The organism is Candidatus Binatia bacterium, assembly GCA_026415395.1.
In the GTDB taxonomy this organism is placed as follows: domain Bacteria; phylum Desulfobacterota; class Binatia; order HRBIN30; family HRBIN30; genus HRBIN30.
This window is the reverse complement of the sequence record JAOAHD010000007.1, coordinates 230,687-288,357: the sequence shown is the minus strand read 5'-3', so window position 1 is coordinate 288,357 and position 57,671 is coordinate 230,687. Positions and strand designations below refer to the sequence as shown.

At 61.9% G+C, this 57,671-nt stretch carries 46 protein-coding genes and 1 riboswitch (1 of these 47 cut by a window edge); of the genes, 24 read left to right on the top strand and 22 right to left on the bottom strand.

Annotated elements, in window-relative coordinates; genetic code table 11:
- The 9 genes from N3C12_05880 to N3C12_05840 form a co-directional block, all read left to right on the top strand.
- Positions 1-1,048, top strand: the 3' end of a protein-coding gene (locus N3C12_05880; GenBank protein ID MCX8071964.1) for an efflux RND transporter permease subunit. It extends 2,087 nt beyond the left edge of the window; only the last 1,048 of its 3,135 coding nucleotides appear in the window; its start codon lies off the left edge, out of view; its stop codon occupies positions 1,046-1,048.
- A gap of 37 nt (positions 1,049-1,085) precedes the next feature.
- A complete protein-coding gene (locus N3C12_05875) occupies positions 1,086-2,852 on the top strand; it encodes a TolC family protein (protein MCX8071963.1) in 1,767 nt (588 codons plus the stop codon).
- A gap of 234 nt (positions 2,853-3,086) precedes the next feature.
- On the top strand, positions 3,087-3,755 hold the full coding sequence (locus tag N3C12_05870) for a TetR/AcrR family transcriptional regulator (GenBank protein MCX8071962.1): 669 nt from the start codon (positions 3,087-3,089) through the stop codon (positions 3,753-3,755).
- Positions 3,756-3,757: 2 nt separating this feature from the next.
- Positions 3,758-5,077 carry a TolC family protein gene (locus N3C12_05865; protein ID MCX8071961.1) on the top strand — a complete coding sequence of 440 codons (1,320 nt, stop codon included), beginning with the start codon at positions 3,758-3,760 and terminating at the stop codon, positions 5,075-5,077.
- Entirely contained in the window at positions 5,074-6,198 is a 1,125-nt protein-coding gene (locus tag N3C12_05860; protein MCX8071960.1) for an efflux RND transporter periplasmic adaptor subunit, read from the top strand. The genes N3C12_05865 and N3C12_05860 overlap by 4 nt, the downstream gene beginning before the upstream one ends.
- An 11-nt stretch (positions 6,199-6,209) precedes the next feature.
- Complete coding sequence (locus N3C12_05855) at positions 6,210-9,344, top strand: efflux RND transporter permease subunit (GenBank protein MCX8071959.1); 3,135 nt, start codon at positions 6,210-6,212, stop codon at positions 9,342-9,344.
- A complete protein-coding gene (locus N3C12_05850; protein MCX8071958.1) occupies positions 9,337-10,536 on the top strand; it encodes an efflux RND transporter periplasmic adaptor subunit in 1,200 nt (399 codons plus the stop codon). The genes N3C12_05855 and N3C12_05850 overlap by 8 nt, the downstream gene beginning before the upstream one ends.
- A 9-nt stretch (positions 10,537-10,545) precedes the next feature.
- A complete protein-coding gene (locus N3C12_05845; GenBank protein MCX8071957.1) occupies positions 10,546-11,247 on the top strand; it encodes an ABC transporter ATP-binding protein in 702 nt (233 codons plus the stop codon).
- 11 nt (positions 11,248-11,258) lie between these two features.
- Positions 11,259-12,476: an ABC transporter permease gene (locus tag N3C12_05840; GenBank protein MCX8071956.1), complete on the top strand. Its 1,218-nt coding sequence runs from the start codon at positions 11,259-11,261 to the stop codon at positions 12,474-12,476.
- A gap of 27 nt (positions 12,477-12,503) precedes the next feature.
- Here the strand turns inward: N3C12_05840 and N3C12_05835 are convergent, their stop codons facing one another.
- The 9 genes from N3C12_05835 to N3C12_05795 form a co-directional block, all read right to left on the bottom strand.
- A complete protein-coding gene (locus tag N3C12_05835; GenBank protein ID MCX8071955.1) occupies positions 12,504-12,902 on the bottom strand; it encodes a DUF4079 family protein in 399 nt (132 codons plus the stop codon).
- 194 nt (positions 12,903-13,096) lie between these two features.
- Positions 13,097-14,344, bottom strand: a complete 1,248-nt coding sequence (locus N3C12_05830; GenBank protein MCX8071954.1) for an alcohol dehydrogenase catalytic domain-containing protein — start codon at positions 14,342-14,344, stop codon at positions 13,097-13,099.
- A gap of 29 nt (positions 14,345-14,373) precedes the next feature.
- Entirely contained in the window at positions 14,374-15,588 is a 1,215-nt protein-coding gene (locus tag N3C12_05825; GenBank protein ID MCX8071953.1) for an aspartate aminotransferase family protein, read from the bottom strand.
- Complete coding sequence (locus N3C12_05820) at positions 15,585-16,751, bottom strand: hypothetical protein (protein MCX8071952.1); 1,167 nt, start codon at positions 16,749-16,751, stop codon at positions 15,585-15,587. The genes N3C12_05825 and N3C12_05820 overlap by 4 nt, the downstream gene beginning before the upstream one ends.
- Positions 16,752-16,940: 189 nt before the next feature.
- Positions 16,941-18,017 (bottom strand): hypothetical protein, encoded by a 1,077-nt coding sequence (locus N3C12_05815; protein ID MCX8071951.1) that lies wholly within the window; start codon positions 18,015-18,017, stop codon positions 16,941-16,943.
- Positions 18,017-18,484, bottom strand: a complete 468-nt coding sequence (trmL, locus tag N3C12_05810) for a tRNA (uridine(34)/cytosine(34)/5-carboxymethylaminomethyluridine(34)-2'-O)-methyltransferase TrmL (GenBank protein MCX8071950.1) — start codon at positions 18,482-18,484, stop codon at positions 18,017-18,019. The genes N3C12_05815 and trmL overlap by 1 nt, the downstream gene beginning before the upstream one ends.
- Positions 18,477-18,941, bottom strand: coding sequence for a DUF1285 domain-containing protein (locus N3C12_05805; GenBank protein ID MCX8071949.1), 465 nt, complete (start codon positions 18,939-18,941; stop codon positions 18,477-18,479). Before N3C12_05805 ends, trmL begins: the two co-directional genes overlap by 8 nt.
- An 11-nt stretch (positions 18,942-18,952) precedes the next feature.
- Positions 18,953-19,399 (bottom strand): D-aminoacyl-tRNA deacylase, encoded by a 447-nt coding sequence (gene dtd / locus N3C12_05800; protein ID MCX8071948.1) that lies wholly within the window; start codon positions 19,397-19,399, stop codon positions 18,953-18,955.
- Between the two features lie 12 nt (positions 19,400-19,411).
- On the bottom strand, positions 19,412-19,567 hold the full coding sequence (locus N3C12_05795; protein MCX8071947.1) for a hypothetical protein: 156 nt from the start codon (positions 19,565-19,567) through the stop codon (positions 19,412-19,414).
- Positions 19,568-20,024: 457 nt separating this feature from the next.
- Here N3C12_05795 and N3C12_05790 point away from each other — a divergent pair, with 457 nt between their 5' ends.
- The 4 genes from N3C12_05790 to N3C12_05775 all read left to right on the top strand — a co-directional run bounded on the left by N3C12_05790 (position 20,025) and on the right by N3C12_05775 (position 24,018).
- Positions 20,025-20,675 (top strand): TetR/AcrR family transcriptional regulator, encoded by a 651-nt coding sequence (locus N3C12_05790; GenBank protein MCX8071946.1) that lies wholly within the window; start codon positions 20,025-20,027, stop codon positions 20,673-20,675.
- Positions 20,672-21,700: a hypothetical protein gene (locus N3C12_05785; protein ID MCX8071945.1), complete on the top strand. Its 1,029-nt coding sequence runs from the start codon at positions 20,672-20,674 to the stop codon at positions 21,698-21,700. The genes N3C12_05790 and N3C12_05785 overlap by 4 nt, the downstream gene beginning before the upstream one ends.
- Positions 21,701-21,754: 54 nt before the next feature.
- Positions 21,755-23,251, top strand: coding sequence for an FGGY-family carbohydrate kinase (locus tag N3C12_05780; GenBank protein MCX8071944.1), 1,497 nt, complete (start codon positions 21,755-21,757; stop codon positions 23,249-23,251).
- Between the two features lie 107 nt (positions 23,252-23,358).
- On the top strand, positions 23,359-24,018 hold the full coding sequence (locus tag N3C12_05775; GenBank protein ID MCX8071943.1) for an alpha/beta hydrolase-fold protein: 660 nt from the start codon (positions 23,359-23,361) through the stop codon (positions 24,016-24,018).
- Positions 24,019-24,196: 178 nt separating this feature from the next.
- On the opposite strand, the gene N3C12_05770 is transcribed toward N3C12_05775, so the two are convergent.
- The 7 genes from N3C12_05770 to N3C12_05740 all read right to left on the bottom strand — a co-directional run bounded on the left by N3C12_05770 (position 24,197) and on the right by N3C12_05740 (position 33,005).
- Entirely contained in the window at positions 24,197-25,033 is an 837-nt protein-coding gene (locus tag N3C12_05770; protein ID MCX8071942.1) for a hypothetical protein, read from the bottom strand.
- 241 nt (positions 25,034-25,274) lie between these two features.
- The gene (locus N3C12_05765; GenBank protein MCX8071941.1) at positions 25,275-26,351 is read right to left on the bottom strand and encodes an iron ABC transporter permease; all 1,077 of its coding nucleotides are present in this window, start codon (positions 26,349-26,351) and stop codon (positions 25,275-25,277) included.
- Positions 26,352-26,358: 7 nt separating this feature from the next.
- On the bottom strand, positions 26,359-27,219 hold the full coding sequence (locus N3C12_05760) for a cobalamin-binding protein (protein ID MCX8071940.1): 861 nt from the start codon (positions 27,217-27,219) through the stop codon (positions 26,359-26,361).
- Between the two features lie 44 nt (positions 27,220-27,263).
- Entirely contained in the window at positions 27,264-28,553 is a 1,290-nt protein-coding gene (locus tag N3C12_05755; GenBank protein MCX8071939.1) for a hypothetical protein, read from the bottom strand.
- Positions 28,550-30,583 (bottom strand): TonB-dependent receptor, encoded by a 2,034-nt coding sequence (locus tag N3C12_05750; protein ID MCX8071938.1) that lies wholly within the window; start codon positions 30,581-30,583, stop codon positions 28,550-28,552. Before N3C12_05750 ends, N3C12_05755 begins: the two co-directional genes overlap by 4 nt.
- Positions 30,584-30,601: 18 nt before the next feature.
- Positions 30,602-31,582 carry a hypothetical protein gene (locus N3C12_05745; protein ID MCX8071937.1) on the bottom strand — a complete coding sequence of 327 codons (981 nt, stop codon included), beginning with the start codon at positions 31,580-31,582 and terminating at the stop codon, positions 30,602-30,604.
- A 37-nt stretch (positions 31,583-31,619) separates the two neighbouring features.
- Positions 31,620-33,005 carry a hypothetical protein gene (locus N3C12_05740; GenBank protein MCX8071936.1) on the bottom strand — a complete coding sequence of 462 codons (1,386 nt, stop codon included), beginning with the start codon at positions 33,003-33,005 and terminating at the stop codon, positions 31,620-31,622.
- 175 nt (positions 33,006-33,180) lie between these two features.
- Positions 33,181-33,362: riboswitch (cobalamin riboswitch) on the bottom strand.
- A gap of 221 nt (positions 33,363-33,583) precedes the next feature.
- Here N3C12_05740 and N3C12_05735 point away from each other — a divergent pair.
- From N3C12_05735 to N3C12_05725, 3 genes are all read left to right on the top strand, one after another.
- Positions 33,584-34,060, top strand: coding sequence for a CBS domain-containing protein (locus tag N3C12_05735; GenBank protein MCX8071935.1), 477 nt, complete (start codon positions 33,584-33,586; stop codon positions 34,058-34,060).
- A 33-nt stretch (positions 34,061-34,093) separates the two neighbouring features.
- Positions 34,094-34,678 (top strand): elongation factor P, encoded by a 585-nt coding sequence (locus tag N3C12_05730; GenBank protein MCX8071934.1) that lies wholly within the window; start codon positions 34,094-34,096, stop codon positions 34,676-34,678.
- Between the two features lie 211 nt (positions 34,679-34,889).
- The gene (locus N3C12_05725) at positions 34,890-35,117 is read left to right on the top strand and encodes a hypothetical protein (protein MCX8071933.1); all 228 of its coding nucleotides are present in this window, start codon (positions 34,890-34,892) and stop codon (positions 35,115-35,117) included.
- An 82-nt stretch (positions 35,118-35,199) separates the two neighbouring features.
- On the opposite strand, the gene N3C12_05720 is transcribed toward N3C12_05725, so the two are convergent.
- Both N3C12_05720 and N3C12_05715 read right to left on the bottom strand, forming a co-directional pair.
- The gene (locus tag N3C12_05720) at positions 35,200-35,796 is read right to left on the bottom strand and encodes a hypothetical protein (GenBank protein MCX8071932.1); all 597 of its coding nucleotides are present in this window, start codon (positions 35,794-35,796) and stop codon (positions 35,200-35,202) included.
- Positions 35,797-36,147: 351 nt separating this feature from the next.
- Positions 36,148-37,866, bottom strand: a complete 1,719-nt coding sequence (locus N3C12_05715) for an amidohydrolase family protein (protein ID MCX8071931.1) — start codon at positions 37,864-37,866, stop codon at positions 36,148-36,150.
- Positions 37,867-37,923: 57 nt separating this feature from the next.
- Here N3C12_05715 and N3C12_05710 point away from each other — a divergent pair, with 57 nt between their 5' ends.
- The 5 genes from N3C12_05710 to N3C12_05690 all read left to right on the top strand — a co-directional run bounded on the left by N3C12_05710 (position 37,924) and on the right by N3C12_05690 (position 45,022).
- Positions 37,924-39,279, top strand: coding sequence for a M28 family metallopeptidase (locus N3C12_05710; GenBank protein MCX8071930.1), 1,356 nt, complete (start codon positions 37,924-37,926; stop codon positions 39,277-39,279).
- Positions 39,280-39,469: 190 nt separating this feature from the next.
- Positions 39,470-40,438, top strand: coding sequence for a YCF48-related protein (locus N3C12_05705; protein ID MCX8071929.1), 969 nt, complete (start codon positions 39,470-39,472; stop codon positions 40,436-40,438).
- 2 nt (positions 40,439-40,440) lie between these two features.
- On the top strand, positions 40,441-42,837 hold the full coding sequence (locus tag N3C12_05700; GenBank protein ID MCX8071928.1) for an MMPL family transporter: 2,397 nt from the start codon (positions 40,441-40,443) through the stop codon (positions 42,835-42,837).
- Positions 42,838-42,866: 29 nt separating this feature from the next.
- Positions 42,867-44,222: an outer membrane lipoprotein-sorting protein gene (locus N3C12_05695; GenBank protein ID MCX8071927.1), complete on the top strand. Its 1,356-nt coding sequence runs from the start codon at positions 42,867-42,869 to the stop codon at positions 44,220-44,222.
- Between the two features lie 5 nt (positions 44,223-44,227).
- Complete coding sequence (locus N3C12_05690) at positions 44,228-45,022, top strand: enoyl-CoA hydratase (GenBank protein MCX8071926.1); 795 nt, start codon at positions 44,228-44,230, stop codon at positions 45,020-45,022.
- A 107-nt stretch (positions 45,023-45,129) separates the two neighbouring features.
- On the opposite strand, the gene N3C12_05685 is transcribed toward N3C12_05690, so the two are convergent.
- Positions 45,130-45,807 (bottom strand): nitroreductase family protein, encoded by a 678-nt coding sequence (locus N3C12_05685; protein MCX8071925.1) that lies wholly within the window; start codon positions 45,805-45,807, stop codon positions 45,130-45,132.
- 107 nt (positions 45,808-45,914) lie between these two features.
- On the opposite strand from N3C12_05685, the gene N3C12_05680 reads away from it, so the two are divergent.
- Positions 45,915-46,433 (top strand): hypothetical protein, encoded by a 519-nt coding sequence (locus tag N3C12_05680; protein ID MCX8071924.1) that lies wholly within the window; start codon positions 45,915-45,917, stop codon positions 46,431-46,433.
- A gap of 42 nt (positions 46,434-46,475) precedes the next feature.
- Here N3C12_05680 and N3C12_05675 read toward each other — a convergent pair whose 3' ends face one another.
- A complete protein-coding gene (locus N3C12_05675; protein ID MCX8071923.1) occupies positions 46,476-47,984 on the bottom strand; it encodes a glycoside hydrolase family 5 protein in 1,509 nt (502 codons plus the stop codon).
- A gap of 183 nt (positions 47,985-48,167) precedes the next feature.
- Between N3C12_05675 and N3C12_05670 the strand changes: the two genes are divergently transcribed.
- Together N3C12_05670 and N3C12_05665 are read left to right on the top strand one after the other, a co-directional pair.
- Positions 48,168-49,748: a response regulator gene (locus N3C12_05670; GenBank protein MCX8071922.1), complete on the top strand. Its 1,581-nt coding sequence runs from the start codon at positions 48,168-48,170 to the stop codon at positions 49,746-49,748.
- The gene (locus N3C12_05665; protein MCX8071921.1) at positions 49,742-50,179 is read left to right on the top strand and encodes an Hpt domain-containing protein; all 438 of its coding nucleotides are present in this window, start codon (positions 49,742-49,744) and stop codon (positions 50,177-50,179) included. The genes N3C12_05670 and N3C12_05665 overlap by 7 nt, the downstream gene beginning before the upstream one ends.
- Before the next feature lie 61 nt (positions 50,180-50,240).
- On the opposite strand, the gene N3C12_05660 is transcribed toward N3C12_05665, so the two are convergent.
- Together N3C12_05660 and N3C12_05655 are read right to left on the bottom strand one after the other, a co-directional pair.
- Positions 50,241-54,056, bottom strand: coding sequence for a glycosyl transferase (locus N3C12_05660; GenBank protein ID MCX8071920.1), 3,816 nt, complete (start codon positions 54,054-54,056; stop codon positions 50,241-50,243).
- Positions 54,053-57,262: a discoidin domain-containing protein gene (locus N3C12_05655; GenBank protein MCX8071919.1), complete on the bottom strand. Its 3,210-nt coding sequence runs from the start codon at positions 57,260-57,262 to the stop codon at positions 54,053-54,055. The genes N3C12_05660 and N3C12_05655 overlap by 4 nt, the downstream gene beginning before the upstream one ends.
- Between the last annotated feature and the right edge of the window lie 409 nt (positions 57,263-57,671).

Here is a 57,671-nt window from a genome sequence, read left to right as displayed (position 1 = left end):
GGACGTGGACACGACGCTGTCCGTGCGGCAGCCCGAGCTCCGGGTGCACATCCACCGCCAAAAGGCAGCCGATCTCGGCCTGCGCGTCGAGGACATCGCCACCTCGCTGCGCACCTACGTCGCGGGCGAGCCGGTGACGAAGTACAAGGAAGATCAAGAACAGTACGACGTCTGGCTTCGCGCCCGGCATCCGGATCGGGTGGATGCGCAAACGCTCGGAGACTTGACCATCGCGGCCCCAAATGGCTCGCTCGTGAAACTGGCCAACGTAGCTACTCTCCGAGAAGAACTCGGCCCGGCACAAATCGACCACTTTCGCCGGCAGCGGAAGGTCACGGTTGTGGCCAATCTCGAGAATCTGGCTTTGTCCGACGCGATCGCCCACATCGAAAAAATCTTGGCTGGCCTCGACCTCCCGCCGACGTACAAGGCGGAATTCGGAGGCCGTGCCAAAGCACTCGGCGAGACGGGGTCGAATTTCGCGGTTGCTTTCGTTTTGAGTTTGCTGTTCATGTACATGATCTTGGCAGCACAATTCGAAAGCCTGCTGCATCCGATCACGATCTTGCTGGCGCTGCCGCTCTCCGTGCCGTTTGCGCTGTTTTCGCTTTGGCTGCTGGGCGAAACGCTCAACATCTACAGCGTTCTCGGGCTGTTCATGTTGTTTGGCATCGTGAAGAAGAACGGCATCTTGCAAATCGATTACACCAACACCCTGCGCGCCCAGGGAATGGAACGGGATGCCGCCATTCTCGAAGCCAACCATGTGCGACTCCGGCCTATCCTGATGACCACACTGATGCTCATTGCAGGCATGATTCCGATCGCGCTGGGTCAGGGACCTGGCTCCAGTACCCGCGCGTCGATGGCCAAAGTGATCATCGGTGGTCAGGCGCTGTGCTTGCTCCTCACCCTGCTTCTCACGCCAGTTGCTTATTCGCTGTTCGACGACCTTGGAAAAGTGCGCCTTTTGCAGCCGATGCGCGCCTGGTTCCGCGCGCGCGGAAATCGCCTGATTGGGTTGGCAAACGGGCGTGCAAAAGCGTAAATGCCGGCCACGCGGTTGTCGGAAGGAGGGGAAGGACATGAGGCGGACAGCATGGACACTTTTCGGGCTGGTATTTGGCCTGAGCATGGCCGGGTCGCTTTCGGCTGCGGAGCCCGTCGACCTGCGAGACGTCTCCCCACCGACACTCCATGCCCTGGAGGTGCTGGAACAAATTCCTGGGGTCGGCGAAGTGCTGCGAGACCAGTGGAGCGCCGAACTTCCGGGAGACGCACGCGCGGCGGAAACCGACCTGTCTCATTACGGCTTACTGTTGGAAGCCAAGATGCAACCCGCCACACTGTCACAATGCATTGCTCTGGCTTTGGAGAACAACACCGGCCTGCGAGTTCAGCGGCTCAATCCCATTGCGGCAGCCGCTGAAGTTCGGCGCGCCCGGGCGGCTTTCGACCCGCGCTTTTTCGCCACACTCACGCGCGACCGCGCCACCCAGCCGGCCACAACATTTCTCTTTGCTGGCGGCTCCCCAGTGCTCTTCAACCAAAATTTCACATTGAACGCGGGAATCCGCAAAACCCTGCTCACGGGCGGCCAGATTTCCGTGCAGTTCAGCAACAACCGAAGGCTGACCAACCCCTCTCTGGCTAATCCCCTCGTTCCCCTGTACACGACCTCGTTGAGCGTCAATCTTGTGCAGCCGCTCCTGCAAAACTTCGGGTGGCGCTACTCGCTGCTGCTCGTGGACATCGCCACGGCTACACAACAAGCAGCTTACCACCAGTACGTCGCGTCCATTACCAATCTGGTCGCGCAGGTGGAACGGGCCTACTGGGGCTTGGTGCTGGCGAAGGAAAATGTTCGCGTGCAGGAGCAAGGGCTCGAACTCGCACGGGAAATTCTGCGGCAAAATGAGGGTAAATTTCGCGTCGGCGCGCTCCCGCAAACAGCCGTTCTCGAGGCACAAGCCAACGTTGCGAGCCGCGAAGCTGCGCTGATTCGTGCTCGCAATGCGGTCGTCGTAGCGCGCGATCAATTGCGCGCGCTCATCAACGCTAAGACCGAGGAGGCTACGGCGCTTCTGAACCTTGACCCCGAAGATCGACCTACAGTGGAGCCGTACGCGACCGACCTCAAAGCCAGCTTGGAGCGCGCCTTGGAGCAACGCCCGGAGCTCGCCGCCGCCCGCACAGACGTGCGCGCCAAAAGCCTGCAACGCAAGGTGGCGGAAAACCAACTCCTGCCACAGTTGAACTTGGTCGCAGGGATCGGCGTGAACGGACTTTCCGGACGGGAGCAGCGCGTGTTGTTCGGAGACCCGCCGCAACCCGTGCGCGTCAACCCTTCGTACGTGGGAGGTTACGGCGACGCCTTGGCGCTCTTACCGGACGGCCGTTTTTACAACTACGCCATCGGCGCGACCATCGAAGTCCCACTAGCGAATGCCCAGTCCAAGGCAGCATACGCACAATCGAACATTCAGTTTCAACAGTCGCACCTGAATCTGCAGCAACTGCAAGAGGCCGTCACGTTGGAGGTCAAGACGGCAATTGCCAATCTCGAAAGCGATCTCAAAGCGATCGAGGCTACGCGGGTGGCTCGCTTGGCTGCGGAAGAAAATGTCCGGAACCAAAAGGCACGCTACGACGTTGGCTTGGCTACCACCAAAGACCTGCTCGACTACACTGAACAACTCACGCGTGCGCAATTTGCCGAGGCGGAGGCCCTCGTTCGTTACAACACCGACCTCGCCGAACTCCGTCGCGTAGAGGGTACTCTCCTGCAAGCACGCAACGTGATCGTGGAGCCGCCTGCTGAAGAAAAGCCCTCGTGGTGGGCGCGCTTTTAAGCGCCGCCGCACCACCCTGCGCTTGCTCGTGTTGCAGCGCAGCGGCGAATGTCGCGCCGCTAGTTTCGTTCGTGCCCAACGCGGCGTGCTTGCTCGACCCTAACTCGGCCGCAGCAGCAGCCCTCCGAACTTGCACGCCTTCCATGTGAAAGGCCTCGCCGCAGGCACCTGTAGAAACTTGTGTCTTGCCCCTCCGAGAGCCGTGGCCTAATTAGTGAACCCACGAGTCACTAAATGGCAATCACCCGAACGGCTTCGTCCCGAAAGCGAAAACCAGCGGCTCCCTGTCCGCGGGGCCGCCCTGCAATCCCCGGCCTGCGCGATCGGATCCTCGAGGCCGCAATTTCCATCTTCGCCAGCCAGCCTTTCCACGAAGTGCATGTGGAGGACATCGCCATGCAGGCCAAAGTGGCGAAGGGCACTGTGTATCGCCACTTCCCCAACAAAGAGAAATTGTACCTGGCTGCGTTGTTCCATGGCATCGATCAGTTGCAAGCCGAACTCGAGTCCGTAGCTCGCACCGAGCACGACCCCGTGGAACGCTTGCGAGCTCTGGTGAAGGCGCTGCTCGCCTTCTTCTGGGGGCGAGACCTGTTTTTTCTTCTCCTGCACCGCAGCGAGGAGCGGCACAACACGCCAGACACTCGCTCCTGGCTCTTGCGCCGCCGGCAGTTTGCACGGCTGCTCATGGCCGCATTGGAAGAGGGCATCGCGCGAGGGCGGATGCGCAACATCGATGTTCGGCTGGCAGCCGAGGCCCTCCTCGGTATGTTGCGCGGGGTCCATCGCTATCGCACCCCAGGCGATAGCGCGGAACGGTCTGCCGAAGTTATCACGGATTTGTTTCTCCACGGCGTGCTCGCACCTCCAGCTGCGAGCGACCGCGAACGGTCGCACGGTTAGTCATGAAAGCCTCGAGCATCGTCCTGATCTGCTGCATCATGGTCGCCCGTTCTGTGCTTGCCGAGGAGGCGAAGAGCTTGGAAGAATGCATCGAGCTTGCATTGCAGCATCATCCCTCGTTGCGCGCGGGGGTTGCACGGGTACGCGCGGCCGAGGAACGCACGCGCCAGGTGGCGTCGGCCTATCTGCCGCAAATCGATGCCACTTATGCAGCAAACCGCCGAAGCACGAGTGTGGCCGCGCGAACCGGTACGACCTTGGGTACAGCAACGCAGACGTTCAACTTCTTCAACACGGGCGTAAGTTTCAGCCAGCTCTTGTTCGACTTTGGCCAAACGTTTCACAACCTCCAAGCGGCACAAGCGCAAGTCGAGGCATCAATGGCCGACCTCGACAGCCAGAAGGAAACGGTGATCTTCAACGTCAAACAGGCGTACTTTGCACTCCTTTCGGCTGAGCGTCTGCAAGAGGTTGCCGTGGAAGCACTTCGCCAGAGCGAGAAACATCTGGAACTCGCCAAGGGCCGCTACGACGTCGGGCTCGCACCGCGGCTGGATGTGACGCGCGAGCAAGCGCAAGTGGCCACGAATCAGCTCAACGTCCTGCGTGCGGAGAACAATCTTCGCCTCGGCCGCGAAACCTTACGCAACGCCATGGGGATGCGCGAACCTGTCACCTTCGCCCTCCGCGACGTGCCGTATACTACCCTCGAAGCCGAGTCCGCCGAGGAGCTTGTCCAACAAGCATGGTTGCAAAGGCCGGAAATCCAATCCCTGGAAGCGCAAATTCGTGCCGCCGAACAGCAACTACTGGCACTCGAGCGCAACCATCTGCCGGTTTTAACGGGCGCGGGGCAATACCAATGGTCAGGGGCAGAGTTCCCACTGCAACCGAACTGGAACATCGGGGCCGCGCTTACTTTGCCCCTGTTCCGCGGCGGGCTCACGGTAAGCCAAGTGAGTGAAGCGAGACAAAACCTCGCTGCCCTTCGGCACGACGCGGAAGTGTTGCGGCAAACCGTCGCCCTCGAGGTAAGGCAAGCCGTCTTACGTGTGGAGGAGGCAGCAAAAACTATTCACGTGGCCCGCGAGGCTGTGCGACAAGCGCGCGAAGCCCTGGAGCTGGCAGAAGGACGCTATGCAACCGGGGTCGGTAGCATTATCGAAGTGACGGACGCACAGGCGACGTTCGTTTCCGCTCGGGGGCAGGAGGTTCAGTCGCTGTACGATCATCAGAACGCGGTGGCCGCTGTGGAGAGGGCAATCGGAGCTGGGATCTCCCTTGGCCAGCGCCTTTCCTCAGGAGAACGGAGCGAGCAGTGACGGATTTTCTCTCTCGACATTTCTCGATGCTGGTGATCGCAGCCGCGATGCTCAGCGGCTGCCAATCTCCAACCAAGGATGATGGCCGCAAAGCCCCGGCCCCGGTGAGCATCACACAAGTGGCGCAGCGTACGGTACCCCGTACGGTCAGAGCGATCGGCACTGTGGAATCGATCCATGTGGTTCGCCTCACGCCGCAAGTGGATGGGCAGTTGCTTTCCGTCCACTTTACCGAGGGCGACCATGTGGAAGCTGGCGCACTGCTGTTCCGCATCGATCCGCGCCCATTCGAGACCCTCCTCCAACAACGCGAAGCCGCGTTGGAACGCGACTTGGCGGACCTGCGCGTTGCTGAGGCAGAGGCCAAACGGCGCGCGGAGCTGTTCGAACAGGGGTTCGTGTCGGCAGAAGAGAACGAACAAGCCCAGGCCCGCGCCGCATCGCTGCGCGCGGCAGTGGCCGCCGATCGCGCCGCCATCGAAGATGCTCGCTTGCAGCTTTCTTATTGCTCCATCCATGCCCCGACCTCCGGACGGATTGGCCAGTTGCTCGTGCACCCGGGCAACGTCGTGAGAAAAAACGACACGGTGTTGGCCACGCTGGTACAAATGCATCCGATTCGTGTGGTCTTTGCCGTGGGTGAAGCGGATTTGCCACAGGTTCTGGCGCAGTTCGCCAAAGGGGCCCTGATCGCGCAGGTTCACCCCGACAAAGGCGCTCAGCGGCCGATCGAAGGCAAAGTGGAGTTCATCGATAACCAAGTAGATCGCTCCACAGGGACGGTGTTGCTCAAGGCCAACTTCGACAACCAGACGGAAGTGCTCTGGCCCGGCCAATTTCTGCCCGTGGAACTCATCGTCGATGTGGTTCCGGCCGCACTCGTCGTCCCGCGGGTGGCCATTCAGGCAGGGCAAAGCGGGCCCTACGTTTTCGCTCTGGAGGGAGATCACACAGTGCGCGTGCGCCCCGTGACAATCGCGTTCGAGATTGCGCAGGAAGTGGTGTTGAAAGATGGCGTCCGCGCCGGCGAATGGGTGGTCACCGAAGGACAATTTCGCCTCACCGACGGTGCTGCCGTCGAGGTGAAAGAACGACAACCGGCCGCGCACACGCCCGGTTGACGGAGGTAGCAATGAACATCTCCGAACCTTTCATTCGCCGTCCGGTGGCCACGACGTTACTGATGGTGGCCTTAGTTGCCTTCGGCGTCTTTGGCTACCGGGCCCTTCCGGTTAGCGACCTGCCCAATGTGGATTTTCCCACCATCTTGGTGACCGCAAGCCTTCCAGGAGCCAGCCCTGACACCATGGCCTCAGCGGTCGCCACACCGCTGGAGCGGCAGTTTTCCACCTTATCCGGCTTGGAGTCGATGAACTCTGTCAGCTCCCTCGGCACGACGCAGATTACTCTCCAGTTCGATCTGCGGCGGGACATCGACGCGGCCGCCCAAGATGTGCAAGCCGCAATTACGCGCGCCCAGCCGTTGTTGCCTGCCGACATGCCGACTCCCCCGACGTTCCAAAAGGTCAATCCTGCCGACCAACCGATTTTGTTCTTCAGCCTTACCTCAGTCACGCTGCCGCTTTGGCAACTCGACGAATACGGCCAAACACTGATCGCCCAGCGCATTTCTATGGTCAGCGGTGTCGCGCAGGTGCTCGTGTTCGGATCGCAAAAGTATGCGGTGCGCGTAAAAGCCGACCCACGAGCTCTGGCCAGCCGCGGCCTCGGCATCGATGAGGTGGAAGCTGCGATTCGTGCAGCGAACGTGAACTTGCCTACCGGGATCCTCCAAGGGCCACAAGACCGATTCACGGTTCAGGCCACGGGCCAACTGACGAACGCAAAGCAATACGAGCCGGTGATCATTGCTTACCGCAACGGTGCGCCGGTGCGGCTGAGCGATGTGGCCACCGTGATCGACGGTGTGGAGGACGATCGTGCGGCCTCGTGGTTTGGCGACAAAACCCGCCGCCAGCGAGCAATCGTACTCGCCGTGCAGCGCCAACCCGGCACAAACACGGTGGAGGTCGCCACCGCCGTGAAAGCGCTCTTGCCTCAACTTCGCCAGTTTCTTCCCCCGGCGGTGGAACTGCACACGCTGTTCGATCGCTCTCTGTCGATCCGAGAGTCCGTCCGCGAGGTCCAGTTCACCATGATTCTGGCGCTGATTCTCGTGGTCCTCGTAATCTTCCTGTTCTTGCGCGACCCTTCAGCAACGCTGATCCCCAGCCTCGCCCTTCCTGTGTCCCTGGTGGGAACGTTTGCCTTTATGCAACCCCTTGGGTTCAGCATCGACAATCTTTCGTTGCTCGCGTTGACGCTGTCGATCGGCTTCGTCGTCGACGACGCCATTGTGATGCTGGAGAACATCGTGCGTCACCGCGAGGCTGGAAAAGCCCCCTTTCAAGCGGCGATCGATGGTGCCCGGCAAATCGGATTCACGATTATCTCCATGACCTTGTCCCTAGTTGCCGTCTTCATTCCAGTATTGTTCATGCCCGGAATCGTGGGGCGCTTGTTTCACGAGTTTGCCGTCACCATTTCCATTGCGATCTTGCTGTCGGGGGTCGTCTCGCTGACGTTGACCCCCATGCTCTGTAGCCGCTTTCTCCAGCATCAAGAGGGCCACGGCGGCAGAGGCTGGAACGCATTGTTCGAGCGCGCCTTTTCCGCGGCTCTCCACTGGTACGAGCGCAGCCTCCGGGCAACCTTGCGCTGGCGAGCTTGGATCTTCGGCCTTTCCCTCGCCCTTCTGGCAACCACGCTCTGGCTGTTTGCTCGAGCGCCAAAGGGTTTCATTCCGAACGACGACCTCGGATCGATTTTCGGGGTGGTCGAGGCCGACCAAGGCGTATCCTTCGAGGCAATGCGCCACTACCTCACTTCCGTGGCTGACATCATCCGCTCCGACCCCGCCGTCCGGGTCGTTTCCGCAAGCTTGTTCGGCACCAACGCCGCCGCGGGCAGCACGGCCAATCAAGGTCGTGTGTTCGCCTTCCTCAAGCCGCGTTCGGAACGCGAACCCTTACCGGAGGTTCTGGCCCGTCTGCGGAACAAGACAACGGGCATTCCCGGAGTGCGGGTTTTTCTCCAGGAATTGCCCACAATTCGCATCGGCGGCCAACTCACCAAAAGCCTTTATCAGTTCACGCTGCTCAGCCCCGACACGAAGGAGCTGTACGAGGCGGCCCAAAAGCTCGAGGCCGAGTTACGGCCACTACCTGTGCTTCGGGACGTGACCAGCGACCTGCAACTGCGCAACCCTTATCTCGATGTCGTTATCGATCGCGACCGTGCAACCGCACTCGGCTTGTCAGCCGAGCAAATTGAACTCGCCTTGCACGCTGCTTACGGAGATCGCTGGATTTCCACCATTTACGCCCCGAACAACCAGTACCGAGTGATCCTCGAAGTGGCGGACGCCTTCCAGACCGACCCTACAGAGCTCCCTTGGCTGTACCTACGCTCTCAGCACGGCGCTCTCGTTCCGCTCACCGGGATCGCGCAACTCGAACGGCGCTATGGTCCGCTCACCGTGAACCACGCTGGCCAGCTCCCAGCGGTCACCATCTCCTTCAACCTGGCCGACGGCGCCTCGCTGAGCGAAGCCATCAGTGCCATCGAAACGGTGGCCCGAGAACGACTGCCGGCAGGCATCACTGCCACCTTTCAAGGCGCGGCACAGGCGTTCACTACCTCTCTCAGCGGCATTTGGATCCTGCTCCTTGCTGCGGTCCTGGTGATTTACCTAGTTCTCGGGATCCTTTACGAAAGCTTCCTGCACCCGATCACCATTTTATCCGGCCTCCCCTCGGCGGCTTTCGGTGCCCTACTGGCTCTCGAGCTCTTCGGCATGGAGCTCAATATCTACGGCTTCGTGGGCATCGTGCTGTTAATCGGCATCGTTAAGAAAAACGCCATCATGCAAATCGACTTCGCACTCGAAGCCCAACGCGAGGAGAACAAGAGCCCCCTCGAGGCTATCGTTCAGGGGTGCATCGTCCGCTTCCGCCCAATCATGATGACCACTATGGCAGCACTCTTTGGCGCCTTGCCCATCGCCTTGGCCGCCGGCGGCGGAGCGACCTCGCGCCGACCCTTAGGAGTGGCTGTCGTGGGCGGACTGCTGTTTTCGCAGCTCGTCACGCTGTACCTCACACCCGTGTACTACACCTACCTCGAGTCCTTCGCTTCCTGGGTTCGTCGGGCTCGCGGCATCTCTTCGGCGGGCACAGCCGCAATTGTGGAAACCCACCGTGGCTAAGAAGTGGTTTGTTCTGACTGCCGTTGCAATTGGTCTTGCCTGCGGCGTTTTCGCTGCGTGGCGCGGCTGGCCGCGTGAGGCTGCAAGGTATTACAAGACCCTGCACGTGGACCGCGGCGACATCACCACCAGCGTAACTGCGACCGGCACGGTGAATCCGGTGACCACAGTACAAGTGGGGACTTACGTATCCGGTCGCATCATCGCCATCGATGTGGATTACAACTCGCCGGTAAAACGCAACCAACGGGTCGCCAAAATCGATCCCGCGCCCTTCGAAACGAAAGTCAAAAAGGCCGAGGCAGCGCTCGCCAACGCACGCGCGCAAGTGGAAAAGGATCGAGCCGATCTCACCCTCAAAGAGTTGACCTGGAAGCGGTACCACGAGTTGTTCGAACGCGACTTGATCGCCCGCGCGGATCTTGACCAAGCCCGCACGGCGTATGACCAAGCCCGCGCGCAACTCGCACTGTCCCAGGCAGCCGTCCGACAAGCCGAGGCCGATCTTGCAGATGCCCAAATCAATCTTTGGTACACAGACATCCTCTCGCCCGTGGATGGGATTGTGGTGTCCCGCAATGTGAACGTCGGGCAAACCGTGGCCGCGAGCTTTCAAACGCCCACGCTATTTCTCATCGCTGACGACCTCGCCAAGATGCAGGTCGACACGGCGGTGAGCGAATCGGACATTGGAGAAATCCGCGAAGGTCAACAGGCCTTCTTCACCGTTGATGCCTACGGGGCGCGGAGGTTTTCCGGAACTGTAGTCCAAGTGCGCAACTCGCCGACGACGGTGCAAAATGTGGTGACGTACGACGTCGTAGTGGCTGTCGACAATTCGGACCTGGCTTTGAAACCAGGCATGACGGCCACTGTGACGATCGTGACCGGCGAACGACAAAACGTGTTGCGGGTGCCCGTGCGTGCGCTGCGTTTCAACCCAAGTGCACACGCCACCGTCGCACAAGAGCGCACCTCAACCAGCACGGCTCCTCGCGTGTGGGTCCTGCGCAATGGCGAGCTTGCCCCAGTCGAACTGGAACTCGGGCTTAGAAACGACACCCACGCCGAGGTCGTTCGTGGCGATCTGCAACCCGGGAACCAGGTCGTCGTGGCTGTGGAAGGCTCCGCCTCGCAAAGCAAGGCGCGCGGCGGGCCGGGACCACTCCCCGGAACCGTCCGGTTCCGCTGAGCGCAGGCCATGGCGGAGGCGTTGATCCAAATAGAGGATCTATGGAGAATTTATGCAACGGGCGCCGTCGAAGTTGCCGCGCTCCGGGGTGTGTCGCTACGGATCGACGCGGGCGAGTTTGTTGCCGTCATGGGTGCTTCCGGCTCGGGCAAGTCGACGTTGCTAAACATTTTGGGCTGCCTCGATCGTCCGACACGTGGGCGATACTTGCTCCGCGGTCGCGACGTGTCCACGCTCAGCGCCGATGAACGGGCCGAAATCCGCAATCGAGAAATCGGCTTCGTCTTCCAAAATTTCAACTTGCTCCCTCGCGCCACTGCCGTGGAGAACGTGGAACTGCCGTTGTTTTACGGGCCCATACCGTATGCCGAACAACGGCCACGCGCGTTGGCGGCGCTCGCAGCGCTCGGCCTCGCCGATCGTGCGTTTCACTATCCCAGTCAACTCTCCGGCGGCCAACAACAACGCGTGGCGATCGCTCGTGCTTTGGTGGGCGAGCCTCCGCTCCTACTCGCCGACGAGCCCACTGGCAATCTCGATTCTGCGGCCAGTCGTGAACTTATGGAGTTGTTGGTCCAACTGAATGCCTCGCGAGGAGTGACTGTCGTTTTGGTCACCCACGAGCCTGACGTGGCCGCGTACGCCCGGCGGGTTGTGCAGTTTCGCGATGGCATGATCGTTTCCGACCGCCCCCAATCTCCCCGGTTATGAAGCTTCTGCGAATGACCTTGAGAGCCGCACTCGCGGCTTTGCAACGCAACAAGATGCGCTCGGTGCTCACCATGCTCGGCGTGATCATTGGCGTGGCTGCAGTGATCGCAATGGTCAGCGTCGGGCAAGGGGCGAGCGCAACGGTGCAAGCTCAAATTCGCAGCTTGGGAACGAATCTGTTGATGATCATCCCTGGCGCAACCACGGCAGCGGGAGTTCGTTCGGGCTGGGGAGGAGTGTCCACTCTTACCGTGGCCGACGCCAAGGCCATCGAGCGCGAGTGCTCTGCGGTTGCCGCCGTCACTTACTTGCGCAGGCAGGTGGTACAAGTTGTCCACGCCGACCAAAATTGGTCCACGGTCGCACAAGGCACCACGGTGACCTTCCCAATCGTACGCGAATGGGGCGTGGCGCGCGGACGTTTTTTCACGGCTGCCGAAGAAGAGGGCGCGGCCCGGGTGGCGGTTCTCGGCCAAACGGTCGCGAGCCAGTTGTTCGGCCTCGGACAAGATCCCATCGGGGCCATTGTTCGCATCCGTAACGTGCCGTTCGAAGTGATCGGCGTCTTGGAAGCAAAGGGACAAACCACTTGGGGGCAGGACCAAGATGACGTGATCGTGCTGCCGTTCACCACCGCAGAGCGGCGGGTGTTCGGCACACAGCTCTTCAACTTAGTCGACATGATCTTTGTTTCCGCGCGGTCGCTTGCAGAGTTGCAGGAAGCAGCCACACAAATCCGCACACTCCTTCGCGAGCGACACCGCATTCCTGCGAACGAAGAAGACGATTTCACGGTGCGGTCGCTGGAGGACATGGCACGCGCTACGGAAAGCGCCAGCCGGGTCATGACAAATTTGCTCTTTGCCGTCGCCTCGATCTCCCTCATCGTCGGTGGGATCGGCATCATGAACATCCTGCTGGTCTCGGTAACGGAACGCACGCGGGAGATTGGGCTGCGCATGGCAGTGGGCGCGAAAGCCCGTCACATCTTGCTCCAGTTTCTGATGGAGGCCGTGGTGCTCAGCGTGATCGGGGGCGCGCTCGGCGCTGTGCTCGGCTGTGCGAGCTCGTTTTTCATTTCGGCCTTAGGCGGTTGGCCGACTTTGCTTTCGCCTTTGGCGGTGTTCGGCTCGCTGATCTTCTCCGGGGCAGTAGGCATTTTCTTCGGCTATTACCCGGCGTGGAAAGCCTCTCGTCTCGAACCCATTGCCGCGCTGCGGTACGAATGAGGGCGCAAACTCGCGCGCCATTCACACTTAACGGGTGAGTTGCAAACCAAAGAAAACATGCGCTCCCGCGACCAACAACGCCAACGCCCCGATCCATGGGTGCAATTGCCGAACCTCGGCTCGGTGCATGAACGGTTGGCTCATGAACAGCAAAAGGAGCAGCAACACCAAGACGGAGCCGGTGCGAAAGTGCCCGGAGGAGGCAACGACGAGATCGTCTCGCGCCCACCAAACCGCGCCGAGGCCACTGACGTGCGCCGACAGAACGGCAACGCATACCCAGGGTCCCAGAAGTGCGTGCCGGCGCAAGTACACCGCTCGCGCCTTTGGCCAACTGCGGGAACGTAGCCCGAGGCTGCCGACGAAAAATAGTAGACCCAACACCAAGCCCCCGACCAGCGGGTGAGCGTATGCCGCCCATCTCATCGGTGGCCTCTCAATTCAAAGTCTGCCCCTGCCCGCAACGGACTTCCCTCTCCCCAGGCCACCGCTCGCCACTCGCAATCCGCCCGTGCTCGCAAGCCAGATTCCTAGGCTGTGAATCAGTCCGACCATGGAACCACATAGGATGCACAGTGCACCAGGAGCGCAGCCTGCTCGCATCCATCGTCATTGACGCTTCACGAGTTTCCAGCCGTGCCATTGGGAAATGTGAACAACACCTTGACCGCGCGGTGCGCACCTTGGTCGTAACAGGTCAAGAAGGCACGGTCGTACTGCTCCAGAGGGAAACGGTGGGTGATGACCGGCGTGCAGTCGAGGCCGTAGTTGCGCACGATGTCGAAGTACCACTCCATGGCGTGCTGGCGACGGCCCCCCCACTCCTCAACGCCGAAGGCGTTCGAGCCGATCAAGGAGAGTTCCTTGAAGTACAGGGGCGTCCACTCGAACCGCTTGGGCATTTCCACACCCGTCACCACGATCTTGCCCCTGCTTCGGGTGACCCGCACGCTCACTTCGACGGTCTCCGGCGACCCTACGGTGTCGTACACCACATCGACGCCAGCGTCGAGCATCGGCAGGCCCTGCCAAGGTCGCCAAATGTCGCTGCCCGTGAGCGTAGCCACTCGTTCAATCACATTGATTTGTGGCCGCCACGGAACGACTTCCTGGGCGCCAAGCCGCCTAGCAAGCTCGTGTTGGTGTGCATAGCGGGCGATGGCGAGAACCGTCACCTTCGGAAACAACGTCCGCACAATGGCCACGTTGAGCAACCCGAGTGTGCCGCAGCCGTATACCAGCGCTGTGCCCTCGGGTGGCGGGGGATGCCGCAAGGTTGCGTGTAACGATACCGAGAAGGGATCAGCGAGGACAGCGGTGTCGAACGATATGTCGTCGGGAATGGGGATCAGTTGCGAGCAATGTGCGGGAACAAACTCAGCGAAACCGCCGGTCGCTTCGCGGCAATTCCCGTGGTGAATTCCGGGAGGCAGGGCTCCCTTCACAAAGTTGAGGCACTGCGCATAGTCGCCCCTTGCACACCAAGAACAGGGCGGATCGATTCCACGCGGAGCACAGGACAACCAGGGATTCAGGACAACACGTTTCCCTAGCCAATGGGGATCTACTTCAGGGCCAACAGCATCCACGTAGCCGACGACTTCGTGGCCCAGCACTTGAGGGAAGGAAATCACCGCCGTCATCGGGTTATCCCAAGCCCCTTTGAGGAACACTTGCTTGTAGTCGCTGCCACACAGCCCACACAATACGGTGCGGATCCGCACCCACCCCGGGCGCAACGGCGGATCGGGAAGGTCACGAAGATACAAAGGAGCGAAGCGGCTTACGTAAGCCCGCGGGGTCGCCAAGGCGAAAAGGCGGGTCAGCACGATCTTTGGAATCTCGTTCGTTACCACCAGCGCCTTCATTGCCCTGCTTCTTCGTCCGCGCGGTTTCGTTAAACGCTGTCCGCAGCGGCGCGCATTCTGCGCGTTGCCTCCTCGAGTTGGTGGGCCCCGATGCTCAGCGGCGGCAGCAACCGAACGACGGTATCACAGTGCAAAGTCCAGTTGACAATCAGCCCCAACTCCAAACACCGCGCTGTAAATCGCTGCGCAAATTCTGCACTGGGAAACTCGATGCCGACAAGGAGCCCCTTCCCGCGTACCTCCCGCACATGCCGTGCGAGCGTCTGAGCAAGTTCTTTGCGCCAGCTCTCCCCTAGCTCCGCGGCACGCTGGATGAGTCCCTCACTGTGCAGCACCCCCAACGCAGCCAATCCCGCTGCGCAGCTCACCGGGTGACCGCCAAACGTCGTGACGTGCGCAAGGGCCGGGTTGCGGCTCAGTGTTGCCATCACTTCTTCCCGGCCAACGAAGGCCCCCAACGGCATGCCACCTCCTAAGGCTTTCGCCAAAACCACGATGTCGGGCACGACCTCCCAGTGGCTACAGGCGAACAGTTTGCCCGTGCGCCCAAAGCCGGTCAGCACCTCGTCGACAACCAACAGCGCACCCACTTCGCTACAGCGGTGGCGCAGCGCGGGAAGAAAGTCGGCAGGGGGCACACGCACGCCACCTTCGCTTTGGATGGGCTCGACAAATACGGCGGCAACGTCGTAGCCGATACGGTCCAACGCCTCGATGTCTCCGAATGGCAGAAAGTCGACAACCGGCAACAGCGGCTCAAACGGTTGGCGATACAAGGGGTTGCCGCCCAGCGACAACGCACCGAACGTGTCGCCATGGAACGCGCCGTGAAAGGCAATAAAGCGCGGGCGCTCGGTAAACTTCCGCGCTGTTTTCATCGCGCCCTCGATGGCCTCTGCCCCGCTGTTCGTGAAGTAAACCACCGACAAATCCCCAGGGCTGAACCGAGCCAGAGCTTCCGCAAGGAGCACCTGGCTCTCCTGAATCATTTCGCCGTACACCGCAACGTGCATGTGTCGCTGCAATTGGCGCTCCACCGCGGCCACAACCTGCGGGTGGTTATGACCAACGTTGGCGACGCCCATGCCGGCCAGCAAGTCAAGAAACACGCGCCCCTGCTCATCCACAATCTCACAACCCGCGGCATGCTTCACCACGATCCCGAGCGGGGCAGAGGACGTCTGGCAGACATGTTGAAAAAATTTCTCGCGCAGGCCTTGCACCGCCTCCACTCCCCGGGTCACAGCCAATCCTTGATCCGATCCCGCCCCCCCGGCCGCCATTCCAGAGTCGGGCGCTGCATGGTCCCTAACGTCGTCACCCAATGCACGCCGCTTTCCTGCAGTGCATTGGCTGTGTCCGCCCATCGCTGGGGACCAACGGCGAGGCCCGCGGCTTCGAGCCAAGCGCGGTGTTCGGCAACAACCGGCAGAATCTCCTCGACGTGAGCGATGGGCTGAACCCGCAAACAGCGATGTTGCGGCGTGGGAGTAAAACTCGGGCGCGGCTCGACTGTGACTGTCCAACTCAAATCCCCCTGACTCGCCAGCAGTCGAACTCCATCCTGCCACTCGGCCTCCGCACGGAAGAGCCGCACAGCCACTTGCTCTGCGAGCGTCAGACGGCGCGGCGGAAGCTCGGTCGAGAAACGTTGCAAGGCGTCACCGACCATTGCAGCGAACTCGGCCACCTCCACCGGGGCACCGCGCTCTACATAAGCGATTTGCGGCGACAAGCAGCCACGTTGGTCCCACACGCTGACGTCGTATGCCAAGGCGCACGCCCACCGATTCGCCTCTTCCAAGCTTTGCAGACATTCTTTCCCCACCAGGGCAAAGCTCAAACGGGGGCCAAACGCGCGTAGCTTGCTTCCGAGTCGGCTTTGCAAGGAAGCCATGGTCACGGCACCGCCCATGGCCACGACCACATCGGCAGCGTCGAACACCACGTCTTCAATCCCCGCCGCGCCACCCCGCCATTCGACAATCGCTACGGCCCGTGCCAACTCGGGATCCATGGACCGCAGCGAGCAATGGAACAAATCCGGAAACAACGGATCGCCGCTCGCCGGTTTCACGATGGTTGCCTGTTTAGCAAGCAAGCCGAATGCGATCGGAACCGCAGCCAGTGCGGGAATGTTGCCGGCAACCACATGCACGATGACGCGCAGCGGCCAATCGGCTTCGTCCAACGCCCGCAAGCTACCCAACTCGCGCTCCACCACCGCGCGTATCGCTGCTGCCTCGAGAAGCTCCAGTTGAAAGGGCAGCGCATGAGCAATCATTGCCGGATGAAAACCAGTTGCCTCTGGCATCTCGGAACACGCCCGCGCCATCCACGGGGAGTCTGGCGCAAGCCACGGACGCACAACCCGAACTATCCGTTCAACAAGCTCCTCGCTCGGCACCCGCCGGAGAGCAAGAGCCCCCGAGCGAACTTCGTTTAGGACTCGCTGGAAATCGCCAGCCGTCTGCGGCGTCTGTCGAACAGCAGAGGGCTCAGCCTCGATTGGCTGCTGTGAAAATGCGCTCTCGCCCACGAGCGCAACTTTATCCGCTCGTAGCGAAGGGGTCCACCCACCGCAGACACACTGCGTTCAACCGACCACAAAGTCTGCGAGCGCCAGCGAACAACCACGCAGTTCGGACTCTGGGGCTCTCCCGAGAACTTCAAGCCCGGATTCGGTCAGCCTACCGAGATCCTCGGTGAGGACAGCTACCGCCGAAGCGGCGTTTGCCAAGTCCACATGACACAGCAAACCGACCTCGCCAGGAGCCGCGTCCTGCAGGGTTTGCGGGTCCAACACCCGCGTGCGCAACCAGGGCAACGCCTGCTTGCGGCGCGGAGCGAACTTGCCGGCGACACGATCGGCGATGACCGCGTCGTAGTATTGGGAGGAAAGTTCGCTCATCCCGTACTCGTTCACCACGTAGTACCCCGGGATCGCGAGAGTGTTCCAAGTGGCATGCAGCAGCCCTTTGCGCGACAGCGGTCGCGGGGCGCCCTTATCGCCGCCCGTGTCCATCATGCGACTTCCGTGCGGCAGGCGAACAGACCAACCCTCCGCCTGACATGCGTCGAGAAAGCGAATCCAAGCTCCCGTGGTCGTCATGATGCACACGGGTTCACCTGACCGCGCGCTATGTTCAAGCGCAGCGCGCAGGCCACGAAAATTAAGCTCTCCTTCACGAGCGAATGTTGCGGACCCATCGCTGCCGAAGACCTCCTGCGCCCACGTCACCATTTGCGCGAGCGACGAGTGCGGCCACTCCTTCGCCGAGGGCACAAGGGAAAGGATCGGCATCGACGCAACATCGGGAAATATGAAGGCACGGAGCCCACGCACAGCGGATTCCCGATACAGCCGCAGGTCCGGCATGCCGTGTCGGCTGCGCAATTCCGGACCGCGCGTGGTGCCGCTGCTCAGAAACACTCGCTCTGGGGCAGCACACCATAACTCCTGATATTTGAACGCTGCGACCGGAACCGGGGGGATGGCACGCCAGTCGTCGATGGCCTCCACTCGAATGCCTCGGCGTTCGCACCACCGGCGCATCGCGGGGATGTACTCCCACTGGTGGCGGAACACCTGCACGGCCAACTCGGAGAACCGCTCTTCCCGCGGGTGTTCCATAAAGCGGATCACGAGCTCGTGTTCTACGTGCGTGCTCATCATGTCCGCATTTGCCGGAGCGCTTCGTATACGACGATCGATACCGCGTTCGAGAGGTTGAGGCTGCGCACGTGGGGATGGTCGATGGGAATGAGCAAGAACCGCTCACGGTATTGCTCGCGCAGCTCAGCCGGCAGCCCTTTGGTCTCACTGCCAAATACCAACACGTCACCATGCCGGTACCGCGCGTTCCAGTAAGGCTGCTCCGCGCGAGCAGAAAAAAAGTAAACGTTATGCCCGTCGTACCGCGAGAGGAATTGCGCCCAACTGTCGTGCACCTGCCAATCGACGTACGGCCAGTAGTCAAGCCCAGCGCGCTTCAGGTAGCGGTCCTCCAAGGAAAACCCCAACGGCTTAATCAAGTGCAGGCGGCAGTACGTGGCCGCGCATAATCGAGCTATGCTTCCGGTATTTTGGGGGATCTCGGGGGCAACCAGCACCACGTGCAGGACGGGTCGGTCACTCATACCGGACAGGGTAATGACGGTCGCCGACGTGGAGGCACCAAGTACCATCATGTTCTTCTAGGTAGGAGGCGAGTTCAGCCTGTGCCGCCCGCAACAAGCGCGCCCGCTCTCGGCCCTCCTTGACGCTGCAACGCACTACGCCATCGGAACCCACAGTAAGCCCTTGCGCATCGAGCGTCTCGATCGAGTCGTCATTCAACCGCACGCAAAGTTGACCGCTCTCCGAGGGGAACACCGCAGTTACAACGTAAGGGGTGTCTTCAATTTCTACGTCCGCGTGGAAGCGCTCGTCTACCCAGATTTCGTAGCCGTCTTGCCCGGGCTTCCGGCGCAAATAGCGGGTAAAGAAGCGCGCGAGGCGCTCGTGGGTCACCGGCTCACCGTCGGCGTACCAGCGGCCGTCTTTTCCAAACACTAATTTTGCAGAAGGGATGGCCCAAAAGCCCGCTCCCACCATGGTGGAAGGGTTTATCGATTCGGTGAGTCGATCACAATCGTAACCGGGCCGTCGTTAACGAGCTCGACCTCCATATGAGCACCGAATTCTCCTGTGGCTGTGGGCAAGCCGCTCTGCTTTACCAGGCGCGCGAAGTACTCGTAAAGAGAGTGCGCCTGCTCCGGTAACGCTGCACCGGTAAACGACGGCCGCCTGCCTTTGGCGACATCAGCTAACAAGGTGAATTGCGACACCACCAACACTCCTCCGCCGATGTCGAGAACCGAGCGATCGAACTTCCCGGCCTCGTTCGAAAAAATCCGGAGATTCAGAATCTTGTCGCACAACCAGCGGGCGTCAGCTTCGCTGTCCCCGGCGGCAACGCCCAGAAGCACCAGCAAACCAGGACCAATGGCCCCAACGACATGGCCTTCGACGCGAACGCACGCGCGGCTCACGCGCTGAACGACAGCTCGCATCGGCGAGCGCGACTAGTACTCGTCTTCCTCCTCCTCCTCGTCGTCCCAGTCTTCCTCGTCCCAGTCTTCCTCGTCCCAATCCTCTTCCTCATCCCAATCTTCGTCTTCTTCCTCTTCCCAGTCTTCCTCTTCTTCCTCGCGTCGTTTGGCCCACCAAAGTTCGTCCATGGTTCCTCCTTGCATTGGCCCCGCCAAAGCGCTCAAGCGACTAACGACAGTGTTCGCCTAAGTCAACAATTGTGATTCTGTCGCTCATGTCCTTCCCCGCGCCTTCGCCCGTAGCAGGTCCCGCGAGTTTTGCACACCCTGCTTTTCCACCGCGCTCACCGCTGGGATCAGGCTGGCCTGAGCAAAGCAGTCACCCGGAGCGCGAGAGCACGCGCCCACGCAGCCGATTCAGCACCAGGCCGGAATTTTCAGCGTGTCGAGCCCGACGCTCTCAGGACCGCACACCGGCCGGGCTTGGGTTTGCGTTTCCGTGCGCCCTTGCACCCACGCCGCTGAAGCAGATACAGCTTCGCTTCGTCTCCTACGCTGCACATGGCACGCAGGCCATTGACAATGCCTGGTGTTCTCCCGTACAGCTGGCGTTCAATCGATCGATTAAAGCAATGAGTTTAGTTTTATGCGTTCGGCATTAGAGCGAGTGCGCGAAGAGCCCCAATCGACGAAAGCCCGAATTTTGGCAGCGGCTGAGGAAGTGTTTGCCGCCAAGGGCTTTGCCGGCGCCTCCACCCGCGAGATTGCAGACAAAGCCGGGGTGAACATCTCAAGCTTGCATTACCACTGGGAGTCGAAGGAAACGTTGTATTTTGCCGTTTTTCAAGACGTGTACGACCGCATCGTGGCGGTGATTCGCTCTGCCTTGGAACAACAAAAACCCGGCAAGGACCGAGGGCGGACGATTGAGACCGTCATGGGAACACTCTTCGACTTTTTTGCCGACCATCCCACGATTCCGCGGCTTCTGGTCCGGCGCCTGGTGGAGAACGACGAGGGTCACGCCGACATCGAGAATCGCGTGTTGGTCCCCGCGTGGAAGGTCTTTGCTGAATGGACACGCGCCTACGGCGGTGTGCGGCGGAGCGAGCTCGAGGCAAATCTCTTCATGCTGACGGTGGAGAGCGCTGTCCTCTTTTTCCTGCTGGACAGCGCCCATGTGAAGGCGCTTCTGGGGAGCAGCGTGCGGGCACCGGAGCTCCGCCAACGCGTGCGGGATTACGTCATCCAGCTCGTGCCCACGTTGCTCGGGCGTCGCGAGCGCAAAGGATCGTGAAGGCATTCGTCACGGCAAGTTTCGACCCGCAGCAACTCGAGCGTCTCCGTTCGTGGATGCCGGTCGAGTACCAAGACTGGCGCGCTCGAGGAGAGATCTATTTCGACGGCGCCGCGTTCGCGGAGCGCATCAATGGAGCGCAGGCCGACGTCCTGATTGTCGAGGCAGACCTCGTGCACGATGACGTGCTCGACCGCACCAATCTCTGCCTGATTGCGTGCTGCCGCGGAGATCCCCTCAACATCGGCTTAGCCAAGGCCACGGCTTTAGGAATTCCCGTCCTATACACGCCCGCGCGCAACGCCCGCGCCGTTGCGGAGTTGACCATTGCCTACATGTTGGCCTTGGCGCGCAATCTCTTTCCTGTGAACCAGGGGCTCAAGCAAGGCACTCTCCGTTTTGAAAACGCGGGCGACTACCTGGCGGCCTACCAACAGTACGGCGGGTTCGAACTCGGGGCATCGACGGTGGGGATCGTGGGCTTCGGAGCCATTGGCCAACTGGTGGCGCGGTTAGCTCGAGCCTTCGGAGCACGGGTGCTCGCTTACGACCCGCACGTCGCGGACTCAGTCTTCCACAATGCCGGTGTTGAACGTTGCAGCTCGCTTGTGGAGCTCCTCCCGCAAGTGACTTTCCTCACTCTGCACTGCCCCTTGAACAGCGAGACCTTCGGTTTGATCGGCCGTCGCGAACTCGCGCTGCTGCCACGCGGCTCATACTTCCTCAATCTCGCTCGAGCGCAACTCGTCAACGATGATGCCCTGTTCGAGGCCCTGGTGAGCGGTCACCTGGCGGGAGCCGCCCTCGACGTGTTTGTACAAGAGCCCGTTCAACCCGAGAATCGCTTCGTGCAGTTGCCTAACGTCCTTGTCTCTCCCCATCTCGGCGGAGCTACGCGCAACGTCGTCGAACATCAGAGCAAGATGGTGGTTGACGACATCGGCCGTTGGCTCAAGGGCGAGCGGCCGCGCTTCCTTGCCAATGCGGAAGTGTGGGAACAACCACACCGCAAGCAACCACGGTGACCACCAACGATCTCGAGGCCAACATCGTAGTCGACCTTTGGTCAGGGCACTGCCATGGACTTCTTCCTCGCCATCGATGCGGGCACCGGTAGCGGAAAATGCGTAGTGTTCGACGCGCACGGGAAGTTGCGCGCGCGGGCGGCCGAAGAGTGGACCTACGAGGTTACGCCGGACCCGGAATTGCCCTCGGTTAAATGGTTCAGTTTCAACCCCAACGCGTTCTGGGCTACCCTTTGCCGTTGCATTCGCGCCGCGGTGGAGCAAGCGGGCGCCGCACCCAAAGATATCGCCGGCATTGCAGCCACGAGCCAACGCGAGGCTTGCGTGTTCGTCGACCACCGCGGCATCGAGGTGTACGCCGGCCCAAACATCGATGCGCGCGGCTTCCGCGAGGGCATGGATGTACTGCAAGTTTTCGGCGCTGAGCGGCTCTACCGGATCACCGGGCACTCGGCCCCGTTCATTTTCCCGCTGTGCCGCTACTTGTGGTACCGCAAGCGCAGCGAGAGCGAAGTCAGCCGAATCCTGATGATGAACGACTGGATCCACTGGCGGCTCACGGGCGAGTTTGTGTCCGAACCCTCGAATGCGACGGAATCCATGCTGTTCGACGTGGCGGGGCGCACCTGGGCGGCGCAAATCCTCGAGGCGTTCTCCATCCCGCGCTCGCTGTTGCCCGACATCCGCCAACCCGGGGAACAAGCGGGGAACCTACGGGCGGACGTTGCAGAAACTCTCGGGCTATTGCCGGGCACGCCGGTCTTTGTCGGCGGCGCAGACACTCAGTGCTCCCTTTTGGGAGCAGGCGTGCTGGATCCGGGTGTCGTCGGTGCCACGTTGGGCACGACCACGCCGGTGCAAGCCGTGACGGACGAGCTCTGCCTCGACCCCCAATCTTCTCTTTGGGCTGGTTGCCACGTGGTTCCGGACCGCTGGGTTTTGGAAAGCAACGCTGGGGATACAGGGGATGCCTACCGCTGGCTCATCGATTTGCTGCGCGGCGACCAACCACACGAGGTCGCTCGCACTCAACTGGAGGCGGCTGCCGCCGCGTGTCCGGACACATCGGCAATCTTGTTCGTTGGCCCCTCGGTGTTCGATATCCAACGCATTGCCCTGCGTCGGCCAGGTGGCATCTTGTTCCCCTATCCAACCTTGCATGTGCGCCCGAGCGCAAAAGAGTTGATGCGCGCGTTCTTCGAAAGCGTTGGCTTTGCGCTGCGCGCGAACTTGGAGCAGCTCGAGCGAGTTCTCGGCACGCCGCCACGCCGCATCGTGCTGAGTGGAGGGATGACGCGGAATTTGGCCTTGCTCCGCATCCTCGCCGACGTGTTGGGCCGACCGCTGCAGGTTGCGAACGAGCCTGAAAGTGCGGCCCTCGGCTGTGCAATCCTGATGGCCAGCGGCGGGAACCTGGACAAGCTGCGAAGCACAGCGCAGTCGTGGGTCCAACACCAAACCCTGGAGCCAGCACCGAACTGTGAGCGGTACGCAGCGCGGTACGAAACCTGGCGCCGTCTGTACGAACAGTTCTTCGACCTCGAACTTTAAAGCAAAACGGTTCCCAGCCTGGCCACTCGTGGGAGCGTCGCTCCGCCCTTACTTTAACCCTGTGGCAGATGTGGCCCTAACATCGGCTTTCGCATAAAAGCCGGCGCATGCGACTCGTGCACGCCATATACGAACCGAAAGGCGACGGTCCTCACCCAACGATTCTCGCGCTCCACGGCTGGGGAGCCAACGCCTTAGATTTGCTTGGCCTCGCGCCCCACGTAGGCCACGGTCGGTTTTTGTTTCTCTGCCCCCAGGGTCCGCTGGAAGTGCCGCTCGGTCCCATGCGTGGCTACGGATGGTTCCCAATTACAATGGGAGCACCTCCGGATCCTTATGCATTCGCAGCGGCCGTTCGCGAACTGCAGAGCTTCCTCGACGCGGCCTTGCAACGCTACCCCGTAAACCCGCGCAAGCTTGTCTGCTTGGGTTTTAGCCAGGGCGGGGTCATGGCCTATGCGCTAGCGCTGAGCGAACCCGCACGCTTCGCCGCCCTCGTTGCTCTAAGTTCCTGGCTTCCCGCGCCGCTGGTACGAGAACTGCAGCCTGCAGACCGATCGCACCTCTCCACGTTGGTCCATCACGGCACGCGCGACGAGCTGATCGACGTCAGTCGCGGGCGCGAATCCCTCGAACACCTGCGCGCCCTGCGCGTTCCTGCCACGTACCGGGAGTTCGATATGGGGCATGAGATCAGTGCGCAAAGCCTGGCAGATCTCTCGCGCTGGCTGGAAGACAAGGTACTCTCACCAATCGTCACACTTTGAGCCAATCTTTTGCCCACCGGCGCCGGCGCAACACAACGTAGCCTGAGATCGCAACGACTCTCGCCACAAACACCCCTCCGCTTGTCGAACGAACGTAGGCAAGGGCGCCCTACGGCTCACGGCAATTCAACAAGTTCGGGTGCCGGTGGGCCAGACTTGTTGCGCAGGCAACGCCGGATTACGGCCTCGCCCACACGGTGATCGAACCGCCAAAGCCCCAATCTGGGGACTCCTCGTTAATTCCGTAAGTCCCGGTGGGTCGAAGCAAAATGTCGTAGCCACCCATCGGCAGTCGAACGTCCACGCCGGGTTGCCACAGGATCAAGTCAAAGTTCTCTTTGCCGGGAACATCCACAATCGCCCCGTTGATCTCCGAGCGCAGGGCAAGCTGTTCGTTCCACATGTAAAAAATTCCCCCGCCGTATACGATCGCTTCGCGGGCCGTGGGCGTGATATCCGAGACAAACCGATATCCACCGTGCGCGCGCACAGCAAACGGTGCGAGATGGGCCGCCACCGTCGCAAACGGCAGTACTCCCACCTCCCCGATGCCCAAGTTCTTGTCTTCGTCGCCGGTGGGGAAGCTCACCTGCAAGCCCGCGCCCGCATCCAAATACTCGCTGCGCAACGGAAGCACCTTGGCAAATAAGGAGACGTCACCCGGGCCTTCTTCACCGCGGCTGCGGACATTTGAGCCCTGGCGAACCTCCACCTCGGAGTGTTGCCAGAAGGGGAATGTCAGACCGGCTTCGAACATGTCCATCCCGTAGCTCGCCCGCAGCGCACCGAAGTCCACCGAACTGGTGGTCTTGTTGCCGACGGCATCCTTGACCACGTCCTGCACCACGCCAGCCGCGCCTTCGACCCAGAACCCCTCGCTCACTGCGGCTTCTTGTTCGTAGCGATCGAAACTGCGCGAAATTCCCGCGGCTTTCGTCTGCGCTTCTTGAGCCGATGCCGCCACCCCGAAAAGCCACACACTTGCGAACACCGCCATCCCCACACGCTTGACCATGCTCCCAACCTCCTTTCCCTCGCGGCCTGCCACGTTTTGGCAGAAGCTCTACCGCGCCCTTGCTTCCACAAGTGCTACGCCGGTGTCAAGGCGACACGGCCTGGAAATATCGCCGTGGCTGGAATGCACGACCGTCACAGGAACCCCTGCTCGGGGGACCAACGCAGCCAGCCCATGCAGAGACGAGCCGCGTTCGACACACTTCCCGGACGGCTCGGTTTCCGGCCTGGGAAAACGAGCGTTACGTGTAAAAACGCCGCTGTTCTCGGCGCAAAAGGTACAAGAAGAAAGGGCCCCCGGTGAGCGCAGTGACCACGCCCACGGGAATTTCCACCCCAGAGACCAAGCTTCGAGCAACTGTGTCTGCCAGCACGAGAAAGATTGCGCCTCCCAGGGCGGACGCTGGCAGCAACAGCCGGTGATCCGCGCCACAGAGCCCGCGCAGAGTGTGCGGCACGATCAAGCCCACAAAGCCAATCATACCGCTCACGGCCACCACAGCACCGACGAGCAAAGAGGAGCCGAGAAAAGCCACGCGCCGCACGCGTTCGACGTCTGCCCCCAGTTGCCAAGCACTCTCCTCGCCAAGGCTCAATAAATCGAGGCCACGCGCCTGGCTGCACAACCACACACCCGCAAGCCCGCAGTATGCTGCCGCCGGCAGCACGAGATCGTATCCATAGGCCGCTACGCTGCCGACCAACCACGAGAGCAGCCCTTGAGCCTGATAGAAATCGGCCAAGAAATTCACGAACAAAATGACCGCGCCGGCAAACGCATTGTAAACAACGCCCGCCAGCAACAGCACATGCGGCTGCAGGCGTCCGTGAATCAGCGAGATTTTGTACAGTACCGCTACCGACACGAACGCACCTGCCGCCGCCGCGAGCGGCAAAACCCACATCTTCCCGAGCACAGCCCGACCACCCACCACCACCGCCAACGTCGCTCCTAACGCCGCACCCCCAGAAACCCCAATCAAGTGGGGTTCGGCCAACGGATTCCGCAGCAACCCCTGCAATGTGGCTCCCGCCAACCCGAGTGCAGCACCCATGACCGCAGCCAGAGCGATGCGCGGCAAACGCGTGCCGAAAAGGATGGTGCGATCGACGCTGCCTTCGGAACCCCAAAGCACCTGGCTCCAATGCAAGGACACATTCCCCACCACAGCCGCAACCACCATAGTGGCGAGCAAAGTGAACGTAAGAACGGCCAACACAACGACCACGCGTTTGCGGGTCAGGTACGGGCGCTCACTCTGCCGCGGTAGCGACCATGAGCGCGACCACGCGCTCGGCCCGACGCCATCAGGGTGCATGGTGCTGTCACTCGGCTGGAGCCACGTTCGTGAACGCTTCCGGATGGATGTCTTCTGCTAGCGCCCGCAGTCCCTCCGGCAAGCGCGGACCCGGGCGGAGGATGCGGTCGTCAGCCCGAATCACAACACGCCGGTTTTTCACGGCGGGCAACAGGGGAAATTGGTCCCAAAAGGCCACCCCATCGCCTGCATTCGTGCTGTCACTACCCATTGTGGCATCGATGATGACCTCGGGGCCTGCCTGGAGAACAGACTCGATCGAAACCTTTGGCCAACCGTGCGCGCGGACCACGTTTGTCCCACCGGCCAGGTGAATGAGTTCATCCTGCATCGTTCCAGAGCCAACCGCAATCAGCGGGTTCCGACCAACCACGAACAACACCTTTCGAGGGGGACAACTAGCAACAAGGCGCTGCGTGGCTTCTATCGAGGCAACGAAACGATCTGCAAGGCGATCCGCATGTTCTTCGACCCCCAACGCCTTGCCCACTTGGCGCACGGTTGCAGCCAGGTCTTGCACGGTCTGCGGATCTACGACGAACACGCGCAAACCCAAGTTCCGGAGCTGCTCAACCGCACGGCGATTCCCCGGGCTCGGGCTGACCAGCACGATGTCCGGACGGGCATGAAGCACCGCTTCCACGTTGGGAGAGAGAAACGTGCCCACTCTCGGGAGTGTGAGCGCTTGCGGAGGGAAGTCACACTGCGCCGTGGCGCCGACGAGGCGGTCGCCGACGCCCAATGCAAACACGAGCTCCGTGAGCGCCGGAGCCAACGACACGATGCGTTGCGGCGCACCATCGGCACGCGCAACGCCTCCCGCCCTTGCGAGCAAGCACACGCAAGCGAGAACAGCGGCAGAAACCAAGCACCGCAATCCACGAGCAGCACGAGTGTTTTGCAAAGTCAGCCTCACTGGAGAAACACCAGGTCGAAGGGTGGCAAACCGGTGAACAGCGGTGCCGGTGTCAGCTCTACACCATCGAAGGTGCGAAACACCCGCACGCCAGGACGGTGCAGATTACGGTCGGTGAGGAACAGATACCCGCGATTGCTGGCCTCGATATCGGACAAGCCATCGCTTGCCGGTACGATCGTCTCCACCTGGCGGCGCCGCAAGCTAAAGCGTACCAGGCTTGTGGCAAAATCCGGCCGGGAGATAATCGCGTAACCCAAATCCTCGTCGACTAAGACGAAATCCGTCACATCCCCGCCCAATTCCTCTTCGTTCAGCAGCAAACCCGAAGCGCGCAAGGTCTCCAAGTTCACAGCCTCGATCCCACCATCGGCAACTCCGAACTGCCCCACGAGGGAAACGTACAGCGAATCGCCACGGACCGTGAGCCCCTTGGTCATGCCGAACGGATTCGGCGCACTCAGCTCCACAGCCCCTGTGACCTCATCGGTGCGGGTATCGACCACCACAAGCGTCCCGTTCCGCACCGGGGAGAAGTTTTCCAAACGTTCAAGAGTGACAAACAAGCGCTCGCCCACAACCGCCGCTTGGTTGGCCTCCGGACTCCCGTCAGCATCAACGAACGCACGCAGGTCAATTTGGCCGAGAACAAAGTCACTGCAATCCGACGCTGGATGGGGATTAACCTTGAGAACCCATGGCCGCGCAAGCAAGGGCATGTAGGCCACTACGCCCGTACGAAACGCAATGTCCTGCGGATTCGAACCGTTGCCGGTCGAACACTGCACGACGCTGCGGAATCCACCAGCCGCATCAAGGACTTGCAAATTATCGCTGCCGAAGCGGTTGACCACATACACCCGGCGACCAAACACCCGAGCCACCGGATCAGCCCCGAGGCGGCGGGCGGGAGTGGTCGGCTGGACGGCAAACGGGGGTTCTGCATCGACCAAAGCGAAGCCCCCGGTTTGAAAGTCCGTTGCCGTCACGAACGCAACGGGAGGCAGCGCCGGGGCGGTGAGCAACTCTTGCACAGCAGCCACGATTTCCTCGATCGTGACCACCCCGTCACGATTCCCGTCTCCCGCTGGGCAGTCGCGCAGTTCCGCTTCACCTAAGCCGATGCGAACGAGCTGGATCACTTCATCGACCGTAACACTGTCGTCCACATTGCAGTCTCCCGGCAGCACTGGCGCCGCGGGCACTGCAGCCGCGAAGCATGCGGCTTCGAGGAACACACACAGCGCCCATGCCCAGAGAAGTTGGCAACCGTGGTCCTTGTTCATTGTCTGCTCCCTGAGAGGTTCCAGGTCACCGTCGCGAGGATCGCGCGGCCAGGCAGCGGGAAACCGGCAACGTCCGAAATTTGGTTATCGGTTGCATTGCGCAACTGCAGCGTGGCCCGGAACCCATATGGCAACTCGCACTTGAGGCCGAGGTTATGCACCGTGCGCGCCGGTACAGCGTCGTAGTTGGCCTGGTCGAGGAAGTTTCCGCTGACATAGTTGAACTCGAAGAACGGTGACACCGGACCGAGCGATAGGCCGACCCGCGTGTACAGTTCGTGTTGCGGACGCCCCGGAAGTCGTTTCCCAAGGTAAATGCCTCCGAGCACCGAGCTGCGGTTTTCTGGCTCCTGCCAGGTGTAATTGGCATCGATGAGGAGCTGCTTCCGCCAGTCCAGACGCAACCCTGCCTCATGACCGCGGAGTCGCGCTCGGCCAACGTTTTCCGGCTTGAAGATCGCGGCGGAGCGCTGCACGAACACGATCAAGCGCTCGACGTCGTTGTTGAAATACGCATACTCACTCTGGAGAGAAAGGTCGTGGGCGGAAAAGTTGCGTTGCCAACGGAACCCAATGTCGCGATTCCACGCCTGCTCCGAGCGCAACTCCGGGTTGCCGATCACACTGCCGGTGTTGCCGAAGAGCTCTGTGAAATTCGGCGTGCGCCCATAACGACCTAAGTTTCCACGCAGCACCAAGCCGGCCGCCAACCGCCACTCTGCACCGATGCTCGGGCTCCACAGCCTGGTCTCGCGCTCTAAAGGCGGAATCACGCGCCCGAAGCTTTGCCAGGCGCCGTCGGAGCGGTCGTACACCCATTCGACACGCATCGTGGGAACAAGCAAGACGGCAGCTCGCCACAACTCCCATTGATGCTGGAACACGGGCGCAAGCCGCCAGCGCACAGCGTTGGGCTCGCGCGGAGCACGCACGGCCGTATTCTCCGGCACAAACTCTTCGCGCGTTCCCTCCAGAAACGCCGAAAGCGTTTGCGTGTAGGAAGCGTAGACCGTCGTTGTCGTATTGGCACCGACGAGCCAGGAATCGTCTCGGCGATTCTGCTGCCCGGCACCTAGCTCGCCGAAGGGGTCGCGGAAGTGCGACCGATCGAAAACGAAAAACACTTGACCTTCGGTATCGATCGACGACGCCGGCCAAGCCGCCGCACGGCCGCGCGCAGCTTGCAAGAGCCGAAGCCGGCCCGCCCAAGCATGCAGCGATGGGTTGGCGCCACGGCCGGGTAAGTCGTTCTCCTTCCAAAACAGCTCCTGCAACACATCAGCCCACCTGCCCGTATCCCACTCTCGGCGCGCCCGCCAAAGCATCGAGACACTGTCAAAGGAGTTGTGCACCCGTGTTGCGTCGCGGTCGTCGAGAGGATTGAAAGGAGTGTCGTTGTCGCTGCGAAAGCGAAAATTCCCCGCGCTCCCGAGATACGCAACGTTCCCGAACAACTGAAACTTGCCCACCCGTTCCACGATCGTACCGCTCGCTTTTCGAGTCGTAAACGACCCGTACCCGAGCGTTGCTTGCCGGTACGGCGTGTCGGTCGGCTTCTTCGGGATCAGGTTCACGGTACCCCCAATGCCAGCCACGCCGAAGTTGACTGGCGTGGTACCGCGGTAGATGTCGATGCGCTCGAGGCTATCGAGCGGGAGGTCCGCTAGGTTGACCACTTCGTTTTGTGCCCGCGAAAGGGGAATGCCATCGAAATACACCTGCACTTCGTTCGCCCCGGAGCCACGAATAGACAAGGTGCTAAAGGCCCCGAGTCCGCCGTAGCGGCGCACGCTGACGCCCACGGTGTCTGCCACGGCATCCGTTACGCTTTCGAGCTCGTCAGCGTACCGCTCCGTCTCCACAGAGTTGACAAACGCGGTCGGAGCATGCGCGCGGCCTTCCGCAAGGGGAGAGGCTCGTACGGTAATTCTTTCGTGGATTTCCGCGCGAGCAACGGCACCGACACGAGCGAGGCCTCCGAGTACGCTGCTCACAAGGAGCAACACCCCAACCTCGACTCTTCTCCACACCGCCGCGCACTCCCCTGCCTAAAATCTCGTCGGCGCAGCCCTCTGGCTACACGCGTCCTGACGCAGCGCTGCCACAAGGTCGGCCACCGATAGCCTGCCATCGTCGTTCCAGTCGGCAGCCACCGAGCTCTCGAACAACGCATTCCACAGTGCCTCTGCGATCGGGCACATCGCCGTTGGCGAGCTAGTCGGCGGAGGCTGCGGTGTGGCCGTGGGCGTCGGCGTGGTCGAAGGTGTCGGCGTGGCCGTTGGCGTTGCGTTCAGGGACGGCGTGGGCGAGGGACTCGCCGCTGTCTCCGGAGTGCAGGGATATACTGCCGCAACCGCATCTAAATCGAAACCTGCGGTGCCTCCCCCGGGCAAGCGGTTGCCCGGATCGTCAATTAAGTTGCCGACGTCGGTGATGCGCACAAAGCGGATCCACTCCAAGCCGACTTGTGCCAAATCGAAGGCATCGCCACCGGCTACGCTTGGATCGCGCGGATCGATGCCGTTTTCGGGATTGCTTAATACCGGGGTCTTGCCGGCTAAACCGTCCCAAGTCTGCGCATTCCAGGGAAACTCGCGAAAGTGCACGCCATCTTGGCTCACGGCGACAAAGGCGAGCTCGGCGAACACTGGTCCGGTTGCTGATCCAACATGGAACGCGTTCTCGAACACCAAGAGATCCGGCCCCGGGCCGTCGCACGCCACTGGCGGATCGAAGCGCAACACGATCTCGCCGCCGTGTCCGAGCGATACGACATCGAGCGAACCCTCGAGCAGCCCACCGCCGTGTGGTGGGCCGAGGACCACTTCAGGAAGTCGGTCTTGTCCGTAGCCTGCTCCCGCTCCTGGGCGAAAAGCAACCACCGCATCCGCAAACGGGCCCGCCCAGCCAGTGTTCGGAACCAGCGCAACGAAGATGGGTACCACGAACAACCACCACCGCCGGCGCGCGTGGCAGCGCACCCCCGCTGGTCGGCACGCCGCCACGACGCGACAGACAGGTGGGTTCATGCTCGCCAGCGCGTTTCCACGGGCGGCAAGCCGCCACTTATGGTAGGCACCGCAACGTCAACCGATCTATGTCCGTCCTTTGCGCAGCGTCCCGCACGCGGACTCGCAGGGCCTTGCGTCCCGGCCGCAAACCTCGCGGCGTGGAGACCAGCGGCACCTGCACGGGAACAGGTCCGACACACACCGGACCAGTACCGCCCAAGTTCGCCTGGGCTGCTGCTAAGAGCGTCTGCACACTGGTGTCTAAAGCAGCCTGACCCGGCTGCGCGATCTCGATGCTTGCCAAACCCGGCACCGTGCAGCCTGTCCGGGGTACGCGCATACATACACCCACGGCGAAGGTACAGGTGCCGTTCGCAGCACCGTCGCGATCGCACGCGTCGCCATCGCGGCACTCAGATTTGGAAGTGGGTTGGCCCTTGCGGTTGAGCAACGGCACAACATCAGAAAATTCGCTCATGCAATCACGGCTCGCCACGCCGCCACCGCCAACCAGGCGGTCGAGAGGGGTGAAGGTCGTGACATCGGCGGAGCCGAAGTCGACAACGTACACGCGCCCTGAGATCGGATCGACATCGATTCCCGTGGTGAAGGAAAAACCACGGGCAAACTCGGTGACGTTACCCAACTCATCCACAGCAACAATGGTGCTGCTGCTGAAATCGTTGGTGAATCCTCCGGTTACCAACAAGCGCCCGCGGTGATCGAACGCCTGATCATACGCGCCGGAAAGACCGGAGACGATCAGCGCGTGCGTATTGGTGACCGGGTCGTACCGCAAGATACGGCCGACGAAGCTATTCGTTAGCTCGCCAAAGTACAGACGGCCCTCCTCGTCGAACGCCAAGCCCGCAACATAGTCGTAGCCCGTGAACAACGTGTCGAACGGTGGGTACCCGAACGCACGATGTCGCAACACACGGCCACTGCCGCTACCGGCGGCGTCACCGACGTACGGCTCGCCATCGGGGGCGAGGGCAATTCCCTGCACAAAAGGAATCGAGCCTGGGGCATCGATTTCCAGGCCAACGGCGCTGACCGGCGATGACACAATCGTGGGATTCGGTAGGGCAAACACTGTGTCGCCGGTCAGCGCTCCGCTTTGCTCACCACCATTATCGGTAATGAACAGGTACGCATGCGTACCTGCGAGCCCGCCGATCGAGTTCAGGTTAGCCACCACGGTAGTGACAGTGCCGTCCCAGTCCCGGCGCGCCACCGATTGGGTTCCACCCCCAAATGAGCCTTGCCCGGTGAACACCGCCGTGCCCACCACGGCCACGTCGCCCGTTGCGGCGCCCGGGAACGTGACTTGACCGACGATGTAGTCTGGCGGACCGACAACTGAAGCCGCCGCTCCAGAAGCCCAAAACAGAGCCGCAATGCCAGTACACCAAAACCAACGAACCAAACGTTGCTGCATGACAAACCTCCCCGTGTCATGCGCTCCAGCGGAAGCGCGGGTTGTCGCCGGGCCGATGAGCGAGGGCGCACGCAGATCGGTTGGCGTCACGCAAAAAACCCGGCAGCGCGCTTACGCCCCGGGCATGAGCTTTTTCCGACCCATTCTGCATGGCCCTCACACCCCGGAAGGCACCTCTCGTTTTCCGCTGCGGGCCAGGTCTCCTGGCTCTCGGCAACCTACTCGCGGCGCCTTCCCACCCGAGCGAATCGGGCAGTGGCATCCTTGCCGCTTTCGTTCCGATTACAGTGGCGGGGGCCGCGCCGGCCTCGCACCGGCTTCCCTTAACCACGCAGCAACTCGACCTATTATCGAAGCCAAGCAATCCCGTCAACCCCGGTCACCGACCGATTCGGCTTCAGGGCCTACAAGCTAGCAAGCGTGGATAGACCGCGGCCGCAAAAGAGCCACGTCGGTTCTTGAGCAACTCAGCCAAAGCAGGCAGAATACGATACACCCCATACGGCGTGCGGGAGCGGTTGGCGGCAAGGTCGGTGGCACAACACGCTGGGACAAATTGCAAAACGAAGGAGGCTCCCATGCGGAACGTCAACGAAGTTCTCGAGAAGAAGGGCCGGGGCGTGTGGACGATTCAGGCCACCCAGACCGTATACGAGGCACTGGAAGAGCTAGCCGCGAGGGATATTGGCGCTCTTTTGGTGTGCGACGGAGACCAGGCCGTGGGGATGTTTTCCGAGCGCGACTACGCGCGCCAAGTTGTCCTCAAAGGCAAGACTTCCAAGGAAACGTTGGTGCGGGAGGTCATGAGCGCGCCGATTATCTTCGCTCATCCCGAACAAAAGCTGGAAGAGTGTATGGCACTCATGACCGAGCGCCGGATTCGCCACTTACCGGTCGAAGAGAACGGCAACGTCGTCGGGATGATTTCCATTGGCGATGTGGTGAAGGCGCTCCTCGAGGAGAAGCAGTTCCTCATTGAACAACTCGAAGGTTACATTGCAACCGGCGGATGGGCAGAAATTTCCCAACCAGGCCTTGGGGCTCGCCCCCGCTGAACCAGCAGAAAGGAGATCGAAGGAGGTTGACGGATGCCGACCGTTTCGCCCGCAGAGTTCAAGCGCGGAATGGTACTGCTGTTGGACGGTGTTCCCCACGTCATCGAGGAAATGCACAGCACCGGCACAGCGAAGTTCAAACAAAAGGTTCACGCGCGCATGCGCCACTTGGCCTCGGGGCGGGTCATCGAGCGCACATTCGCCGACACTGAGGCGGTGCCCGTTGCCGATCTCGAGCAACGCAAGGCGCAATTTAGCTACAAACAAGGAGATACGTTTATCTTTTTGGACAGCGAAAGCTTCGAGCCGCTGGAGCTCTCGAGTGCGCAGGTCGGCGAGAAGCGCTGGTTCCTCAAAGAGGGGGAGGAATACAAGACGCTGTTTATCGACGGGAAACTCGTCGACGTCGTCCTGCCCGATCAGATTGTCCTTCAAGTGGTGGAAACTGGGCCCCCGCAGCGCGGCAGTTCCGACTCGACTTGGAAGCCAGCGAAGTTGGAAACGGGGCTAGAAATCATGGTTCCGCTGTTCATCGAAACTGGCGAGCGCGTACGGGTGGACACTGCGGAGCGGAAATACTCGGGCAAGGAGTCGGAGAAGAAGTCGGCTCGGGGTTGAGCGCGGGATTGCAGCCTGACGTGCCGCCCGTAGTCGTCACGGACGGAGCGGCGGACGAACACGAGCGGTGCGCAAAGCGAGCCATTGAATCCAGACGGTGTTGCGGGAGGTTACCGGTTAGGCACCGTTGCGGCGGCGGGCCCGGCGGTTCGCAATATCCGTCCAGCACTTTCCACACCCGCAGCCGGGCTGCCTCCACCACCGCATCGCCGTGAATGAGCTCGCCGGTAACCACCGGGACCACCTGCGCTCCGAGAGCACGACCGAGTCGCCCCGCACGCTGCGCTGCGCGCGCCACGTCGTCAACCCCAATCCCAGCCGACACTTCTACGACCAAATAATCAACCTCGCCGGTCTCCCGCGACTTGCCTTTGATCACGATATCCGCAAGCCGGAGCTCCCGCGCTTCCTCCTCGGACAACTTGCCCTCTTCTTCTAGCGAATCCAACAACCCTGTCAGTTCCTCAGCGGCAAGAGGGTGGATTTTGCCGGGCAATGGGGAGAAGTAAGACGGTGCGCGTTCAAAGTCGCGCTGCTCCAACTGCCACCCTTGGAGCTTGGCGACCTCTCTCGTGAGCCGAGAACCCATCGCCCGTAGGTCCTGCGCTAACTCCGCTAGCGCACCTTGCATGCGGCTGCTGCGCCTCAGCTAAGTGACGCATCTCATCGGTGAATGTCGATACCTTTGCTGACAGCTCGTCCACCCGCGACGTCAGTTGTTGCATCTGCTGGGTAAGGTCGTCCACGCGGGCGGTAAGCTGGTCCAACCGTACGGTAAGCTGATCCACTCGCGCGGGCAGCTGCTGCATCTGCTGGGTGAGCTCCTCAACCCGTACCGTCACTTGTTGCATGTGTCGCGCGAGATCGTCCACCCGAGCAGCAAGCTGGCCCGTCCGCTCAGAGAGCTGGCTGACGTGTGAGGCCCGTGCGCGGACCTGCTCGGTAAGTTCCGCAAACTCCTCTGCTAAGTGGAGGAAGAGCTCATCAATCTCAGAGCGTCGCTTCTCCTCGCGCTCAGCAGCTTCAGCCAGGCCCTGAGCCAGAGCATCCGACCTCTCCGTCAGGGACAACAGCACCTCTGCGACCTTGGCCAAACGCTCGTCCGCGCGCTTGCGCATTCGGCCATACGAGCCATTGCCCCTGGGAGTTCCTCTAGCTCGTCGAGCAAAAGCAGACCGCTTAATCGGGCGCCTAACGCTGGCCGCTCATCCAAGAGACCAAACAGTTTTTGCACATCGTTCTCAGTCAAGCCCATGTTCACAAATCAACCCAGATCGCCTGCAAAAGTCGATAGAAATTTCTCGAAAATTGGCAGAAACGCGGGAAATACTCGGCGCTAGCCCAGAACGGGAGTTGCTTGCCCCGTCCCACTTTCTCAGTCAGAGGTCGCCGGTGCTGTCACAGTGAAAGCAGACACATCCGGGGGCAACCCACCCTCGAAGCGCCTGCCGCCTTTCGAGTACGTGAAGCTATGGCTTCACGGTGCGGGTGTCTCGACCCGAGCGGAGGACGGTGCCAGGCATGGCTCCGGTCAGGCGCCCATCCTCAACCACCGCAACCCCGTTGACGAGCACGTATTTCACCCCAACTGCTTCCGCGTACAGGCGCTCTGCCCCACCTGGCAAGTCGTTCCGCGAGCGAATTGGCGCGCTGCCAACGCTCGTCGGGTCGAACAGCACCAGGTCCGCAAAATATCCCTCAGCCACACGGCCGCGTCCCTTGAGTCCAAAAAAGCGAGCGGGCACATCGGTCATGAGGTAAATCGCTTCCTGCCACGAGAGCAAGCCACGCTCACGCACACTCTGCGCAAGAAACGCCGTCGGGTAGCGGGCTCCACACATGCGGTCGAGGTGAGCCCCAGCATCCGAGCCGCCCAACATCGCGCGCGGATCGCGCCACACTTGCAAGCGTAAGCGCCAGCTTTCTTCATCGTCGTCAGCAGGTTGTGGCCACAAACCCGTGCGCAAATCATCTGCCACAACAATGTCCAACAGTGTATCGAAAGGATCCCGACCGCGTTCGCGGGCAATCTCCGCGACCGTGCGACCGGTTAGACCCTGATTTTCCGGGGCGAACGTATCGCCAATTTCATACGCTCCCCAACGGATCAAACTGGCTAATGCGCCCGTGACGCTTTCTGCACTGGCGCGAAGCTGGCGGCGTGTTTCGGGGTTGCGCAGCGCTTCCAAACGCTCGGGTACGGGCAGACCGAGCACGGCTCCCCATCCGGGAAGCGAGTTGAGCGCACAGTGTTCGAGAAAGCTCATCTTGAGGCCGCCTAAGATGGGCATGGTCAAGGCAACAATGCGTGCCCCTTGGGCCTGGGCGCGACTGCCGGCCGCCAGTTGATGTTCATGCCGCCCGCGGTTAGCCGCCGAGATGCCGAGCACGTTCCAATTCAAGGGACGGCGCGCCGCGCGCGACATGGCCACCATGAGGTTGACTTCGGTGTCGCTGAACTGAGTGAGACAGCCATCGACGATGAGTTCCAACGTCGTCCCAGGGTGCGATCCGGTCGCCCGTGCCAGCGCGAGCATCTCATCCGGCGCCGCAAACCGAGAAGGCACCGGCTCCCCATTCCCATCCGCATGGGTAAATGCTTGCGAAGAAGAAAAACCTAAGCCCCCTGCAGCGAGGGCTTCGTGCAGCAAACTGACCATGGCGCGAACCTCGCGCGGGCGTGCCATTTGCCCCACTGCTCCTTCGCCCATCACCGCTCGCCGGAGTGCGCAGTGGCCAACGAGAAAACCCACATTCAATGCCACCCGGCCTGCGAGCTGGTCCAAGTATTCCCCGAAGCCTCGCCAGCTCCAGGGCACACCCTTCTCCAGCGCCGGCAGCGGCATGCCCTCCACCTTTACCATCATGTGGCGGAGGTAGTCAGAATCGCTGTCCCCACGCACCGGTGCCAGCGTGAATCCACAATTGCCACCGATCACGGTCGTGACCCCGTGGCAACTCGAAGGCGTCAGTGCCGGATCCCACCAAATCTGCGCGTCGTAATGGGTGTGCGGATCGATAAACCCGGGCGCAACCATTAACCCGGTGGCGTCGATGGTTGCACGCGCCCCGTTGCCAATCTCACCCAAGGCAACAATGCGGCCGTCGCGAATGCCTATGCTCCCTGCCTTCGGCTCCGCTCCGGTGCCGTCGACAATCAGCCCGTTGTCGATTCTCAGGTCCAACATGGTCGTGCTCTCCAAATTGTTTGCCGCCTAGCATGACAAAGAAACGAACATTTGTTAATGCCGGGCGGCGTGTTTTTCGGGAAGGGAGAGCGGCACACGGTGCAAAGGCGCATCCTCCTGCCAATTGCGGCTGCAGTGGCGGAGCCTACAAGCTGGGACGCGCTGCTCTCTTCCCTCGCCAGCACACCCCGGGAAAACGGCAGCGCGGAGCTGCTCGCCACCGCTCATTGGCTCACGGAGTATTTGCGCCAGGAAGGGTGGGAAGCGGCCCAGCACTGGTACACGGCCTACCCGCTGGAACAACGGATGCTTGGGATTGCGCTTCTTTGCGGAGGGCTCGGCTACGCCATGTGCATGTGGCGTCATCGCTTCGGCTGGGCTGCCCTTTTGGCCTTACTCCTTCCGCTGGCCGCCGTGGCTCAGATTGACTTACGCCTACCCCTTTCCTGGTTTGCGCCCTTTTCGCAACCGAACGTCGTTGCCCGGCTGCCCAATCGGGAAGCCGTCGAGACCCTCGTGTTCTCGGCTCACTTGGACACGAAAACCGATCTGTTCGACCACGTGACCCGTGCCCCGATCTTGGTCTTTGCAGCACCTGCTGCCTTGTTAATGTGCGCGGTGGCCTTGGGAAGTTTCGTGGCCCACCAAGCAGGCAACTTATCTGCCGGCCGCCAGGCCTTGGCCCGCATTCTCGGTTGGATCGGTGCCATCTATGCGCTGGCGCTTGCCGCGGTCTTTAGCGGCGGGGCACTCCTCAGCGAGCGCAGCCCCGGCGCCCTCGACGATGGCGCGGCTTGTGCCGTGCTGGCACGCTTGGCCCACGAACTCCGAGCCACGCCCCCGCAAGCGGTGGAAGTGCACTTGGTGTTCTTCTCCGGCGAAGAGTTAGCCGCGCAAGGCGCGCACGCTTTACTCCGCAGTTGGCAACCCGGAAATGGGCAGCGGCCCGTACGCGTCGTCAATCTCGATCCGTTGGGCGCTTCGAGTGAAGTGCGTGTCCTAGGCAGCGAACGTGGATTTCTGAGCGGCTCGTCTCCCAGCCCAGAGGTGGTCGCCATCGTCGATGCGGCGCATCGCAAGCTGCGCAGCTCGCCGATCGAAACTGTCGAACTGATCGGCCTCACCGATGGCTGGGCGTGGCGCCGCTATGGCTACCCGGCAGCAACGTTGTTCAGCTTCGTACCTCCGTTCGCCCTACCGCGGGGCCTGCACTCCAAGGAGGATCACCGGACCCGTATCGAGTCGTCCGCTCTCGATTTTTCTCTCGCACTCATGGAAACGATCGTGCGAGAGCTCGACCGGAAATTGCTCGCAACCGGGATGCGAGGCCCGGTTCGCTCGAGGAACATTCCAACATCGCAACAGGGAGGGGAAAGGGATGCACGACACCAGGGGTCAGCTCACGCGCTGTAAATTCGGTAGCGGCGCGCACCGGGGATCCCGCAGCAACTCGCTTCCGCTGGTTTGCGGCAAAGCGGGCGTTCGCCGAACTCTGGTTGACTCGTTTCCAAGGGGCGCCCTATAAGGCGGAGTTGTTCCGACTGTGAGCGCGGCTGTGAAGCAGATGATGTCTCAGCGCAGAATCCCTTGGTGGTCCGCCTTCGTGGCAGCGGCGCTAAACTTGATGGCTACCGCACACCCCCTCGCCGCTGCAACTTCCACCCGCGTGGTCGACAACCTTTATGCCACCGCTTTCGTAAGTCCGGACGAAGGTTGGGTGGTGGGCGCTTTTGGTTCCGTGTACCACACCACAGACGGCGGCCGAACATGGCAAGCCCAACGGTCCGGCACTCTCGAACAACTGTTCGGCGTGGCGTTTGTCGACCGGCAATCCGGCTGGATCGTCGGCCGCACCGGCATCATCCTCCATACCAAGGATGGTGGGAAAACGTGGACCAAACAGGCGAGCCTAGGAAAGCACCTGTTCCACGTTGCGGCGATCGACGCAAACACCGCTTGGACCGTCGGTGACTGGGGTGCAATGGCCGTGACACGCGACGGCGGAAGGACGTGGCAGGATCGCAGTTTCGACCGCGACGTCATTTTCTACGCCCAGTCATGGCCCGATGCCTCACACGGTTGGGTAGTGGGGGAAACTGGCGTGGTGCTGCGCACTCAAGACGGCGGCAATACCTGGGAAGAACTCGACACCGGTGTGGGCAAGACGCTCTTCGGCGTCCATTTTACCGATACCAAGCGCGGTTGGGCCTGTGGATTGGACGGGCTCATTCTCCACACCACCGATGGCGGGCGAACCTGGACAGTTTTGCGTGGCGACCCGGAAATCGGTGGCCTCGAACAAGTCGGGGTTGCCGAGCAACTGGAAAACGCCAGCCTCTATGACATCGTCATCCATGGGCGCATCGGAGTCGCCGTGGGCGACATCGGCACGATCTTTTTCAGCACCGACAGCGGTCAAACCTGGCAACGCAAGGAAGTGCCCGGCGAGTGGAAGCTCGGTTGGATCCGCAGCGTGGCGCTCGTGTCCAATGGCGCTGGGATGCTCGTGGGCGCGGGTGGGCTGACCGTGCGCGTCGATGGTCAGCGTTTGATCAAACCAGAAGGTCGCTAGCCATGCTGCCGCGAGAGTGGATCGAAGGCTACTTGTACTTCTTGCTGCGTCGGCGGCTGCTGGTCTCGGTGGTCGTGGGCGCGGGCACGCTGTTTTTCATTTGGTTCACCGCCACCCAGCTCACGATCTTCACGAGCTTCTTCGACTTGATGCCCCCCAACCACCCGTACATCCAGTTGTACATCAAGTATCGCAACATGTTCGGTACCGCGAACCAACTGGTCATGGTGGTCGAGGCCACGAAGGGCACGATTTTCGATGATCCGCGCATCATTGAGAAGGTGGACCGCATCACCGTCGATCTCCTGCACAATGTGCCGGGAGTCAACGGCGAACAAGTCCTGTCGATTACCCACCCGAAACTCAAAACCACGCTCACGTCGGGATCCGGCATCAAAGTGGTGCCGCTCATGTACCCTCGCTTGCCACAGGACAAGGAAGACATGGAGTTCCTGCGGCAAAAGGTGTACACGACCGAGGGCGTTCGCGGCTTCTTCGTATCGCCGGACGACACCGCCACCCTCATCACTGCCGGCTTCTGGGAGGAATACTTCGACCTCAACACTATGTGGCAGCGGGTGCAGGACATCGTCAAGCGCGAAGAAGCCGACGGCTTAGTGAAGATTTACGTATCCGGCCCCCCGGTGCTTTACGCCTACTTCAACGAAGCCCTGGGAAAGATGGGCTACGTGTTTCTCGCCACCGGCATCGCCATCGTTCTGCTCTTGTGGTTTTACTTCCGCTCTCTCCAGGGCGTGCTGATCCCGGTGTTTTCCGGGCTCATGAGCGCCATCTGGGGCCTCGGCTTCGCTGGACTCTGCGGCTTCACGCTCGATCCCTTGGTGCTGGTGGTTTTCGTTCTGATTACTGCCCGAGCGCTCAGCCACTCCGTGCAATCGATGGAGCGCTATCACGACGAGTACTTCCTCACCCACAATAAACATGAGGCCATCGTACGCTCCTACCGCGCGCTCTTCCCGCCGGCGATGGTGTCCATTGTTGCCGACGGGCTCGCCATCCTCACCATTGCCGTGGCCAGCATCCCGCTCATGCAAAAGCTCGCTTTCGTAGCGAGCTTTTGGATCATCAGCATCTTCCTGAGCGTCGTCACTCTGCACCCGATTATCCTCACCTTCGTCAAGCCCCCCAAAAGCCATCCTCCCGGTCGCCGCATCTCGGACGCCATTTACGAAGGTATCAGCCGGGCGCTGATCGCCATGGGGCAAGGCAGCATGCGCTGGTTCGTCGTCGCTTTGTTTGCCGTGACCATGGCCTTCGGTGTCTACTTCGCCCACAAACTCAAAACGGGCGACACCGAACCGGGTGCCGCTTTGTTGTACCACGACCACCCGTACAACGTCGCCTTCCGCAAGTTGAACGAGAAGTTCGTTGGGGTCGCCAGCCAACTCGTCATTATCGCTGAGGGCAAAAAACCCGAGGCCATCAAAGATGCGAAAACCCTGAACGACATCGAGCTGTTTGCCCGCCACATGACCCAAGGCGAAGGCGCAAACGGCAATATCACTGCCGCCACCCTGCTGAAGAAAATTTACCGCACGTTCCGCGAAGGCGATCCAAAGTGGGAGATGCTGCCCACGCGCGACGACCATATCGGCCAGCTTTTCTACTTGCTGACCGCAGGGACAAGCCGCGGCGAGATGGATCGCTTCTTTAGCCCCGACTACACGAACGCCACCATCACGATCCTCTACCGGAACTACAACAACGACATCATCCACAACGCCCTCGACCGCGCTAAGGCATACATCGCCGAGCACAGTCGGCCCGACGATAGCGTTCGCTACCTGCTGGCCGGTGGCCTGCTGGGAATTCTGGCGGCCACAAACGAAGAGGTCGAGTGGTCCTATCGCGTCAACGTACCCTTAATTTTTTGCGTTGTGTTCATCTTGAGCTTCCTCACGTACTGGTCGGTGCTTGGGGCGCTGATCGTTATGATCCCTTCGATCGTTGCCCAGCCCCTGAGCGAAGCGGTGATGTACCTCGCCGGCATCGACTTCAACATCAACTCTTTGCCGGTTGCTGCCGTTGGGATCGGGATCGGCATTGACTACGGTTACTACGTGCTCAGCCGCATCGTCGAGGAGTACGAAGAAACTGCCGACTTCGACGAAGCAAACCGCCGCGCCATCCTCACTACAGGCAAAGCAATCATCTTTACTTGCACCACGCTGGTCGTCAGCGTGGTGTTTTGGCTTTTCTTCCCGCTGAAATTTCAGGCCGAAATGGCCTTCGTGCTCATGCTGCTCATGATTTTCCATGCCGCCGGTGCGCTGCTGTTCATTCCCGCCATGGTTTCGCTGCTCCGCCCGCGCTTCGCCGTTGCCCGGGCCGAGCAACGAGCAGAAGCCATCCTCTTGCAAGCTGGAGCGGGTCGTTGAATGTATGCTCGCCAAGAAGGAGGAGCGCGATGAGGGCACAGCTGCAGTCCTGGCGGCTTGTCGGCGCTTGCGCACTGGCAAGCACCCTGGCGATTTTCTCTGGGCGCATAGCCCAGGCGGCAGACCCCAACGGCCTTGCCCCGGGCAGCGTGCTGGGCAAGGACAACTGGCAGCTTGCGGAAAACCTGTTACCGCCGGAAATTCTCCGCCACTACCGGGAGGGCCATTACCAGAACAAAATCATTGACTGGCCAGAGGGCATTTACCGCTGGGACCCGCGCTTCCTAGCCGCCAGCGAGGCCAATCGTGGTCGCTACACCACGAGTCCAGAGGGCACAATCATCGACGCGGCCACCGGCCGCCAACCGGCATTTGTCTACGGACTGCCGTTCCCCGACATCGACCCAGGCAAAGACCCCGCCGCCGCAGTGAAGATCTTGTGGAACTTCTTCTACCAGTACTGGAACGAGGGCAGCAGCCATAACCTGATTTTGCTCGCCTGGGTGAGACCCGACGGCGTGGACCGCGAAGCCATCCAAGATGTGTACTTTCTGTACTACGACGGACAGGACCCAGACTACCGGCTCCCCAACCCGAACAACTTCTCCATGCAGTTCGTGGCCGTGGCCACATCCCCTGCGGATTTGCACGGAACCGCCTCGCTGACCTGGCGCTACCGTGACTCCAACAAGCGCGACTCTAACTGGACCTACGTTCCCGCCTTGCGCCGGGTGCGCGCGGTCAGCCCTGCCAATCGGTCCGACGGCTTCCTCGGCTCCGACATGAGTCAAGACGACGGCCCCTTCTTTGACGGAAAACCGGAGGACTTTACATGGTCGTTTGTCGGCGAAGGGGAAACGCTGCGCATCGTCGACCCTGAGAGCTTCGAACGCATGCCACAGCGCTACTGGTTGCCCGAAGGAGGCTGGCGCACGGTATGGACGAATCTTCAAGTCGTCGGCTTCCAAACACCCGACTGGAAAGGCATCGCCTGGGCTCCTGTGCGCGCTGCGCTCGCCAAGCGCAAAGTCTGGATCATACAAGGCGTGCCCAAAGACCGATACTACCTCTACGGCCGAATCGAACTGCACATCGACAAAGAAACCTACCAAGGCGCATGGAACCGCAAATTCGGCTGGAATGGCGAACATCTGAATACGTTGCAAATCGTCGCCTACCAGCGCGACAAGAACCAGCGCCCTGACGGGGCAGTGGAGCACCAGTGGTCATCCCACTTCTCGTTCCAGTGCGCGGAAAACGTCAAGCTGAACCGCGCCACCCTCGGCGGATTGACCCCTCCGGGCAAGGATATCGCCAACGACCGCAAAGTCCGTTTCCCTGCAACGTTCTTTGATTCCGCCACCCTGAATCGTTTTGGAAAGTGAGCACCATGCCCGAGTTCGAAACGGTTGCCTACAAGCTGGAGAACAACGTTGCCTGGGTCACGCTCAACCGCCCGGAGCAACGCAATGCGGTGAACGCCACGATGCGCGAAGAACTCATCCGCATCTTTCACGACGCGCAAACCAATTCCGATATCCGTGCCCTCGTCCTCACCGGTGCGGGAAAAGGCTTTTGCACCGGCGCTGATCTTTCCGGTTCGCGGGGGCAGGGTCCGCAAGGCCCCGGCGCTACCCGCCTGGTGATGAAAGGCAGCTCGCAGCGCTTGATCCGCGCCCTGTGGGAGTTGGAGAAACCGGTGGTCTGCGCCGTCAATGGCGTTGCCGCTGGGCTTGGCGCTCACCTGGCCTTTGCCTCGGACTTCGTCATCGCCGCTCAGGAGGCCCGCTTCATCGAAATCTTTGTGCGGCGTGGTCTCGCTGTCGATGCTGGCGGTGCCTTTTTGCTTCCGCGCTTGATCGGACTGCAGCGCGCTAAAGAGCTGGTGTTCTTCGGCGACGACCTCAGCGCGGAAGACGCTCACTGCTGGGGCTTAGTAAACCGGGTTGTGCCCGCGGATCAGCTCGAAGCCACCGCCCGCTCGTGGGCCGAACGGTTGGCGCGCGGCCCCACCATCGCTCTCGGCTTCTCGAAGCGGCTCCTCAACCGTTCTCTCGACGGCGACCTGGAAACGTGCCTCGAAGAAGAAGGGCTCGCACAAGCGATCGTTGCCCAGTCGGAAGACCTGCGCGAGGGCGTCCAGGCATTTATCGAGCGCCGCGATCCCGTCTTCAAAGGCCGCTAGCGATCCGCAACCTCCCACGCGGCGGAAAACGCCGCGGGCCGCAAGCCGTCACGAAATCGGTACCAGCGCCCCGTCTCTATAACCTGCCCTCCGGGCTGCGCGGCCGTTCAGCCTGCTCTCTCTGGAAGCGGAGTTCCCCACGAATTCAGCGAGATGAAGTTTCGCACGGGCAAACGCTTCGCAGGCTTGAAATCTTCGCCCGTGAAATACGCCACCGGTAAGAGCGCGACTTGCGTGACGTGCTCAGGAATTCCCAACACCGCGGCCGCCTCTTTCTCGTACATGAGGTGTAGCGTCGTCCAAGCCGAACCGAGCCCGCGCGACCGCAGCGCCAGCATCAACGACCACACTGCGGGCAAGATCGAGCCGTACAGCGAGGCTTGCATCACCACCGGGCCCTGCTCCGCCCGCCCATCGATACACGGCACGACGTGAACCGGGACTTCATGAAGATGGTCCGCCAAGTACGTGGCCGACTCGACGATGCGCAATGTTTGCTCGCGACGCGGGTCCCCTTCGCGCAATTGCGGGGCATTCACGTTCATCTGGCGGTACAAAGAAAACGCCTGCCGATAGAGATTCGCCAACTGCTCGCGTTTTTCCGCATCGGTCACCACCAGAAAGTGCCAGTTTTGCGCGTTGGAGCCCGTCGGGGCCTGGATCGCAATCTCGATGCAACGCTCGATTACATCCAAAGGCACAGGCCGGCTGAGATCCAAGCGCTTGCGCACCGAGCGCGTTGTCGTGAGCAAGTGATCCACAACTGCGAGATCCAACGGCTTCATCTTCGTCCTCCCTGCGAATCCTCCGGCGACAGCCAAGCACAAGAACCCGCGCGAAAGTAGACCAGCCCTGCTTTTTCTTCAGCCACTTTTGCGGCAACTAGAGCCGCATGCGCCGCATTCGCCTGCAGTTCATTCACGGTCTCGAAGGAAGCCCGCAAGGCACCAAAGCGCGGCTGTTTGCCGAGCACTTCGACGCGATCACCCCCGCCATGAACACCAGCGATTTTCTGGGTTGCGTGGATCTGCACCAGAAGGTGCTCGCGGAATTCCAACCCGATGTTCTGGTGGGCTCCTCCTTTGGAGGGGCGGTGGCGGTGGCGCTCTTGCATCGCAAAGCTTGGAGCGGACCGACCATGCTCCTCGCCCCAGCCGTGTTTCATTACGACGTTCCGCGCTTTTTGCCGCCGGGCGTGCCGGTGTGGATCGTTCACGGAACGCGCGATACCGTGGTCGCGATCGACGACAGCCGCACCTTGGCCCGCACGGGCACGGCCGAGCTCGTCCACCTCATCGAGGTGGATGACGACCACGCGCTTTCTGCCACCGTGGCCAAAAGCGAGCTCGTATCACTTATCGAGCAGCTCGTGGCACAGCACACGCCCGCCTTTGCAGAGCGGCGGCGCTGACGGCGGCACCCGTCAACGTCAGGTTCGACGTCGAACCGCACTTTACGGAGCCCAACGCACCCGCACGCGATAGCTGCCGGCCACCGCCACCGAAACTCGAACCCCGCCCGGAACCGCCACCTTCCGCACTTCACCGACTCCGTCACCATCCACTCGCAACGTTCCGCTCCGATGCGGCACCCAAAGTTCTGCTTCGCCTGGCGTGGCCGTCTCCCCGTGCATCTCCAACTCGCCACTTGAGGGGTCGCTGGCCAACGCGAGCAACCGCCCGGGAGCAGCACGCGGGTAAGGGCGAGAAAGCACTTCGATCCATTCCGGCACGAAGCCGAGGTCGACGTCACCGGGACACGCGGAATATCGCAAGAGGATCAACAGGCTCGGCGGCGTACCCCCGGGAATGCCTATGCTGTGCGGATCGCCACACGCCTGCTTCCACTGCCACCACGCACCGCCAACCAGATAGCGGTCTTCTTCCGCGGCGTAGCGGAGGAGCCGCGCTTTGTTCGCTGGCGGGTCGGAAAACCAACCGTACTCGCCAATCCAAAAGGTGGCTTGGTAGCGCTCGGCATCTGCGCGAGCCCGCTCGAATACCTGCTCGATGGAGAGCGGATTGGCACCAGTGATCGATTCGGCATAGTTGTGTGGTGCGAACACTAGATGGGGGTCGTCCATCACCGCCGGGTCCGGCAGCATCCCATCGACAGGCCACAACACCACCGGTTCAAAAAAGATGATATGGGGGAAGCCACCGGCCGCTTGCTCCGCGGCACGAATGGCCGGAATCAGCCGCGAGTACAGCCCCGTAAGCTTCGTGCCCGCACCAACGATGTTGTTCCCCCAGTGGGGCTCATTGAACAAATCGTAGCCGGCGACCGCCGGCTCTTGCGCAAATGCTGCGGCCAGGTACGCCCAAGTTGCCACGAACGCCGTCTGAATGCCGTCACGGTCGGAATAAAAATTCTCGAAGGCCTGCGCCACCGCAGGGGCAAGTTCCCGCACTCCTGGAGTCCGGCAGGTGCTCCGGCCGTCGGTAATCGTCGCCCACTCGGGTGCACCGTCCCAACCAATCGCCCGCTCCCGCGCACTTCCGCAATTCACCCCTGGAGGGGTTGCTATGAATTTGCCCCACGCGTCTTGATGCATGTCCAACACCACATACAATCCCGCCGCCTTCGCCATCGCCACTGCTTGCCGAATCCGACCAATGTACGCCTCACTCCAGCGGCCCCGTTCCGGCTCGAGTGCGGACCAAGAGACAATCAGCCGCACAACATTGAAGCCAAAGCCCGCCATTCGGCGAAAATCCATTTCGCTCAACGGCAACACAGGCGGCAGAGCGGGGTTGTCCTGGTAGTAGTCGCCCAAGCTGTTCAGGTTCACGCCGCGCAGTAGCACCTGCCGCCCTGCAGCATCGTAAATTGCCGCGTCCGCACCCCGACGCGCCGTGAGCTTCGGCAAGGAGGCAACCGAGGACGGCGGTTCGTCATCGCTACCGCAACCGCAAATCGCGAACAACGCAACCGCAAGGATGAGCAGTCTCCCGGCAACCATTTCCTCTCTCCTGTTCGCACCCGGCTAAGTGTCGGGAATACGACGCTCATACGGATAACAACGAGCCGTTGCCACCCAACGCAACCAGCCGACTCGCCTGAGCGCGGCGAAAAAGTTCACAGCGAACCGGGCTACGCATGGCACAACTATTGGTTGCCTATTCGGCGCAAGGAGATCAGTCGCGTGGCAGGCAGTCGCGTACAGCCAAAGGCACTCGAGGCAGACCAGCAGGTGAGAGGCAACGCTTCCGTCCTCTCGCCCGCGAACAGTCGCACAGTCGGCGAGCCTCGTGTGCCCACCGCCCTCGGGCTGCTTGCGCAGTCAACGGAAGAGGAGGTGGCCGCGAGCCTGGCGCGCCTTGCACGGATGCCGTACGTCGACTCGTGCGACATCACGGTCGACCCGCAGCTCGCACAGCATCTCAAAGTTGAACTAGCACACCGCTACGGCTGCGTTCCGCTCGCGGCCTGCGCACGTGTGCTGCGGGTCGCCGCCACGCATCCGCTCGACAGCGAAACCCGCCACGTTTTGGAATTTGCAGCCCACCGCCCGGTGGAGGTTGCGATTGCGCCCCAAGCGGACGTGCACGCGGCACAACTTCGGCTGTACGAGGGCGATCGACTCCTGGCATGGTACATGAAGCGCATCACCTCTGCTGCATCTCCCGTAAACAACTCCGCGCCGACTGAAGCGCCTGCCTGCGAGCACGGCGACCTTTCCGCTGGGGCCAAACGCCTGGCCACGCTGCTCCTCGCAGACGCCTCGGCAAATGCCGCGGCAGAGGTGGCAGTCGTCTCCGCACGGGGGTGGACTACCGTGTTTCATCGCTCGCCCTCGGGCTGGGCACCGGCTTTCAACTTGCCCGGCTGGGTAGGTGCTTGGCTCGCTGGCGCGTGCAGCGCTTTGAACTCCTCTCGGCAGGAGGGTGTCACCCTCACCGTCGCCGGTCGAGTTTGGCGCTGGATCTGCGAGCTCGACGAAAACCCTGCGCAGCGCACCCTCTACCTTGTGCTCGAGCCGCCCGAAGCGCTTGCCCCGACTCGTTTCCTCCCGCAAGGGCAGACCCGCGAGTTCGCCTGCCCTCGCTGCCGCACCACAGCATTGCATCGGACCACTCTGTGCCCGAACTGCAAGCTGCCCCTGTGGCGCCTTTGCCGCAACTGCGGCGGGCGTTTCCACGCTTCGCAACCAGTTTGCTCCTGCTGCGGCGCAGCCGCGACCCCTGCGCCCGCGGCACCCACGGCGGCCCCCCTCGCGCCCACGGGTCCCCTCCTGCGCACTCGACCCGTGGGCGCGCCGCCGACCCAGCTACATGTTTTGGTGGTCGACGACCAACCCGATGTGCGCCACTGCATGGCAAACGCCTTCCGCAGCCTGCCCGTGCGCGTGAGCTTGGCAGCCAGCGGCGAAGAAGCCCTCTCGTTCATCGCACAAGACCCGCCACACATGATCGTTCTGGATATGGTCATGCCAGGGATCGACGGCTTCGAAGTGATCGCACGGCTCCGCGCCTCGCTGCGCACCGCATTCGTGCCGATCTTCGCGGTCACCGTTCTCGATCCGCTCGATCCCCGCCTGCGGGAAACCCTGGGACCGGATGATCTCTGCCTCCAGAAACCTTTTTCAAAGTCCGAGCTGCTCACCCGTGCGGCGCGCCTGGCGCGGTTGACGTACGGGTTCAAACTCACGACGGCCACAGCCGCACAGGGCGGCGAGGCCATCACCGCGGCACAGACGTTTTGCGCTGAGGAGGAGCCATGTTGAGCGACAACCGGAACTCTCCCATTTTTTCAGCGTTCAATAAACGCCGCGCGCTCGCGGCTGCCGGCGGCGACTTGAATGTTCTCCGCGAAATCGTTGGTTTGTTTCTTGTTGATTTGCCGCGCCGTTTACGAGAGTTGCGCAGCGCCTTGAAAGCCGGCGAGCTCGAACGGGTCGCAGCAGTCGCGCACTCGTTACGCGGCTCCGCAGCGGTGTTCGGATGCGATGAAGCGGTGGATGCAACTATTCAACTCGAACTCCTCGCCAAACAAGGCGCCAGCGAGCATCTGGCCGATACGGCCAAGGCGGTCGAGCAAATCTTCCACTCTCTTGCCGAAGAAGCGGCCGCACAGTTCTTCGACCGTGCTGACCTAGCCGCAACAACCGAAACGGGCCCCGTCGCCGCTTCCCACACGGCGTCCGTCAAGCTCTGACCCCACTCGACGCGAAAGCTCCGGCCATGGAACTCCGCCGGGCAAGGCGAGTCTTGCGCGCTCACTTCGGGCGTTCCCGCTCTCCGGGCGACTCCACTGTGCGGACAATTTTAAGGTCATGCTCTGCGGCATCACTCTTGAGCTGCACCCGCACAGCCTCGCCATTCACTTCTAGCGCGGCACCATCGAGCCACGCGCGGAGGGGCGACGCCGCCAGCTCCGCCCGGTTCTCGACCTCGATGTGATACAGCTCCCCCGTGAGCGGCACCCGCCACCGAACTCGGAAACCAGGCCACGCCGCAGGAACCCGCGGTTCTACGACGAGCGTGCGGCCGCGCTCGAGTCGCACGCCGAGGAAGGTCTCCACAATCAGGCGGTAGAGCCATCCCGCCGAGCCAGTGTACCACGTCCATCCACCGCGCCCGCGGTGGGGATCCTCTCCATAAATGTCCGCAGCCACCACGTACGGCTCCACCATGTACCGGCAGACCTGGCCAGCATCGCGCGCATGCTCCGTCGGGAGGAGATAGCGCAGCAACTCGCTCGCCCGCTCTAGCAACCCCGCATGCAGGAAGGCCTGCACAACCCATACCGCCGCATGCGTGTACTGTCCGCCGTTTTCGCGAATGCCCGGCAGGTATCCTTTGATGTAGCCGGGATCCCGCGGCATGCGATCGAACGGCGGAGCCAAAAGTCGGATGATCTTCGCCTCACGGTCGACCAGCCTTTCTTCCACCGCCGCGAGCGCCTGCATTGCTCGGTGCGGCGAAGCCACTCCACTCAATACTGCCCAGGCCTGCACGAGCGCGTCTATCTGACACTCGGAGTTCTGTGCCGAGCCTAGCGGGGTGCCATCGTCGAAGTACGCACGACGATACCACGCACCGTCCCAGCCGTGCGCTGCCAATGCTTCCACCAGCCCGCGGCGGTATTGCCAATACCGCTGCGCCCGCGCTTCATCGCCCCTGTCCTCGCACACCGGGGCAAAACGGGCGAGAATTTCCGCAAGGAAGAACCCGAGCCACACGCTTTCGCCTTTTCCCTGTCGGCCCACCCGGTTCATGCCATCGTTCCAATCTCCGGTGCCCATAAGCGGCAAGCCATGCGGCCCGCGGGTCAACGACCGGTCGATGGCACGGCAACAATGCTCGTACAACGTCGCCGTCTCCGTACTCCGCGTTACCGCAAGGTAAGCCTCCTCTTCCTCGGAGGTCAGGCTGCGAGCCTGCACGAACGGGCGGCGTTCGTCCCAGATCCCAACGTCGCCCGTAAAATCGATGTACCACGAGGTCACCAGCGGGAGCCATAACAGATCGTCGGAAAACCGCGTGCGCGTGCCTTTCTCCCAGGGAGGATGCCACCAGTGCAACACATCGCCTTCCGGAAACTGGTGCGCGGCATGCAAAAGAATTTGCGCCCGCGTCTCCTCCGGGTGACTCCAGAGTAAAGCACACGCGTCTTGCAACTGGTCGCGATACCCAAAGGCGCCACCCGATTGATAGAAGGCCGACCGCCCCCAAAGCCGACAACTGGTCGCCTGATACAACAGCCAGCGGTTCACCAGCAGGTCGAGGTCCGGCCAAGGCGTTTCCACACGCAGTTCGGACAGCCGCTCGTCCCAAAACTGCACCGTGGCTGCAAACCGACGGCCCACGTGTTCGTCACTGCGATATTCCTGCACACAACGCCGCGCTTGTGCCATGTCGTCAGTCGCACCAAGCAAGGCTGCACCGTGCCAACGTTCCCCGGGCGCAAGCCACAATTTCCCTCCCAACACGGCTGCGGGGTCGAGCCCCGCGCCCACAACACTGTTCCGCCACGTCCGCTGCTGGAGCGCCTCGGGTGCGGCCAGCGAGCCGCCCGCGCCCAGGAACCACAGCCGGTCCCCCGCCGCTACCTGCCTGCGCCACGCGCGGTCGCTCACCAGCGCAGCAAACACGGCCCGCCGCTCGAACAATTCGATTGCCGGGTTGTATGCCCAGAGGATGGGCGTATCGCTGTCGAGCTCGGTGCGAACTGTACTGCGCTGCGTCCACGGATCAGCACCCAAAACGAGCTGATGGTACGCCCACAACGACAGCCGCTTCCTCTCGGCTGTGTGATTCACCAACTCGATCCACCAAACCCGCAACGACTCATCCGGCGGCACGAAGCAGGTGACCGTCGACTCCACACCCGCCCACAGCGTCCGCCATCGACTGAATCCCTGCCCGTGGGTCACCTCGAATCTTCCCGGACCACACGGTGCGGGAAACAGCGAGCAAAATGCGCCCGTGTCCTCGTCGCGCAGGTACAGGCACTCGCTCGGCGGATCGGTCACCGGATCGTTCGACCAAGCTGTAAGACGGAACTCGCGGCTATTGCAGCTCCACGTGAACCCCGCTCCGCGCTCCGACACCAAACAGCCGAACTCTGGGTTGGCGATCACGTTCACCCACGGCAGAGGCGGGCCAAACCGCTCGCCAACGGGCACGACGTATTCCTGCCCGCCGTCGCGAAACCCACCAAACCCGTTCCACAGTTCGAGGCCGGAAATTTCGCCTTCGCCACTTGCGCTTTCTCCGGAGGCTTGCACCTGCGGTATTACCCGCCTGCCTGGGCGCTGCCATCTGCGGCGCGCCTCTCCGCTCCAGTATCCATCCGCAATCGCCAGGAACGCCGCGAACTCGTCGGCACTCAGGGTTGCGCCTCTTTGCGGATCGTTCGCAGGCCGCACGAGCGTTTGTTCGAGACCCGGCCGAGCAACCCACACATCGATCGGGAGCCCGGCATGCTGCCAATAGCGACCAACCCGCTCCCACCACTCTTCTTCGCCCACGGCAACGAAAACCATGCGCCCATCGCGTACACCGACTTTCGTGCGCACTTCCTGCGCAAGCTCGCGGCCGGGCAACGCGACCGCCGAGCGCAACTCGGGGCTGCGATACAGCAGCGCAACAGCCAGCGCTTCTGCGCGTTTCGCCTCCTGCAATTGCAAATCGGCACCGCGCATCAGTTCACGGTGGCACTCCTCCGCATCCTTGCGCCGCTGTCGCGCAGCCGGCGGCTCGCCGCCGCCGAGCACTTCCGGCAAGCGCGCTTCCTCCTCCGTCAAACCACACACGTAGTCGAGGGAGCCCTCCTCGCCGGGAGCCAACTCCACCACGTGGCGGAGGCTAAAAATCGGATCGAGCACGTTACCAGCGGTGCACGAAAGCGGCGTCTTCTCAGTAAGTGCCCGCGGTGCCTCCGGAGTGTGCCCGCGCCCGATAAAGCGCAGGCGATCGGTCTCGTACTCCGCAACCTCACCGTTCACAGCAGCGAGAAACAGGAGCGGCCAGCGCTCCGCGCCTGAACGGGGGCGGCGGCGCGCCAGCAAGCACTGGTGCGCGGGGCACCACTCTGTCTGAACGAACAATTTTGCAAATGCGGGGTGGGCGACGAAGGCAGCCAAGGGAAACAGAACAACTTCGAGGTAGGTGGTCACCTCGATGGCCCGCGCCTGCGAGGAGAGATTTTTGATTCGCAGCCGCCGGTGCTCCTGTGGACGCGCTCCGTCCACCCAAACCTCCAGTTGTGTTTGCCACGGCGGCGTTTGGCAGGCGAATGCCGCAACCCCCGCGTGCCGCTGGAAATGATACCGCGCCTCAGGGTGGGGGCGCGGTGCTGGAGTGGCAGACCACACGGCGCCGCTCTGCCGGTCGCGCAAGTACACCAGCCAGCCGAGGTGATCTTGGGGAAGGTCCGGACGCCAGCCATAGGTCTGGATCCATTGTTCATCGAACTGGAAGAACGCGCTGCCCGTTCCTCGCCGGGAGACGAAGCTCCAAAAGCGGCCGTTGGACAACACCGCTCCCCCTGGCTGCAAGGGCACCGATAGAGGCGTCTGTCGCCTCACGAGCCTTCCTCCGCCAGGACGAGATCGACCTCGGCGGGCAGCTCACCAATGCGGACTTCCTTGGGATCGAGATCCGCGATTGCCCGGCCGTTCACGCGCGCTTCCCGAAGGGGCGGTGGCACCGGCAACTGCAACACCACTCTTCCCGGCGGCATTTGCAGGTCGCCACCGATGCGGACTTTCCAGTGCCCTCCATCCACGGCCTCAGCGCGGAAGTGCAGGATACCGTAGTGCGTCGGCAACCGCCGCACGCCCACACCCGCTTCCACCCAGTCGCGGGGGATTCCCGCACCGACCACTAAGGCGGCATCACTCCCGCGTTCGTACGCGAACAAATGCCGCACTGCCTCGATGAACAACGCGCTCACCCAAGCGTGCGGCATGTCGCCAATGAAGCGTGGCCACTGCGGATCGCGCCACACAATTTCTGGCCACTGTCGCCACGCCAGAGGGCGCCGGTCGCGCAGCAGCGACTCCAAGAGCCCCCACGCTTGTTCGCGTTTGCCCAAGCGAAGAAAGGCCGGTACGTTGCGCAATTCGTAAGGCGTGAAGGAGTCCCACGGCTCCACCCCTTGCACGCGTTGTTGAAAGACCTGCCAGTATCGGTCGAACGTCTTCTCCACGAGTTCGCGGGGCAGAGCGGAAGCAACGTCCACCGGATACAGCGCGATGGCAGTCGAGTTGGGATCGAAGTCGGCAAGTTCCACCGAGGCAGGCAAGTACTCGAGCTTATGCCGTGCAGCCACCGCCACCATGGAAGTCACCAGCGTGGAGCGGAACCCGTCGCGCAACAACGCCCAGCGCGCCGCCAACTCGTTCTCTCCAACAACCGCCGCCAAGCGACTCGCATCGTCGATGCCGCGCAATGCCCAGAGGTCGTCCCAATACGAGTGCACCGGCCGGGCCGCGTAGCCCTCGTGGCTGATGGATTCTGGCAGCAAGCCGTAAAACAGGCGTTTGTCGCCGCTTTGGTATTCCGAGGTCATGCGTTGCGCCCTAGCTCGTTCGATCCACTCCACCGCCGCGCGAATGTGCGGCCACAGTTCGGCCACCAATCCGACATCTCGGGTGAAGCGGTAGTACTCCGCCACGAGAAACAGGAACTGCCCATTGCTGTCGTGTTCCGGAACCGGGTCGGCCCCGCGCCAATCGACACAGCAGGGAATTCGTCCGTCAGGCAGTTGGTATTGCGCAAACCACTGCGCGAAGGAACGCGCTTCCGACACTACCCCGAGTTGCAACAAGGCGCTCGCCATCGTCACGCCGTCGCGAATCCACGCGCGGGCATACGTCCGCGGGCCCGGCTGCAGGGCCGGACCGCTGCGGTGCATGAGAATGTGCGCAAGGGCGGCCCGCAACGTCGCTTCGATTTCCTGCGCGGTCGGGGGCAGGTCGAACTGCACGCGCCCGAGCACACGCTGCCAATCGTGTTCGGCTTGCTCGAACTGCCGCTGATACGCGGCTTCGGCGCCGTCGGTCGCAATCCGCAACTCGGCAACGTCCTCCGCACGCCACGGCATGGCCAAATACACCGCCGCACTTCCGCCCGGCGCTAAGGTGAACTTGTATTCCAGCGCCCCGGAGCCATAGCCGAGCGGATCCATGACTTCGCTGTGCGAGGGCAGCGTGCCGCGGAGCAAGCTCTCCGTCACCATGCCCTCTTCGAAATACGCGGCACCGAAGCGCGCCCCGGGCGTTTGCACCACAATCGCGGGCTTGCGGTCGACCCAGATCGTGCGCGAGTCGAACGCAAGCGTGCGAATCGCACTCACCCCGCCGACCAGGTTGAGATTCTGCCACGGGGGCAACACCTGAAACGGCCGCACAGCGAGAAAGAGGGTAAACTCCGCCGGGTCAGCAACGCGACTTTCCAAGCGATAACGCGCATAAAATGCCTGCCCACGGCCCCCGCCGCCGGCAGCCAACTCGACCTCTAGGCGAAACCACTCGTGCTCCCAAACCACGCGCGGAATCGGCACCGCAGCGTTGGCGACTTCCGGAACGGAGCGCACCTGCCGCCAGCTCAACAACGTACCGTTGCGGTACACGAAGGGTTCAATGGAGTAGCCGCCTGCCACCGGCTCGATCGCTCCGTCGCTGCTGAGCAACGCTTGCCGCCCTCCTTCGGGGGGCGCCACGGAAGTCCAGTAGACTTGTTCGGGCACGAAGTAGCGCGGGTATAACCCCGAAGGGGCCTCGGCGGCGAGAGTGGCGAAAAAGGCATTGGGCGAGGCTGCAAGTTCGTACGGTTTGATAGCGAAGGAGCGGATCGCGTATCCCTGACCGCGGCTGCTGCGCTCCATCTCCACCCGAATCCAGCGCGATTCCGCCTCGCCGGTGGGAATGTAGTCCCGCCCACCGTTACCATGCTCACTCGCGAACAACGTCCACCAATGTTCTCCATCGGTGGACGCCAACACGCGATACACGACGGCGTAGTCGAGCGCGTCCCAGTCGATGACAATGGCGCCGTATTCCTGCGGTGTTTGAAAATCGACCTGGAGCCACTGTGCCGCTTGCAGCACGCCGCTCCGCCAGGCGGTGTGTGGATCGGTATCCGCCGCATATTCGGGTGGATTGCCCGGCGCTGAAGTCGAAGCCTCCACGCGCGGCTTTGGCACGCGCCCTTTGGGAGGCTTGCGGGGCTCCCAAGTCAATTCATCCAGCCACAACGAGCCGCGGCCGCCACTGCCCGCAGCAATGGCAAACTCGATGAAACCTACCTCGCTCGGCTGCGCCACCGGAGAGTCGCCCCAGGCAAACTCCACGCGCACATCGCGAATCGTCAGTTGGCGCCACTCTGCCGGGAAGTGGCACGGGCGCTGGCGATACCACCACACGTTGCGATCCGCGGGATCGATGAGTTTGAACTGCAAGTCATTGGGTGGCCCTTGGCCACGGATCCACACCTTGAAGGCGTAGTTCTTCGGCAGCTTCAAGCGCACGGCTTTGCGAATAATCACAAAGCTCCCGCCCGGCTGAATCTCGAAATCCACGCGCAACGCCTTGCCGCTCACGCCCTCGTCGAGCGCCAACTCCACATGCGCATTTTGCGAAGCGTGCGTGCTCCAACCTTCGAGCGACTCAAAACTTTCCACAACTGCGCTCTGGCCCACCGCCGGTTGACCGACCACCAGTGCCGCACCGAACAACAGCCCCACAGGCAGCCATCCACCGAGCCAAATTTCTGGTGCACCGAGTTTCACGACGGCAGGCTACTTACGCGATTCGCGCTCCCGACTCCACCCGAAACTGAAGGGCATCGAGCGCCGACAAGGCGCTACACTGCCCCCTGCCGCGCAGGCTGCTGCACTGTGGCACCGCGGGCGACGCATGCGTCGCCCCTACGGGTTGCGTTTCGCTGGAAAGCTTTCGTCGCGGCGTGGTGGTGGGCAACGAGGGCAGCCACGAGGGCTGCCCCTACGATGGCGTTGGTGCCGCGTGCCAAGACGGGCACTGGCGGGGCACCGGTCGCGACACCATCGCCAATCGACGTGGTCCTCATTCGCCATTCGCTACTCTCCGTTTGTCGCCACTTACTACTCGCCACTCGCCCCCATTGTGTCACTCCCTGCGCCTGCTGCTCGCGAGACACCACGGGCGACGCATGCGTTG

Coding starts and splice junctions, on each gene's coding strand:
- N3C12_05875 (MCX8071963.1), top strand. CDS start 1,086: ATGAGGCGGACAGCATGGACACTTTTCGGGCTGGTATTTGGCCTGAGC.
- N3C12_05870 (MCX8071962.1), top strand. CDS start 3,087: ATGGCAATCACCCGAACGGCTTCGTCCCGAAAGCGAAAACCAGCGGCT.
- N3C12_05865 (MCX8071961.1), top strand. CDS start 3,758: ATGAAAGCCTCGAGCATCGTCCTGATCTGCTGCATCATGGTCGCCCGT.
- N3C12_05855 (MCX8071959.1), top strand. CDS start 6,210: ATGAACATCTCCGAACCTTTCATTCGCCGTCCGGTGGCCACGACGTTA.
- N3C12_05845 (MCX8071957.1), top strand. CDS start 10,546: ATGGCGGAGGCGTTGATCCAAATAGAGGATCTATGGAGAATTTATGCA.
- N3C12_05840 (MCX8071956.1), top strand. CDS start 11,259: ATGACCTTGAGAGCCGCACTCGCGGCTTTGCAACGCAACAAGATGCGC.
- N3C12_05835 (MCX8071955.1), bottom strand. CDS start 12,902: ATGAGATGGGCGGCATACGCTCACCCGCTGGTCGGGGGCTTGGTGTTG.
- N3C12_05830 (MCX8071954.1), bottom strand. CDS start 14,344: ATGAAGGCGCTGGTGGTAACGAACGAGATTCCAAAGATCGTGCTGACC.
- N3C12_05815 (MCX8071951.1), bottom strand. CDS start 18,017: ATGAGCACGCACGTAGAACACGAGCTCGTGATCCGCTTTATGGAACAC.
- trmL (MCX8071950.1), bottom strand. CDS start 18,484: ATGAGTGACCGACCCGTCCTGCACGTGGTGCTGGTTGCCCCCGAGATC.
- N3C12_05805 (MCX8071949.1), bottom strand. CDS start 18,941: ATGGTGGGAGCGGGCTTTTGGGCCATCCCTTCTGCAAAATTAGTGTTT.
- dtd (MCX8071948.1), bottom strand. CDS start 19,399: ATGCGAGCTGTCGTTCAGCGCGTGAGCCGCGCGTGCGTTCGCGTCGAA.
- N3C12_05795 (MCX8071947.1), bottom strand. CDS start 19,567: ATGGACGAACTTTGGTGGGCCAAACGACGCGAGGAAGAAGAGGAAGAC.
- N3C12_05790 (MCX8071946.1), top strand. CDS start 20,025: ATGCGTTCGGCATTAGAGCGAGTGCGCGAAGAGCCCCAATCGACGAAA.
- N3C12_05780 (MCX8071944.1), top strand. CDS start 21,755: ATGGACTTCTTCCTCGCCATCGATGCGGGCACCGGTAGCGGAAAATGC.
- N3C12_05775 (MCX8071943.1), top strand. CDS start 23,359: ATGCGACTCGTGCACGCCATATACGAACCGAAAGGCGACGGTCCTCAC.
- N3C12_05770 (MCX8071942.1), bottom strand. CDS start 25,033: ATGGTCAAGCGTGTGGGGATGGCGGTGTTCGCAAGTGTGTGGCTTTTC.
- N3C12_05765 (MCX8071941.1), bottom strand. CDS start 26,351: ATGCACCCTGATGGCGTCGGGCCGAGCGCGTGGTCGCGCTCATGGTCG.
- N3C12_05755 (MCX8071939.1), bottom strand. CDS start 28,553: ATGAACAAGGACCACGGTTGCCAACTTCTCTGGGCATGGGCGCTGTGT.
- N3C12_05745 (MCX8071937.1), bottom strand. CDS start 31,582: ATGAACCCACCTGTCTGTCGCGTCGTGGCGGCGTGCCGACCAGCGGGG.
- N3C12_05740 (MCX8071936.1), bottom strand. CDS start 33,005: ATGCAGCAACGTTTGGTTCGTTGGTTTTGGTGTACTGGCATTGCGGCT.
- N3C12_05735 (MCX8071935.1), top strand. CDS start 33,584: ATGCGGAACGTCAACGAAGTTCTCGAGAAGAAGGGCCGGGGCGTGTGG.
- N3C12_05730 (MCX8071934.1), top strand. CDS start 34,094: ATGCCGACCGTTTCGCCCGCAGAGTTCAAGCGCGGAATGGTACTGCTG.
- N3C12_05720 (MCX8071932.1), bottom strand. CDS start 35,796: ATGCGCAAGCGCGCGGACGAGCGTTTGGCCAAGGTCGCAGAGGTGCTG.
- N3C12_05715 (MCX8071931.1), bottom strand. CDS start 37,866: ATGTTGGACCTGAGAATCGACAACGGGCTGATTGTCGACGGCACCGGA.
- N3C12_05710 (MCX8071930.1), top strand. CDS start 37,924: ATGCCGGGCGGCGTGTTTTTCGGGAAGGGAGAGCGGCACACGGTGCAA.
- N3C12_05700 (MCX8071928.1), top strand. CDS start 40,441: ATGCTGCCGCGAGAGTGGATCGAAGGCTACTTGTACTTCTTGCTGCGT.
- N3C12_05695 (MCX8071927.1), top strand. CDS start 42,867: ATGAGGGCACAGCTGCAGTCCTGGCGGCTTGTCGGCGCTTGCGCACTG.
- N3C12_05690 (MCX8071926.1), top strand. CDS start 44,228: ATGCCCGAGTTCGAAACGGTTGCCTACAAGCTGGAGAACAACGTTGCC.
- N3C12_05685 (MCX8071925.1), bottom strand. CDS start 45,807: ATGAAGCCGTTGGATCTCGCAGTTGTGGATCACTTGCTCACGACAACG.
- N3C12_05680 (MCX8071924.1), top strand. CDS start 45,915: ATGCGCCGCATTCGCCTGCAGTTCATTCACGGTCTCGAAGGAAGCCCG.
- N3C12_05675 (MCX8071923.1), bottom strand. CDS start 47,984: ATGGTTGCCGGGAGACTGCTCATCCTTGCGGTTGCGTTGTTCGCGATT.
- N3C12_05665 (MCX8071921.1), top strand. CDS start 49,742: ATGTTGAGCGACAACCGGAACTCTCCCATTTTTTCAGCGTTCAATAAA.